56 protein-coding genes and 1 tRNA gene (2 of these 57 running past the window's edge) are annotated in these 56620 nt (G+C 66.0%); 26 read left to right on the plus strand and 31 right to left on the minus strand.

Going from position 1 to position 56620, the window contains the following annotated elements:
* The 3 genes from CWS39_RS12980 to CWS39_RS12990 all read left to right on the plus strand — a co-directional run.
* Positions 1 to 329, plus strand: partial view of a nuclear transport factor 2 family protein gene (locus CWS39_RS12980; RefSeq protein WP_102143331.1) — the 3' portion only. It extends 130 nt beyond the left edge of the window; only the last 329 of its 459 coding nucleotides appear in the window; the start codon falls outside the window, past its left edge; the stop codon is at positions 327 to 329.
* Positions 326 to 1921: a flavin-containing monooxygenase gene (locus CWS39_RS12985; RefSeq protein ID WP_233213491.1), complete on the plus strand. Its 1596-nt coding sequence runs from the start codon at positions 326 to 328 to the stop codon at positions 1919 to 1921. The genes CWS39_RS12980 and CWS39_RS12985 overlap by 4 nt, the downstream gene beginning before the upstream one ends.
* 62 nt (positions 1922 to 1983) lie before the next feature.
* Positions 1984 to 2901, plus strand: a complete 918-nt coding sequence (locus tag CWS39_RS12990) for an alpha/beta hydrolase fold domain-containing protein (protein WP_306768832.1) — start codon at positions 1984 to 1986, stop codon at positions 2899 to 2901.
* Between the two features lie 205 nt (positions 2902 to 3106).
* On the opposite strand, the gene CWS39_RS12995 is transcribed toward CWS39_RS12990, so the two are convergent.
* The 8 genes from CWS39_RS12995 to CWS39_RS13030 are packed head-to-tail and all read right to left on the minus strand — an operon-like array spanning position 3107 to position 12358.
* Positions 3107 to 4564: an MCE family protein gene (locus tag CWS39_RS12995; RefSeq protein ID WP_102143333.1), complete on the minus strand. Its 1458-nt coding sequence runs from the start codon at positions 4562 to 4564 to the stop codon at positions 3107 to 3109.
* Position 4565: 1 nt separating this feature from the next.
* On the minus strand, positions 4566 to 5666 hold the full coding sequence (locus tag CWS39_RS13000; RefSeq protein ID WP_102143334.1) for a virulence factor Mce family protein: 1101 nt from the start codon (positions 5664 to 5666) through the stop codon (positions 4566 to 4568).
* 35 nt (positions 5667 to 5701) lie between these two features.
* Positions 5702 to 6991, minus strand: coding sequence for an MCE family protein (locus tag CWS39_RS13005; RefSeq protein ID WP_102143335.1), 1290 nt, complete (start codon positions 6989 to 6991; stop codon positions 5702 to 5704).
* Complete coding sequence (locus CWS39_RS13010) at positions 6988 to 8349, minus strand: MCE family protein (RefSeq protein WP_102143336.1); 1362 nt, start codon at positions 8347 to 8349, stop codon at positions 6988 to 6990. The genes CWS39_RS13005 and CWS39_RS13010 overlap by 4 nt, the downstream gene beginning before the upstream one ends.
* Positions 8346 to 9374: an MCE family protein gene (locus tag CWS39_RS13015; RefSeq protein ID WP_102143396.1), complete on the minus strand. Its 1029-nt coding sequence runs from the start codon at positions 9372 to 9374 to the stop codon at positions 8346 to 8348. Before CWS39_RS13015 ends, CWS39_RS13010 begins: the two co-directional genes overlap by 4 nt.
* The gene (locus CWS39_RS13020; RefSeq protein ID WP_102143337.1) at positions 9371 to 10789 is read right to left on the minus strand and encodes an MCE family protein; all 1419 of its coding nucleotides are present in this window, start codon (positions 10787 to 10789) and stop codon (positions 9371 to 9373) included. The genes CWS39_RS13015 and CWS39_RS13020 overlap by 4 nt, the downstream gene beginning before the upstream one ends.
* A 4-nt stretch (positions 10790 to 10793) precedes the next feature.
* Positions 10794 to 11648: an ABC transporter permease gene (locus CWS39_RS13025; protein ID WP_431306125.1), complete on the minus strand. Its 855-nt coding sequence runs from the start codon at positions 11646 to 11648 to the stop codon at positions 10794 to 10796.
* Positions 11645 to 12358 carry an MlaE family ABC transporter permease gene (locus CWS39_RS13030; protein WP_233213500.1) on the minus strand — a complete coding sequence of 238 codons (714 nt, stop codon included), beginning with the start codon at positions 12356 to 12358 and terminating at the stop codon, positions 11645 to 11647. Before CWS39_RS13030 ends, CWS39_RS13025 begins: the two co-directional genes overlap by 4 nt.
* Before the next feature lie 167 nt (positions 12359 to 12525).
* Between CWS39_RS13030 and CWS39_RS13035 the strand changes: the two genes are divergently transcribed.
* Both CWS39_RS13035 and CWS39_RS13040 read left to right on the plus strand, forming a co-directional pair.
* Positions 12526 to 13818 carry a cytochrome P450 gene (locus CWS39_RS13035; protein WP_102143339.1) on the plus strand — a complete coding sequence of 431 codons (1293 nt, stop codon included), beginning with the start codon at positions 12526 to 12528 and terminating at the stop codon, positions 13816 to 13818.
* A gap of 16 nt (positions 13819 to 13834) precedes the next feature.
* Positions 13835 to 14482, plus strand: coding sequence for a TetR/AcrR family transcriptional regulator (locus CWS39_RS13040; RefSeq protein ID WP_158240342.1), 648 nt, complete (start codon positions 13835 to 13837; stop codon positions 14480 to 14482).
* A 169-nt stretch (positions 14483 to 14651) separates the two neighbouring features.
* Here CWS39_RS13040 and CWS39_RS29180 read toward each other — a convergent pair whose 3' ends face one another.
* The 4 genes from CWS39_RS29180 to CWS39_RS29555 all read right to left on the minus strand — a co-directional run bounded on the left by CWS39_RS29180 (position 14652) and on the right by CWS39_RS29555 (position 17315).
* Positions 14652 to 15641, minus strand: a complete 990-nt coding sequence (locus tag CWS39_RS29180) for a hypothetical protein (protein ID WP_233213492.1) — start codon at positions 15639 to 15641, stop codon at positions 14652 to 14654.
* Positions 15628 to 16176, minus strand: coding sequence for a DUF6932 family protein (locus CWS39_RS13060; RefSeq protein ID WP_102143342.1), 549 nt, complete (start codon positions 16174 to 16176; stop codon positions 15628 to 15630). Before CWS39_RS13060 ends, CWS39_RS29180 begins: the two co-directional genes overlap by 14 nt.
* Before the next feature lie 35 nt (positions 16177 to 16211).
* On the minus strand, positions 16212 to 16811 hold the full coding sequence (locus CWS39_RS13065) for a hypothetical protein (protein ID WP_102143343.1): 600 nt from the start codon (positions 16809 to 16811) through the stop codon (positions 16212 to 16214).
* 165 nt (positions 16812 to 16976) lie between these two features.
* Positions 16977 to 17315, minus strand: a complete 339-nt coding sequence (locus tag CWS39_RS29555; RefSeq protein ID WP_233213493.1) for a helix-turn-helix domain-containing protein — start codon at positions 17313 to 17315, stop codon at positions 16977 to 16979.
* Between the two features lie 131 nt (positions 17316 to 17446).
* Here CWS39_RS29555 and CWS39_RS13075 point away from each other — a divergent pair, with 131 nt between their 5' ends.
* The 4 genes from CWS39_RS13075 (at position 17447) to CWS39_RS13095 (ending at position 20501) form a co-directional block, all read left to right on the plus strand.
* Entirely contained in the window at positions 17447 to 18400 is a 954-nt protein-coding gene (locus tag CWS39_RS13075; protein ID WP_233213494.1) for an integrase, read from the plus strand.
* The gene (locus tag CWS39_RS29560; RefSeq protein WP_233213495.1) at positions 18397 to 19821 is read left to right on the plus strand and encodes a hypothetical protein; all 1425 of its coding nucleotides are present in this window, start codon (positions 18397 to 18399) and stop codon (positions 19819 to 19821) included. The genes CWS39_RS13075 and CWS39_RS29560 overlap by 4 nt, the downstream gene beginning before the upstream one ends.
* 199 nt (positions 19822 to 20020) lie before the next feature.
* A tRNA-Arg gene (locus tag CWS39_RS13090) sits at positions 20021 to 20093 on the plus strand.
* A gap of 186 nt (positions 20094 to 20279) precedes the next feature.
* Entirely contained in the window at positions 20280 to 20501 is a 222-nt protein-coding gene (locus CWS39_RS13095; protein WP_102143401.1) for a hypothetical protein, read from the plus strand.
* Here CWS39_RS13095 and CWS39_RS13100 read toward each other — a convergent pair.
* Positions 20498 to 21178 carry a GAF and ANTAR domain-containing protein gene (locus CWS39_RS13100; protein ID WP_233213501.1) on the minus strand — a complete coding sequence of 227 codons (681 nt, stop codon included), beginning with the start codon at positions 21176 to 21178 and terminating at the stop codon, positions 20498 to 20500. The two genes, CWS39_RS13095 and CWS39_RS13100, sit on opposite strands and share 4 nt — an antisense overlap.
* 357 nt (positions 21179 to 21535) lie before the next feature.
* On the opposite strand from CWS39_RS13100, the gene CWS39_RS13105 reads away from it, so the two are divergent.
* On the plus strand, positions 21536 to 21976 hold the full coding sequence (locus tag CWS39_RS13105; protein WP_102143344.1) for an Hsp20/alpha crystallin family protein: 441 nt from the start codon (positions 21536 to 21538) through the stop codon (positions 21974 to 21976).
* Between the two features lie 36 nt (positions 21977 to 22012).
* Here the strand turns inward: CWS39_RS13105 and CWS39_RS13110 are convergent, their stop codons facing one another.
* Both CWS39_RS13110 and CWS39_RS13115 read right to left on the minus strand, forming a co-directional pair.
* On the minus strand, positions 22013 to 22438 hold the full coding sequence (locus CWS39_RS13110) for a hypothetical protein (RefSeq protein ID WP_102143345.1): 426 nt from the start codon (positions 22436 to 22438) through the stop codon (positions 22013 to 22015).
* A gap of 9 nt (positions 22439 to 22447) precedes the next feature.
* Positions 22448 to 23212 carry an alpha/beta hydrolase gene (locus tag CWS39_RS13115; protein ID WP_102143346.1) on the minus strand — a complete coding sequence of 255 codons (765 nt, stop codon included), beginning with the start codon at positions 23210 to 23212 and terminating at the stop codon, positions 22448 to 22450.
* Between the two features lie 45 nt (positions 23213 to 23257).
* Here CWS39_RS13115 and CWS39_RS13120 point away from each other — a divergent pair, with 45 nt between their 5' ends.
* Complete coding sequence (locus tag CWS39_RS13120; RefSeq protein WP_102143347.1) at positions 23258 to 23704, plus strand: cupin domain-containing protein; 447 nt, start codon at positions 23258 to 23260, stop codon at positions 23702 to 23704.
* Here the strand turns inward: CWS39_RS13120 and CWS39_RS13125 are convergent.
* The 14 genes from CWS39_RS13125 to CWS39_RS13190 all read right to left on the minus strand — a co-directional run bounded on the left by CWS39_RS13125 (position 23694) and on the right by CWS39_RS13190 (position 39962).
* Complete coding sequence (locus tag CWS39_RS13125; RefSeq protein WP_102143348.1) at positions 23694 to 24449, minus strand: VOC family protein; 756 nt, start codon at positions 24447 to 24449, stop codon at positions 23694 to 23696. The two genes, CWS39_RS13120 and CWS39_RS13125, sit on opposite strands and share 11 nt — an antisense overlap.
* Positions 24450 to 24583: 134 nt before the next feature.
* Positions 24584 to 25480 carry an amidohydrolase family protein gene (locus tag CWS39_RS13130; protein ID WP_102143349.1) on the minus strand — a complete coding sequence of 299 codons (897 nt, stop codon included), beginning with the start codon at positions 25478 to 25480 and terminating at the stop codon, positions 24584 to 24586.
* Positions 25481 to 25486: 6 nt separating this feature from the next.
* Positions 25487 to 26923, minus strand: a complete 1437-nt coding sequence (locus CWS39_RS13135; protein ID WP_102143350.1) for an aldehyde dehydrogenase family protein — start codon at positions 26921 to 26923, stop codon at positions 25487 to 25489.
* 27 nt (positions 26924 to 26950) lie between these two features.
* A complete protein-coding gene (locus CWS39_RS13140; RefSeq protein WP_102143351.1) occupies positions 26951 to 28663 on the minus strand; it encodes a thiamine pyrophosphate-binding protein in 1713 nt (570 codons plus the stop codon).
* Between the two features lie 13 nt (positions 28664 to 28676).
* Positions 28677 to 29627 carry an acyl-CoA dehydrogenase family protein gene (locus CWS39_RS13145; protein WP_102143352.1) on the minus strand — a complete coding sequence of 317 codons (951 nt, stop codon included), beginning with the start codon at positions 29625 to 29627 and terminating at the stop codon, positions 28677 to 28679.
* Complete coding sequence (locus CWS39_RS13150) at positions 29624 to 30766, minus strand: acyl-CoA dehydrogenase family protein (protein ID WP_102143353.1); 1143 nt, start codon at positions 30764 to 30766, stop codon at positions 29624 to 29626. The genes CWS39_RS13145 and CWS39_RS13150 overlap by 4 nt, the downstream gene beginning before the upstream one ends.
* Positions 30763 to 31683, minus strand: coding sequence for a Gfo/Idh/MocA family protein (locus tag CWS39_RS13155; RefSeq protein ID WP_102143354.1), 921 nt, complete (start codon positions 31681 to 31683; stop codon positions 30763 to 30765). Before CWS39_RS13155 ends, CWS39_RS13150 begins: the two co-directional genes overlap by 4 nt.
* Positions 31680 to 32597, minus strand: coding sequence for an acyl-CoA dehydrogenase family protein (locus CWS39_RS13160; protein WP_102143403.1), 918 nt, complete (start codon positions 32595 to 32597; stop codon positions 31680 to 31682). The genes CWS39_RS13155 and CWS39_RS13160 overlap by 4 nt, the downstream gene beginning before the upstream one ends.
* Before the next feature lie 5 nt (positions 32598 to 32602).
* Positions 32603 to 33754: an acyl-CoA dehydrogenase family protein gene (locus CWS39_RS13165; protein ID WP_102143355.1), complete on the minus strand. Its 1152-nt coding sequence runs from the start codon at positions 33752 to 33754 to the stop codon at positions 32603 to 32605.
* A gap of 2 nt (positions 33755 to 33756) precedes the next feature.
* Positions 33757 to 34914: a CaiB/BaiF CoA transferase family protein gene (locus CWS39_RS13170; protein WP_102143356.1), complete on the minus strand. Its 1158-nt coding sequence runs from the start codon at positions 34912 to 34914 to the stop codon at positions 33757 to 33759.
* Positions 34907 to 35830, minus strand: a complete 924-nt coding sequence (locus CWS39_RS13175) for an SDR family NAD(P)-dependent oxidoreductase (protein ID WP_102143404.1) — start codon at positions 35828 to 35830, stop codon at positions 34907 to 34909. The genes CWS39_RS13170 and CWS39_RS13175 overlap by 8 nt, the downstream gene beginning before the upstream one ends.
* Before the next feature lie 65 nt (positions 35831 to 35895).
* Entirely contained in the window at positions 35896 to 37737 is a 1842-nt protein-coding gene (locus CWS39_RS13180; RefSeq protein WP_102143357.1) for a flavin-containing monooxygenase, read from the minus strand.
* Between the two features lie 15 nt (positions 37738 to 37752).
* On the minus strand, positions 37753 to 39117 hold the full coding sequence (locus tag CWS39_RS13185) for an aromatic ring-hydroxylating oxygenase subunit alpha (protein WP_102143358.1): 1365 nt from the start codon (positions 39115 to 39117) through the stop codon (positions 37753 to 37755).
* Positions 39117 to 39962 (minus strand): SDR family NAD(P)-dependent oxidoreductase, encoded by an 846-nt coding sequence (locus tag CWS39_RS13190; RefSeq protein WP_102143359.1) that lies wholly within the window; start codon positions 39960 to 39962, stop codon positions 39117 to 39119. The genes CWS39_RS13185 and CWS39_RS13190 overlap by 1 nt, the downstream gene beginning before the upstream one ends.
* A 144-nt stretch (positions 39963 to 40106) precedes the next feature.
* Between CWS39_RS13190 and CWS39_RS13195 the strand changes: the two genes are divergently transcribed.
* Genes CWS39_RS13195 through CWS39_RS13215 form a run of 5 tightly spaced genes read left to right on the plus strand, consistent with a single transcriptional unit; the run spans position 40107 to position 46220 of the window.
* A complete protein-coding gene (locus CWS39_RS13195) occupies positions 40107 to 41708 on the plus strand; it encodes a Vgb family protein (RefSeq protein WP_102143360.1) in 1602 nt (533 codons plus the stop codon).
* A complete protein-coding gene (locus tag CWS39_RS13200; RefSeq protein WP_102143361.1) occupies positions 41705 to 42442 on the plus strand; it encodes a GntR family transcriptional regulator in 738 nt (245 codons plus the stop codon). The genes CWS39_RS13195 and CWS39_RS13200 overlap by 4 nt, the downstream gene beginning before the upstream one ends.
* A 4-nt stretch (positions 42443 to 42446) precedes the next feature.
* The gene (locus CWS39_RS13205; RefSeq protein WP_102143362.1) at positions 42447 to 43997 is read left to right on the plus strand and encodes an AMP-binding protein; all 1551 of its coding nucleotides are present in this window, start codon (positions 42447 to 42449) and stop codon (positions 43995 to 43997) included.
* A gap of 4 nt (positions 43998 to 44001) precedes the next feature.
* Entirely contained in the window at positions 44002 to 44775 is a 774-nt protein-coding gene (locus CWS39_RS13210; RefSeq protein ID WP_102143363.1) for an SDR family NAD(P)-dependent oxidoreductase, read from the plus strand.
* Positions 44772 to 46220 carry an acyl-CoA synthetase gene (locus tag CWS39_RS13215; protein WP_102143405.1) on the plus strand — a complete coding sequence of 483 codons (1449 nt, stop codon included), beginning with the start codon at positions 44772 to 44774 and terminating at the stop codon, positions 46218 to 46220. Before CWS39_RS13210 ends, CWS39_RS13215 begins: the two co-directional genes overlap by 4 nt.
* Before the next feature lie 76 nt (positions 46221 to 46296).
* On the opposite strand, the gene CWS39_RS13220 is transcribed toward CWS39_RS13215, so the two are convergent.
* Both CWS39_RS13220 and CWS39_RS13225 read right to left on the minus strand, forming a co-directional pair.
* The gene (locus CWS39_RS13220) at positions 46297 to 47370 is read right to left on the minus strand and encodes an NAD(P)H-dependent amine dehydrogenase family protein (RefSeq protein WP_102143364.1); all 1074 of its coding nucleotides are present in this window, start codon (positions 47368 to 47370) and stop codon (positions 46297 to 46299) included.
* 14 nt (positions 47371 to 47384) lie between these two features.
* Positions 47385 to 48173, minus strand: a complete 789-nt coding sequence (locus tag CWS39_RS13225; protein ID WP_102143365.1) for an SDR family NAD(P)-dependent oxidoreductase — start codon at positions 48171 to 48173, stop codon at positions 47385 to 47387.
* Positions 48174 to 48241: 68 nt separating this feature from the next.
* On the opposite strand from CWS39_RS13225, the gene CWS39_RS13230 reads away from it, so the two are divergent.
* The 10 genes from CWS39_RS13230 to CWS39_RS13270 all read left to right on the plus strand — a co-directional run.
* The gene (locus tag CWS39_RS13230; RefSeq protein WP_102143366.1) at positions 48242 to 48841 is read left to right on the plus strand and encodes a TetR family transcriptional regulator; all 600 of its coding nucleotides are present in this window, start codon (positions 48242 to 48244) and stop codon (positions 48839 to 48841) included.
* 23 nt (positions 48842 to 48864) lie between these two features.
* Positions 48865 to 49560: a hypothetical protein gene (locus tag CWS39_RS13235; protein ID WP_233213496.1), complete on the plus strand. Its 696-nt coding sequence runs from the start codon at positions 48865 to 48867 to the stop codon at positions 49558 to 49560.
* Positions 49561 to 49685: 125 nt separating this feature from the next.
* Positions 49686 to 51218, plus strand: coding sequence for a nitric oxide reductase activation protein NorD (locus tag CWS39_RS13240; RefSeq protein ID WP_102143367.1), 1533 nt, complete (start codon positions 49686 to 49688; stop codon positions 51216 to 51218).
* 126 nt (positions 51219 to 51344) lie between these two features.
* A complete protein-coding gene (locus tag CWS39_RS13245) occupies positions 51345 to 52130 on the plus strand; it encodes a CbbQ/NirQ/NorQ/GpvN family protein (RefSeq protein ID WP_102143368.1) in 786 nt (261 codons plus the stop codon).
* A 10-nt stretch (positions 52131 to 52140) separates the two neighbouring features.
* Positions 52141 to 52269, plus strand: coding sequence for a hypothetical protein (locus CWS39_RS30040; RefSeq protein WP_255413009.1), 129 nt, complete (start codon positions 52141 to 52143; stop codon positions 52267 to 52269).
* Complete coding sequence (locus CWS39_RS13250) at positions 52266 to 52958, plus strand: hypothetical protein (protein ID WP_102143369.1); 693 nt, start codon at positions 52266 to 52268, stop codon at positions 52956 to 52958. The genes CWS39_RS30040 and CWS39_RS13250 overlap by 4 nt, the downstream gene beginning before the upstream one ends.
* A gap of 9 nt (positions 52959 to 52967) precedes the next feature.
* Positions 52968 to 53381, plus strand: coding sequence for a hypothetical protein (locus CWS39_RS13255; protein ID WP_102143370.1), 414 nt, complete (start codon positions 52968 to 52970; stop codon positions 53379 to 53381).
* The gene (locus tag CWS39_RS13260) at positions 53378 to 54598 is read left to right on the plus strand and encodes a cytochrome P450 (RefSeq protein ID WP_102143371.1); all 1221 of its coding nucleotides are present in this window, start codon (positions 53378 to 53380) and stop codon (positions 54596 to 54598) included. Before CWS39_RS13255 ends, CWS39_RS13260 begins: the two co-directional genes overlap by 4 nt.
* Positions 54595 to 55644, plus strand: coding sequence for an NAD(P)H-dependent amine dehydrogenase family protein (locus CWS39_RS13265; protein WP_102143372.1), 1050 nt, complete (start codon positions 54595 to 54597; stop codon positions 55642 to 55644). The genes CWS39_RS13260 and CWS39_RS13265 overlap by 4 nt, the downstream gene beginning before the upstream one ends.
* A protein-coding gene (locus CWS39_RS13270) for an NAD(P)H-dependent amine dehydrogenase family protein (protein WP_102143373.1) crosses the window boundary here: on the plus strand, positions 55637 to 56620 show its 5' portion. It continues 72 nt past the right edge of the window; 984 of the gene's 1056 nt are visible here — the first part of the coding sequence; it begins with the start codon at positions 55637 to 55639; the stop codon falls past the right edge of the window. The genes CWS39_RS13265 and CWS39_RS13270 overlap by 8 nt, the downstream gene beginning before the upstream one ends.

The following is a 56620-nucleotide window of genomic DNA, read 5'->3' on the forward strand; positions in this document are numbered from 1 at the left end:
GTGGCCGCCACCCAGCTGCCGGGGGCTTGGCCATCTGGGGATCGATCACGGCTGCCATCGAGGGTGAGGCAACGTTCAACTTCGGCTTCGTGACCGCTGAAGAGGACCGGGTCGCAATAGAAGCGGAGAGCTTCGGATCCAGCGGCGACGTGAAATTCAACAACCAGTACCACTTCCTGGTCCGTGTGCGGGACGGGAAGATCTGCCAACTAAAGGAATACTTCGACACTCTCCACGTCTGGGAGATCGTCAATCCCATGTTCGAGGGCATGCCACGGGCGGCGCGCGCATCGAACCTCGACGAGATCAGCGGAAGCATCCGCCGGTGAGAAGCGTGGTGGGCGAAGACGAGAACAGGCGCACGCCACACGATGTCGTGGTCATCGGCGCCGGGTTCTCGGGCATCGGCGCCGGAATCCGATTGCGCAACGCGGGCATCGACGACTTCGTGATCATCGACAGCGCCGGCGATCTCGGCGGCACGTGGCGCGACAACCGGTACCCGGGCGTCGCCGTCGACGTGACGTCACTCAACTACTGCTTCTCGTGGGAACAGAACCCGCGGTGGTCGCGACTGTTCGCGCCCGGCGAGGAGCTGCTCGCCTACGCGCACCGTTGCGCAGACAAGTACCGTCTCCGACCGCACATGCGGTTCGACCACCATGTCGAACGGATGCGCTTTGACGGTCAATCCCATGAGTGGACGATCGACCTCACCGGCCGACCGCCCCTGCGGGCCCGGTTCGTGATCCTCGCCACTGGCGGACTCGTGCAACCCAAATCGCCCGACATCGCGGGTATCGACACATTCATGGGCAAGGTGATGCACACCGCCCGTTGGGACCATGACCATGATCTGGCCGGTCAGCGGGTGGCGGTCATCGGCACGGGCGCCTCCGCCGTACAGGTCGTCCCCTCGATCGCCGACGAGGTCGAACACCTCAGCGTGTTCCAGCGGACCCCGATCTGGATCGTGCCCAAGCCCGACGCCCGGATTCCAGCGTCGGTGCAACGCGCCTTCGAATCCATGCCGATCGCGCAGAAAACCCTGCGGGCGATCACCGCGGTGCTGACCCAGGCCGTCTTTCTCGGCAGCATCCTTTACTACCGCCAACTCCCTGGCCTCGCACGCGCCTTCGAACGGATCTGCCGCGCCCACCTTGCGCGACAGGTCGCCGACCCCACGCTCCGCGACGCCCTGACACCTACCTACTCGTTCGGATGTAAGCGCCCCAGCTTCTCCAATGACTACTGGCGGGCATTCAACCGCAGCAACGTCGACCTCGTCACTGCCCCGATCGAAACGATCACGCCGACCGGCATCCGCACCGTCGACGGCACCGAACGTGACATCGACCTGCTCGTCCTCGCGACCGGGTTCAAGGTGTTCGAACTCGGCAACCTGCCGCCGTTCGACGTCTACGGCCCGGACGGCACCGAACTCGGGCTTTTCTGGGACGAGCACCGATACCAGGCCTACGAAGGCACATCAGTTCCGCAGTTCCCCAACCTGTTTCACGTCATCGGCCCCTACGCCATGACGGGCTCGTCGTACTTCTCGATGATCGAGGCCATGACCCTGCATGCCGCGCGGTGCATCACCGAAGCCCGCCGCCGTGGCGCCACCTATGTCGCGGTACGTCAGGAGCCGCACGACGCGTACTTCGCCGAGGTTCAACGGCGACTACGCAATTCGGTGTTCGTCAACGGCGACTGCACCCGCTCGAACAGTTATTACTTCGACCGCCACGGCGACACCCCCTTGTTGCGGCCATCGACCGGGTGGGGCCTGTGGTGGCGACATCGGCGGTTCGACCTGGACAACTACGAATACCGAACCGCTGAGCCGGTATCAGCCTCCGCAACCGGATCGGCGCACGCTACCGCACGGTCGCCGCACGGAGACGACGTACACGCGTGACCGTCACCAACAACGACGGCGGACAATCAATGGAGGCAGAAAACAGCGGAACACCAGCCGGGATGCCGTCACGTCGGAGTCGACGAGCAGGCACATGGGTCGCCGCCCACCTCGTGCAACGTCTGCTACCGCTGGTTCCGACACCACGAAGCTTCCGATTCGCCACCCGCCGCCTCGCCAAGCCCGACACCATCGCGGTGCCCACCCGGTACGGACCTGTTCGCTGCCTGATCTACTGGCCACACCCCGACGCTCCCCTCGCAAAAGCGAGTAGCAACGGGCCGCCGATCAACTTGCACCTGCACGGCGGCGCGTTCATCGTGCGCAATCCACGACAAGAGGAGTACATCGCCCAATACATCGCATCGGAAGTCGGAGCCGCGGTTGTGCTGGCCGACTATGCGACCGCACCCCAAGTGCAATACGCGGTGGCCGAACACCAGTGCTTCGATATCGCACGTTGGATGCGCACCGCGGCTCCCGCCCGTGGTTGGGACGCATCTCGGCTGTCGGTTTCGGGCGCAAGCGCGGGTGCGAAGCTGGCCGTCAACGTATGCCAACAAGCTCACGGCTCCGGCGACATCGCTTTTCGGGCAGCGGCATTGGCCTTCCCGGTCGTCGATCTCACGCGCGCTGATCGAACCTCCGCCAAAAGGCATCCACGGATCTCACCGCTGATCCAGCGGCTTGCCATCGACGCCTACTTCGTCGACCCGCGCCGTCGCCATGAGGCGCTGGCCTCACCCCGGTTCGACGATGACCTGCCGGCGGCCATGCCTCCCACACTGATATTCACCGGCGAGCTCGACACACTGGGGCCCGAGGGCGACGAACTCGCTGCGCGTCTCGCTCGATCGGGCGTTGCGGTTACCCATCACCGCTTTCTGAACACGGACCACGGTTTCACCAAGACAGAAACCAATACCGCTAGTGCTGCGATGAAACTCATTGGTGCCCATCTCATTCGGCACTTGGCGTGAGTGCGAAGTGCTGGGGCACTTTCGCTGCCGATGGATGCCGAGGCACCAGGGGCATAGCCTGACTTCGACCACCTGGACGCAGAGCGTTACCGCGTTCGACCTCAATACGTCGACGCCGCCGAACCGGGCACCATCGCGGGTACGGCGCCGATTCCCTGACGCCTCAGGCTGTCGCCCGCGTCGGCTGGGCCCGTCGTGAACTCACCTAATTGCCTTCTGGCGGCATCAACATGTCCTGCCAGGTTTGCACCTTCGCCCCTTGAGCCAAGTCAGATCGAGTATGGATGCGACCATCAGGTCCGATGTAGCTGCCGGTGGCGGGATCGTATGTGGCCGTAGCGATGGGAGGCACCGCGGCCGGTGGCACAACCTGGTCGGGCGGCGGCTGATCGGGAGGCAATTGCGGGATGTCTTGGCCAGACAGCGTCGCGTTGGGGTCGCCCTTCCAGTTGTTGCCGTCGTTCAGCGGCACGTACTCCTCGTCGCTTTCGCACATCTTCACCGTGGGTGCGCGCTTGCCCGGCACAGTCATGCAAGGCAGGTTGCGGGCTCCGCGAATGGCGATCGGCGAATCTTGTGGGATCCGGCAGTAGAGGCCAGCCGGTCGGTCGGGCGTGTCCTCGAAGGTAGGTGGCCGTATCTGCTGGGCGGGTAGAAACCCTGTGGTGCATGGATGATTCAGGTTTACGTTCAAATTGAAGTCCAGGTAGAGCCCCTTGTAGTCCTGCTTCGTGTCCTTGTTCGCCACCGTGATGCCCTGGACCGCGGCGATGCCCTGCGGAAGGAGCACCAGCAGCTGCTCCAGGCTCGCGTGGTAGTCGAGCGCGACCGGGGCGATGCTGACCAGGTTGGCGAGCAGCACCGGCAGCGAGGGCTGCAGACGTTCGACCAGCTGTCGAGCCTCGTCCGCGGTAGCATCACCATGTTCGAGAATCCCTGCCACCGAAGGGTTTTCGGCCTGCACCTGCGCGGTCACGGTGGCGACGTGGGATGCCCAGGCGCGTACCGAGTCCGACGTCTCACTCTGCGAGTCCAGCACCGGCTGCGACTGGTCGATCAGCGTGGTGAGCGAATCCAGGTGCCGGCGGGCGTCGAGCGCAAGCGCCGTCGATCCCTTGACGATGCGCGAGATCTCGGGCCCCAACCCGCCGACCGCGGTATAGCCCTCGTCGATCACCGTCTTCAGATTGTCCTGCGGGATCGCCTCGAGGCCCCGATTCGTGGCGTCGAGCAGGCTGTTGATGTCCGGCGGCACCGACGTACGGTCACGCGGGATGACGTCGCCGTCCTTCAGCGGCGCTGAAGCGCCGCTGCGCGGCAGCAACGTGACGTACTGCTCGCCGACCGCGGACTGGCTGTGCACCTCGGCGTCGAGATCCGACGGAATACTCGTCCCCGATCTCAGTGACAGCACCGCGTCGACCCCGCCGTCGCCGGTCAACCGCACCGCCTCGACCTCGCCCACTTCGACGCCGCGATACGTGACGTTTCCGCCCTCGTAGAGCCCGCCTGACGCGGGCAGCTCGGCGGTGACTGTGTACCGACCAGCGCCGAAGAGCATGGCCGGTACGTTGGCGTAGCTGGTCGCTATGACGGCGACGGCCACCACTGCCACGATCGCGAAGACGGCGAGCTGGATCCTGATCCGCCTGGTCATGTGCATGCTAGGGCCCCTGATCGAATCGGTACGGCACGATGAGAGGGTTGGCGGCGGTGGCCGGGCTAGGCAGTTGGCCGATCGTGCGACCCCACTGCAGCTCCAATTCTGTGAGATCGCCCTCCCATCGGGTGCCGGTAAACAGCCCCGTGTCGATTCGGCTCAGCGTCAGGTCGACGACGGCGGTGGCGTTACCGTAGTCCCCGCGTACCCAGTTTTCGAGGGTTTCGTTCGCCCACGGGTAAGTAGCGAGCACGCTGAGCGAACGGGTCAAGTCCGGACCGGCGTCGGCCAGCGACTTGAGCACCGGCCCCACCTGGTTCAGTTCCCTGACTAGGTTCTCCTTGCTCTGGTTGAGCGCGTCGGCGGTCACGGCGCTGAAGCCGCCCAGTTCGTCGAACAGCTCGGCGAGGTTGTCGCGCTCGTCCTTGAGCACGGCCAGCGCGTCCGGCAAAGTCTGAAGAGCTCGGTCCAATACCGGCTGCTGTTCGGCGAACCTGCCCACCAGGCTGTTCAGGCTGTCGGTGGCGGCGATGATGTCGTCGGTCTGGTCGTTCAGGTGGGCGATGAAGGTGTCGAGTTGCTCGATCAGGCTGCGCAGATCCTGTTCACGCCCGGAGAAAGCGACGCTCAACGCGCGGGTGATGTCCTGGACCTGGCCGAGGCCGCCACCATTGAGCAACAGCGCTACGGTGGCGAGCGTCTGCTCGGTTGTCGGATACGCGCCAGCGTTGGCCAACGGGATGAGCGAGCCGTCGCGCAGCCTGCCCTCGGGCGGCGCGTCGGCCGGAGCAGCCAATTCGACGTGCAGCGAACCGAGAAGGCTGGTCTGGCCGATCTTGGCCGTCGCATTGGCCGGCAGTTCCACGTCGCCGGCGATCCGCATGGTCAGCAACGCATGCCAGCCCTGGCGCTCGATCTTCGTGACCGTTCCGACCGTCACATCGCCGACCCGGACCCGGGAGTTCCGCTCGATGTTGACCACGTCGGGGAGCTGGGCGGCAACCACATAGGATCCCGGCCCGCCGCCTTCGGTCCCAGGCAGCGGCAGCGAGTTGACGCCGCGCCATCCGCAGCCCGTCGGCAGGGCCGCGGCGAGCAGCACCATCACCCCCGCCGCGCCGCGAGCCCAGCGATGGCGCCTCACGAACCGCCTCCGTGCGGCACCATCATGCCGGGTAGTCCCTCGGCCGGGTCCGTGGCGACTGGCAGGTCCGGCGGCGCCTCGGCGGCGAGCGGTCCGGCCGGCGGCGCCGGCGGCACATAGTCCGGGCGCATCCAGTCCTCGCTGTAGGTGATTTCGTTGGGTCGTGCCTGAGCACCGACGACGAAGTTGAAGCCGAACGGCAGGAAGTTGTACTGCCGGTTCTTGACGATCGGCGCCAAATACTGGACGCACAGCTTGGCGGATTGCTCGGCGTTCATACGCGACGCCGCCTGGACTGCGCCGCATAAGAACGTGATGGGATCGGAAAAGTTGGTGATGGCAGGCGTGCCGGTCAACGACGCATGCGCCGGCTCATACATGTTGATCGCGTTCTGGAACGCGGTCGGCGCCACGTGAAGTGCCTGCTTGATGTCGTCGAGGCTCTCGACCAGCGCGGTGGAAACCGCTGCCAGCCGGTCGGAAGTTGTGCCGATCGTCTCCCGGTTGTCGGCGAGAAAGCTCTGCGCGTCTCCTACGACGGCGTTGGCGTCCCGCAGTGCCCGGCCGACCTCGTGTGGATCGTCGGCGAGCAGCGCGGTCACCGCGGCAAAGTTGCGGTTCAACTGCTTCATCAGGTCCGAGCTCTGGTGCAGCGCGGACACCAGAATCGCCAGGTTCTTGACGCTCGCGAAGATGTCGGTGCTGTGGTCGCCGAGCGCCGAAAGCGATTGGGACAGTTTGATTATGGTGTCGCGGATGTTTGCGCCCTCGCCGCGCAGATTGTCGGCCGCGGTGTTGACGAGCGCGCCTAGCGTGCTGACCCCGCCGGGCTCGGTGGGCTGCAGCGTGCGGGTGAGCTCTTCGAGCTGAACACGGAAGTCGTCCCATTCCACCGGGACCGCGGTGCGCTGCTCGGGGATCACGGCGCCCTCGGCCATCACGGCTCCGCCGGTGTAGGCCGGCGTCAACTGGATGGCCCGTGCGCTCACCAGCGATGGCGACAGGATGGCCGCCTTCGCGTCGGCGGGCACCTTCTGTTTCTGGTCGTAGGAGAACGAGATCTTGACGCGGTCGGGCTCGGCTTCGATCTTGTCGATCTTGCCGACCGGCACACCGAGGATCCGCACTTCGTCACCGACGAAGATGCCGTTGCTGTTCGCGAAGTAGCCGACGACGTGGACACGGCGCACCCCGGCCGACGGGTGCACCACCACAATGAGCGCGGCGATCAAGCTCACCACCAAGACCGCGGCCAAGCCGATCCGGGCGTTGCGGGCGGTGATCATTGGCCTCCCTCCGCGGCGGCCGGTCCCTGGGGCGCTTCGTTCGGTGCCGGCGCGAACACCGGGCGAGGTGTCGGCACAGGCGTGTTCTGCATCCCCGGCGGAGCCGGTGCGGGGGGGCCGGGCGGCGGGCCACCCGGCGTCGGGGCCGGCGGCGGTTCGCGGTACGGATAGCAGCCCGTAGGCCCAGGTAAGGGCAGGCCGGGCGGACCGCAGCCCGGATCGCCGGGGTTGCCGGTGATGGCGTCCGGAATCGTCAATCTGGGTTCTCCGCCCTGCCCGGTCCGCGGGTAGGGAGCCGGCAGCGCCGGGGTGCCGGGCTGACCGACGGGCGGGTCAATGCGCTCGGACGGCAGCAGCGTGCTGGGATCCAGGCCGAGATCGGAAAACGCCGCGTCGACGAAGGGCTGGATGAACTGCCCCGGCAGCATGTTGGCGATGTAGGCGTTGAAGTACGGCCCGGAGGCAACCGATTCGCCCAGGCCCAGTGCGTACTGGTTGAGCAACTCCAGGGCCTTTTGCACCCGCGCCTTGCGGTTGTCCACGATGGTGAGCAGGTCGTTCACCTTGTCCAGCGCGGGCCGCAGTTGCGAGCGGTTTTCGGCGATCAATCCCTGCAATTCCCGCGCCAGATACGAGATGTTGTTGGCGATCTCATCGAGGGCATCGCTTTGTTCACGTAATTCGGCGAGCAGGGCGTTGCTATCGGCGATCAGCCGGGCGATCTGGTCGGTGCGTTCGGCGAGCACCAGCGTCGACTTGTGGGCGTTCTCCAGCAAGGTGCGCAACCGATCATCGCGCGCGTTGAGAGTCTGGGAAAACCGTGCCACGCCGTCGACGGCGCGCTTGAGATCCGGCGGAGTGTCGCTAAATGTCTGTGCCAGCGTGGCCAGCGAGTCGGAGAGCTGGTTGGTGTCCAGCCCGCTGATCGTGGTGGCCAGGTCTCCCAGGGCGTCGGGCAGCTGATACGGCGAGGTGGTGCGGTCGATCGGAATCGTTGTCGACAGCTGCCCCTGGCCGCGGGGTGTGACCTCGAGGATCTTTGAGCCCAGCAGCGTCTTGGTCTTGATTGCCGCCTCGGCGCGGTCGCCGAGGTCCACGTGGTCGTCAACACGGAATGTGACCAGCACACTGGGTCCGTCGAGTTCGACGCTGGACACCTGCCCCACCCGGAATCCGGAAACCTCCACCGCCGCACCGGAAGTGAGGCCACCGGCTTCGGCGAAATGCGCGGAATACGTCGCGCTCTGGGTGATGAACGGCAGCCTGTCGTAGTTGAGGGCGGCCAGGACGATACCCCCGGTGATCGCGGCGCCGACGATGCCCACGGTCAGCGAGTTGCGTTCGGTGATGGACCTCATTTCGGCGCACACCGCCCGGAGCTCTGGCCAGCTAGCTTGACGTACACCGGCTGACCGCCCTTGCCGTTCAGCTTCAGGATCAGATCGCATATATAGAAGCTGAAGTAGTCGCCATAGAGCCCTAACCGCGACAGCACCTTGTACTTGTCGGGCAGCGTGTTGATCAAGTTGTCCAGATAGTCGTGATCGGCGAGGGTCAGTTCGCCGACCCGGTCCGCTTCGTGGACCGTGCGTTGGATCGCCGGGCGGGCCTGCTGCAGCAGGTCGGCGACGGTGACCGCGGCCGCGTTGGTGTAGGCCAGCCCGGTGGCGATGTCGCTCTTGCGCTCGGCCAGTCCGGCGACCAGCTGCGACAGAGAGTCGACGCCCTTGTCGAACTGGTCGCTCTCATCGCCGATCGTTCCCAAGACGGTGTTGAGGTTGGCGATGGTCTGGCCGATCAACTGGTCCCGGTCGGCCAGTGCGCTGGTGAATGTCGCGGTCTGGGCCAGAAGGGAATTGATGGTCGGACCCTCACCCTGGAACGCATGGATCAACTGTGCGCTCAGCGCGTTGACCTGCTCGGGGTCCAATGCCCTAAACAACGGCTTGAACCCGCCGATCACCGCGTCCAGGTCCAGCGCCGGCGCTGTGCGGCTGACCGGGATCACTTCGCCTGGCGCCAGCCGCTTCATTCCGCCGACGCCCTCCTCCAGCGACAGGTAGCGGCCCCCGATCAGATCCTGGTAGCGGATGGCCGCCCTGCTGCCCTCGGTCAGCACCACCGACGTGTCGGTGGCGAATCCGACCACCACCGTCGCGTCCCGTTTGATCGAGATGTTCTTGACCTTGCCGACCTCCACTCCGGCGACGCGCACGAAGTTGCCGCTCTGCAGGCCGGTGATGTTGCTGAACTCCGCGCGGTAGACGTTCGCATCCTGAAACCGCAGTTCGGCGAAGGTCGCCAGCAATGCAAACAGCCCCAACGAGCAGACGCCCAGGAACGCCGTGAGGCGCCAGACGGTGCCTGACAGCTGACTTCTCACGGTGTGCTCCTGTCTGCGTTCGGCGGCTCGGGCGGTGATGCGGGGACGGGCTCCGGGACCGGGGGCGCCGGCGGAGGCGGCGGCGGGGGCGCCGGTGGCAGTCCCGGCCACAGCGGCTCGCCGCCCGGCCCGTAGAGCGGCGCCCCGTACGGTGGCGCACCCGGGTAGGGAATCGGCCCCGGGGCCGATGGGCCTTCCCCGTAATAGCGGGGCGGCTCCGGCACGGGCTTGGTGACCGGGAAGTAGTTGGCGAAGAACGGATGCCCGATGCCGGGATTGGGCCGATAGTCCAGGCCGGTGCCCCACCCGGTATTGGTCACCAGTGCCCGCACCGGGAAGTTCTTGCTCACATCGGGCAGCGACCCGCAGCCGGGCTTGCCGCCCGGACCGCCCTTCGCGGCGACGACGGGCAGATTGTCCGGATACTTGTAGGGGTCGTTGCCCCACAGGATGGCGAGATCGAGGATCGCGGTCCGGCCGTTGCCGCCGACGGCATCAATTGCGTCGTCATACGCCTTCTTAGCGCCGACCAGCAGACACGTGAGGCTGGGGTCGTATTTCAACAGCAGACTGGTCGTCGGTTCGAGGGCGTTGATCGAATCGATTAGGTTTTTGCTGCTCGGCGCGAGCAAGTTGGTGCCCGCCCGGGCGAATCCGATTGTGCTGAGCAGCAGCGCGTCCAGGTCCGCCGCGTGATCGGTGATCGTCGTGCTCGTGGTGCTCGCCGCGTCCAGGATTGCCACGATGTCTTGCGCGGCCGCGTCGTAGGTGTCGCTGAACGCCTTGAGCGATCGCCAGTCCTGCCGCACTGTCTCACTGCGCGGGTTCAGGGCGAGCAGCACCTGGTTGGCCGCGGTGGTGGCCTCGCCGATCCGCTCGCCCTGCCCGCGGACACCATCGGCGAGGGCAGTGAGTACCGCGTTGAGTTTGGGCGGATCCACGTGATGCAGCACATCGACGAGATTTCCGAAGACGGTGTTCACCTCGGTGCTGACGTTGCGTGACATCAGCACCGCGCCCGCTTCAAGCCGCTGCGGGCTGGGGTTCTCGGGGTAGATCAGGTCGACGTACTTCGCGCCGAACGCGGTGGTGGCGCGGATCTGCGCTGCCACATTGGACGGGATGTACTGAATCTGGTCGGGGTAGATCTCCAGCTTCAGTCTGACGGGATCGTTGCCGCCGACGACGGATGTGACGCGGCCGACCTCAACACCGGACATCTTGACTTTGCCGCCGGACTCCATCACCAAGCCGGCGCGATCGGAGGTGACCGTCACCGGAACGAACGACCGGAAGGACCCGCTGTACAGGCCCGCGGTCAACAGGACCGATCCGACGATCACCGTCAGCAGGATCGCCGTCCACCACGCCGGCGGCAGCCGTCTTTCCCCTGGCCGGGGCTGTCGGAATTCCATCGCGCTACCCGGACAGATGGAAGTTGCCGGACTGGCCGTATACGGACAGCGAGACCATCAACACCACAAGCACCACGGCGACAAGCGAGGCACGCACCGCCCGGCCGACAGCTTCGCCGACGCCGGCGGGTCCACCCGAGGCGGTGAAGCCGTAATACGTGTGGATCAGCATGACCACGATCGCCATCACCACCGCGGTGAAGAAGGACCACAGCAGGTCGGTCGGATTCAAGAACGTGTGGAAGTAGTGGTCGTACACGCCGGTCGACTGACCGTAGACGACGGTCGTGCCCAACCGGGCAGCGATGAAGGCCATCAACACCCCGACGCAGTACAGCGGACCCACGACGATCGCCGCCGCCATCAACCGCGTGGAGGCCAGGTAGCCGACGGTGCGGATGCCGATCACCTCGAGCGCGTCGATCTCCTCGTTGATGCGCATCGCGCCCAACTGCGCGGTCGCGCCCGCGCCGATGGTCGCGGCCAGGCCGATACCGGAGACCAGCGGCCCGATGATGCGAACATTCAGGTAGGCGGAGGTGAATCCGGTCAGCGCTTCCACACCGATACCGGTCAGCAGGTTGTAGCCCTGGACGGCGATGAGCGCTCCGGCCGACAGGGTCAGGAATCCGATGATGACGATGGTGCCGCCGATCACCGCCAGCGCGCCGCTGCCCAGGCTCATCTGCGCGATCAGGCGCAGCGTCTCCCCCCGGTAGCGGCCCACGGCGTCGCGGACGTCCGCGATGGTGGCACCGTAGAACTCGGTCTGCCGACCGACCCGATTCCATTGGGAGGCGCACTCATTCAGCACCCGCCTGCTGCGGGTGAAGGGATAGCGGGAGATGCCGGGGGTCACATCGTCGCCTTCACACCGACTGCGGTCGCCACCACGTTGATCACGAACAGCGCCATGAATGAATAGACGACCGTTTCATTGACGGCATTGCCCACACCCGCCGGGCCGCCACCGACGTGGATGCCCTTATAGCAGGCGATGAGGCTGGCGGCGAGCCCGAAAAGGGCCGCCTTGGACAGCGAAATGATCACCTCCGGGAGCCCGGTCAGCAGCGTCAACCCCGCCGCGAACGCGCCGGGAGTGACGTGCTGAACGAATACCGAGAATGCGAAACCGCCGGCGATGCCCACGATGGCCACCATCGAGTTGAGCATGAAGGCCACCACGGTGGCGGCCAACACCCGCGGCACCACCAACGCCTGGATCGGGTCGATGCCGATCACCCGCATCGCGTCGATTTCCTCACGGATCGTGCGCGCGCCCAGATCCGCGCACATCGCCGTCGCTCCTGCGCCGGCGACGACAAGAACCGTCACCAGCGGCCCGATCTGCGTGACCGCGCCCAGCGCAGCCCCGCTGCCCGAGTAGTCAGCCGCACCGAATTCCACCAGCAAGATGTTCACGGTGAACACAGCCAGCACGGTGAACGGAATCGACAGCATGATCGTCGGCAACAGCGACACCCGCGCCACGAACCACGTCTGATCCAGAAACTCGCGCCAGGCAAACGGCGCGCGCGGGATGGCGATGAGCGTGTCAAACGCCAGCATGAAGAAGTCGCCCAGCGCGCGAACCGGCTTGGTGGCCGTCTGCGATGAGATCACGGCCCGTGCTTCCGCTGCTTCGCCATCGCCCTCTTCCCCCCGGGAGTTCGTCTCGATACTGTGGAACCGTATTAGTACCATAATCTCTAGCCGATAAGGAAGCGGGGAGCCCGATGCGCATCTCTTCGATTGCCTACGCGGCGGAGTACTGGCTGGCGCCGGGACGGTTCTTCGCCCGCACCACGCGGCTCGGTGACCGCTTCCTGCTCAACCTGCCGGGCGCCGTCGACGCGTTCTGCGTGACGCATCCCGACGATGTGCGGGCGGTGTTCAGCGCAAGCAACTCGGTGCTACAGCTGACGCCGGCGATGGACCGTTTCGCGCCGCATCACGCGGTATTCGGCGAGAACACGCTGATCAGCATGGAGGGCAGAGAGCACACCACCAACCGGCGCTATGTCAGCCCGCCCTTCCACGGCAGGGCACTGAAGACCTACGAACAAGCTATGGTGCGCCTGACCGAGGAAGCCCTCGCAACGTGGCCGTTGGGCGAGGAGGTCAGCTTCCGAGATCGCTCGGGCCCGATCGCGCTCGACATCGTCGCCGAAGTGATGTTCGGCGTAACCGACCCAGAACGCTCCCTTCGGGTGCGCAAAGCGGCGATTGCGTGGCTCGACGCGATCCGCAGCACGCGGCTTGCGATTCAAACCGCGTGGGCGACCGGTCGCGGCGGCAAGTGGACCGGGAACTACGACGCGATCACGAACGCGCGCCTGGCGGTCGAGGCGCTGGTGCAGGAGGAGGTCGACGAGCGTCGGCGCGCCGGAAACGACCGTCGCGACGATGTGCTGGGCATCTTGCTCGGTGTCCGTGACGACCACGACGATCCGCTTCCCGACATCCTGGTGCGCGAACAGGTCGCGGGGCTGCTGATAGCCGGCTACGAGACCACAGGCCAAACCCTGTCCTGGCTCGGTAACGAGATCACCCGCATGCCCGAACTTCTCGACCGTCTGACTGAGTCTGCACAAGGCGATGATCCGGAGTGGATCGACGCCACGATCTACGAGGTGCTGCGGATGCATCCGCCCGTGATGTTCAACATCCGGTATGTGGCCGAGCCGTTCGCGTTCGACGACGGCGTGGAGCTGGGGCCCGGCCGCATCGTCATGCCGTTCACCTACGCCGTGCACCGCCGCGGCGACCTCTACCCCGAACCGGACAAGTTCCTGCCCGAGCGTTTCCTCGGCACTCGACCCAAGACCTCCGAGTGGATCCCGTTCGGCGGCGGCACCCGCCACTGCCTGGGCGGGCCCTTCGCACTGTTCGAGCTCCGCATCATCCTGCGGACAATCCTGCGCCACGCCCGCTTCCGCGTCGCGACCACGCCCGTCGAACCGCCCGTGCGCATGAACATTTCGCTGGTTCCCAAGCACGGCGGCCGCGTTGTCCTCGACGCTGCCTGACTCCTATCGTGGGCGGGTGCCCAGCGATTCCGCAGACGAACTCGCCGAGCGGATCCAGCAAGCAGCGCTGACGTGCTTCCAAGAGGTCGGGATCCGACGCACCTCGATGGACGACATCGCCCGCGCCGCGAGAGTTGGCCGGATGACAGTCTTCCGGCGCTTCGAGAGCAAGGAGCGGCTGGCGCAGACCGTCCTGCTACGGCTCGTGGCACAGGCGACCGAACGAGTCCGCCATGCGTTCACCAGCGCCCCGGACCTCGAAACTGGCCTCACCGAAGCCCTTTTCACGTCGGTGACGGAGCTGCGCGACCATCCGCTCTTCGCGAAATTGATGAGGACGGAACCCGAATCGTTTCTGGGAGCTCTCACGACCGACGGCGCGAGCGTAATCGCGTTCCAGCGACACGCAGTCGCCAGCTGGCTCGGCTCCAGTGGCGGCGGACCGCTAAGCGACGAGGACGCAGCAATGGTCGCGGAATGGACCGCGCGTCTAGGTGTGTCACTGATCCTCGCCCCCGAAGGCCTCATTCCGCTGGAAGACGATGACGATATGCGCGCGTTCATCGCGCGTTATCTCGTTCCTGGGATAGCGCGGCTCGCCACGGAGTCGAGCGCGGCCGCCACGCGTGGCAGTCCCACTACAGGGCAGGACGAGTGCGAATGAGTCGACCGAATACTGTTGCGGCGCTTATCAGTTACAGCCGCTCGCGTGGACCCATCGTCCGTTGTAGTCAACGCAGCCGCGGACGGGCGGAGGCGGTGGATCATCGGGCAGTGGGGCGTAGCACGCCGGTCGTGGTACGTATGGGCGACGTGAGAGTCGGGTGTGCTGTTCAGCTCGGTTGGTCGTCGAGGCGGTGCACGGCTTGGGCGGTGTAGGTGGTTTTCACCGCGCCGCCGGGGGTGGTTTCGACTTTCATGATTGCGTCGATGTGTACCCGCATGCCCAGGCCGAGTCCGCGGACCTCGTTTTCGCCGAGTCGGCCGAGTTTGACGGTGACGGTCTCGCCGTCGTCTTGGCGGATCAGCCAGGATTGCACGGAGCTGACGGTGAGGTATTCACCGATGATCGGCACGGGTTGTTCGTCGAGGTTGGAGTTTTCGACGGTGGCGGCGATGTGTGCCGCGGCGGCTGCGGACACCTTGACGCGGCGGGTGGCGCGGGCTGGTTGTTGCCAGTCGATTTCGAGGTCGAATCCGGCGCGGTTCAACGTCTTGGACAGGTCGCGCACCGCGGAGGCGGTGCGCGGCCCGAGCTCGCCGAGTTGTTGCACGAACGCCGATTCGGCTGGGCTGGGGCCGATGTCGTTGCCGGCGGTGAACACGTCGATTGCGGCGCTGATGGCGGTGTCGAGTAACTGGTCTTCGGTTTCCAATTCGGCGAACATGCCGACCCTCCCGGCGCCGTGACCTGTTTCGGTGATCGGCGAACTCGCCGGCGTCAAGGTGAGAATGATGGATCCGGGGCCGGGTGAGGCGGTCAGTAGCAGGTCGGTGCGGCGGCGTACCTCGGCGTTGGGTTGGCGGCCCAGCGCCTTGTCGCCGTGTTGGGCGGCGCCGACCGCGGTGGCCAGCCGTTGGAAGCCGGCCATGACGCGGGCCACCTCCGATACCCGCGCCGAGGAGCCGGTGACGCCGTCGCCGGTGACGCGGATAGTGCCGTGCGAGGCCAGGCTGCGGCCGAGGGTGTCGTCGGCGATCAGGGCCTCAACGCTCATGCGCGACAGATCATCCGGGGTGGCCCACGCCGGTGCGTCCTGGTCGTCCATGGCTGCCAGCAGGGTGGTTTCCATGCGGTCGATGTCACTGTCATTGGTAGTCATCGACGATCACCTCCACATATCCGCGCCGGGGTAACGCGTCTTCGCGTGTCGGCGGTGATCCTCTTGTGCCCCAACGCATTCGCTGCAAGTGATCATCGACCCAGCCTCGGCGTTGCAGGTAGGGCGCCAGGTAGCGATCCTCGATGCTGGTGTCGGGTTGGCAATGCCATGCCATGAGGTAAGTGTCCACTTGTAGTCCGACAATGCGGCGGACCTTACCGCGTTGGGCGAACGCGGCCAAGATGGTGGCGCTGGTGGGGTTCAGCCGCGCTTTGGCCAGTTCGAGGTCTTCGGCCCAGTACACGCAGGACAGGATCTGCGGGTCGGGATCGTCGGATAGGAACTGCCCATGCAACCAGGCCGCATTGACGGTGACATGTCGGCGTAGCAGGCTGGTCGCTGATTCCCAGTCGGCCCATAGCCGTTGCCGGTGCGCGCCCCGCCCGTCGACGAACCGCTCATGCAGCTCGGCCCGGCTTGCCCGGTACCGGCCAGGGGGCAGCAGCCCGTGCGATCCGTCCAGGTCCGGGATCACAAGGTTGCCCCCTCCCGTGGCGCCAGGTGACCGAACTACCCCGCGGCATGAGCAGGGGCGTCGATGCTACTGAACGTTGTGCCATCCAAACACGATTCGCAATCCGCCGCGTCCTGGTCGGTGGCCGCGGCGAACGCTGCATCGGTCACCTCGTCGATGCGGGCCATCACCTCACGGGCCGCGTCGACCAGTTGCTGGGCGTCGTCGTCGCCGGCGAGCGCCACGCTGAGCCGTTCCCGCGCGGCCAGCAATCCACCGAAGTCGACACCCGACAGCGCGGGCGCGGCCGGTTCCGCGGCGAATGCGCGTATCACTTCGTCAAGCGCCTTGCGCTGGCGAGTGCTCATGCGCTGCGCCTCCCGCGGAGGCTGGTAGACCGCTGCGGCCGGCGCGGTCACCCCCGCCGCGGCGAACGCGGTGTTCTCCGACACGTCGGCCAGGTAGGCGATCGCCCGGATCGACGCATCCGATGGCCGGGTGGCGTAGGTGCCCTGTCGCAGCCGGTTGAGCGTGGCGTGCGAAATGTCGTGCCCGGCGTGCTGCGCGAGCTCGGCTAGCCGGCGTCCGGACGCGCCGCCGTGGCGTTGCGCGGCGATGTCGATCAAATCGATCAGTGATCTGCTGGTCTTGCCCATAGTCGCTCACCCATCGGCTCGGTTGGTGACGCGTGCGTTGCGTTCGCGCGACACCAATTGTTCTGCCACTTGTAACGTGAGTCAAGCGCAACACACCGCATCAACACGGCTGCAATCGAATTACAGCGTTGTAGCCTGCCTCACGTGTCACGCGGCAGAAGCACGTCAAGCGGTGTTGCGACGTTTGGAACGCGGCCGGCTTCTGGCCTCGGGGCGCTCTTGCCACAGTCGCCGGCTCAGGGCGTGTTCCAGGCGGGCCAGCGAGCCGATGTCGCAGAGCACGGTGCCTGCCAGGATGCGCCCGATGGTGGTGTGGGCCACCCCGCTCGCCGCGGCCAGCGCTCGCTGGCCGGTGGCGGTCTCGGTCATGGCCGCACGCAGCGCGCGGGCCAGCTGCTGAGCGGCGGGTGCCGAGGGCGGCGCGTCGGGGTCCAGTTCGGCATCGGGCCACACGCCCGCGGTCACGTAGGCGATCGGTGGGCGGTCACTGTTGCTGCGCGACACAGGCCCACGATATCCCGCGACACCGTCGCCTCGGCCCGATGTGTCGGACCCCTTTGCTCTAATGGTGCATACACGCACCATTCGGGAAGGGGTCGCCTCCATGTTGATCCACCAGCCGACGGCGGCGGCCCATGCTGAGGCCCGGGACGCAGCTGCTGCTGCCGCTGCAGTGGGGGCCGGCCATGGCTGACGGCAGCCTGGCCGCGGCCGTGGGAGCGGTGACCGGTGCGTGGATCGCCGACGGGGCGCTGGCCGCACAAACCCTGGACAAGTTCGGGCTGTTGATCCGCCGGTTCACCCGGTTCGCCGCCGCCCACGACGTCACCACCCTCGGGGCGGTGGATCGGGCACTGGTCGCGAAATTCGTTGCCGCCAAAGGCCGTACGCGCCACGGTGTCGTATCTGTGGCGGCGGTGGCGACGATGCACAACCGCCGTGCCGCGCTGCGAGCGTTCTTCCGCACCGCGCGCCAGCTGCGGTTGACCATCGACGATCCCACCACCGACATCGCCGTCCCCGCCCGGCAGTCCTCGGCACAACGCCCGCTCAGCGAGGACGAGTCCGCGCTCGTGCGCCTGTTCTCCGAACGCGCCGCCCCCACCCGCCACGCCGCCACCGCCGCCCTGCTGCTCGCCGGCGCGCACACGTCCGAGCTCGGACACATCACCACCGCCAACCTCGACCCACAGGCCCCCACCGTGTGGGCGCACGGCTCGACCAAGCATCGCCCCCGCACCCTCACACTGGACCGCTGGTCGATGCGGGTGCTCACCGAACGCGCCGCCCACCTCGCCCGCCCGCTGCCCAACCCTTGTCCCTCGCCGGTGTTGTGCACCGGCGCCGCTGGCAGCGACGCCCACAAACAAGCTCGGGTGTGCGTCACCGTACGCGAAATCCTCACCCGCGCCGGACTATCCGACGACCCAGGCGTGCGGCCGGCATCACTGACCGCCTACGCGGCGCGCCGCGAATTCGACCGCACCGGCCGCATCGAAGACGCCGCGCGTCTTATCGGCTCGCCCTCACTGGACACCACCGCGGGCCTCATCGGCTATGACTGGCAGCACCGGGCCGACCCGCCATGAGGACCAAACACCGGTCTCGCAAACAGGCCGACGCCTACGGCGCCGACCGCATCGAGCAATGCCAACTGCACCGACGCGACGACCCCGGCCATCGCACCCCGCTCGAGATCGACCTCATCGACGCCGTCGCCTCTCACGAAGTCATCTATCAACTCGCTGCGGTTCTGCCCGTGCACGAGCCGGGAACCCCGGGCCGCCGCCCGCACTACCCGCCCTGGGTGCACGTGCTGCACAAGGCACTGGCTGGGGTGCTGGGGTCGCACAGCAAGGCCGCCCGCGCGATGGCCCACCCCGCGTACTGGCGCGCCATCCGCCACCACGCCGCCAAACATCACGCACCGAGGGCGCCGCGGCGCCCACCGCAGCGCTGGCACCACAACTACGCCCAACGGCTACTCGACGAGCACGCCGCCACGCTGCTGGATGCGTTCCGCCCCCTCGCACGGCGGCTCGCGCGCGAACTCGGCTGCCTCAATCCCGCCGCCCCGGTCTCGCACACCAACCCGGCCCGCGGGCAGTACCTCGCCGGGGATGGCACCGTGGTGGCCGCACCGGTGCGCAAGGCCACCGCCGACCGCTGGGCCGAACAAGGCGGCCGCCACGTGCATGCCGGCATCGAGGCCCAAAACGGCGAGAGCGAAACCGAATTCCGATACGGCACCAAGTTCGCCATGCTCAGTACCCGCCCCGACGCGATCCGCAACAACAGGGTGATCCTCGACGTCGACGCGGTGCCCGCGGGCAAAGGCTACGGTGGCGAAGCCCGCATCGCGCTTGACATGATCGACCGCGTCGTCGCCGACCCCGACGTTCGCTGTGACGGCGTGTGCTACGACGGCGCATTCCGCGGCAAGCACGTCGACCACGCCATGAAGCGCGGATTGACGGTTCTCTCACCGCAACACGACAGCACCCGCGTACCCACCGCGTTCGACCACGTGGAGTGCACGTGCGGCGACGTCCACGACCTGTGGACCGCCGACGGCCGTATCTGCGAACGCCAAGTCCTCGACACCGGCGACAAGCACCTGCAGCCCTGCCCGGTCGCCAAGGTCTACCCACGCCGCAACAGCGACGGCTGCCGCTGGTATGTCGAGTTCGCAATCCCCTCTTGCGGGACGGTGCACCGCGAGCGCATCGACACCACCGACGACGACCGCGACCGCGGATACAACCGGGCCGAGCACCTTCGCCAGCACGTCAAAACCGACGACGCCGACAGCGTCTACGACCGCTGCTATGGCTGGCGAGAAGACGTTGAGAGCCTGAATAACACCCTCGACCGCACCCTCTACGGCGGCCGCATGATCGCCTATGGCGCCGTTCGTCAACTCACCGTGATGCTCGGATTCGCGGTGGGGCGCAACGCCATCGCGGCCTACCTCCACCGCCGACGACACCCCGAAGAACGAGCCGCCTAACGCCGGCCGCCACGACAAGCGCCCACCACGCACGCCCAAGCGTCGCGTGGTTATCGCCGTGCCCGCTACACTCACACCCGCCGCACCCCGACGACCAGGCCAATCGTCAGGAACGGCAACAGGACGCCACGAACACCGCCAAAAACCGGCCAGCGCGGCGAACGGCTAGGTTTTAGTCAGGTATTCAAAGACGTCCCCCGCCCTCGTAGCTCAGGGGATAGAGCACGGCTCTCCTAAAGCCGGTGTCGCAGGTTCGAATCCTGCCGGGGGCACCCATTGTTTTCGCAGTTCAGCGTCCTGGTTTGGCGGCCCCGCTGGGCCGTTTCGGGCTCGGTGCGCGTCCAGTTGCTGGCAAACTTCCGCAGCAAATCCGCCACTGCGAAGCCGGGAACCGGGTCACGCTTTTGTCACAGCGGCGCGCTAATCTCTTATGCGGGACGGGGTGAATGGAGGTGGCAATGACCTTGATTGGCAAGACGCTGGCCGCAATTGGTGCGATGGCTGTGCCGTTGACGATCACGGTGGTCGGAGCGGCTCCAGCGACGGCAGACCCGAATCTGTGCGTGAGTGGCCCGTACGGGTTCGCCTATGCCTGTGTCGACACACCTGGCTGGGTGGACTGGCACGACGGTCCACGTGGCCGCGGCCACTGGAAGCACGGCCACGGCTGGGACGACTAACCCTCGCTGCGGGTGGCGATGACGCGCTCGGCGACGTCGAGCAGTTTCGTGTTGCTGTCCTGAGATAGCCGGCGCATCAGCTCGAACGCTCGCACGTCGTCGACGCCGAATCGCTCCATGATGATGCCCTTGGCCTGACCGATGCGGTCGCGCGTCGACAGGGCAGACTGCAGCTGTTCGCTTTGACGGCTGGCCAAAATGGCCGCGGCGGCGTGGGCTGCGAGAACGGCGCCGACGTTTTCCGATTCGCCGTTGAAGGCATTTGGCTTGAATGCGAAGAGGTTTAGCGCGCCCGCGGTCTGCGAGCTGGTGTAGAGCTTGAACGACAGCCCGCTGAGCACGCCCATCTCGGCGACCGCGGCGGAATACCGTGGCCAGCGCTGCTCGGTTCGGAAATCGTCGGTGCGCACGATCAATTCGTCCAGCGCGGCCTCCACACACGGCCCCTCGTTGTACTTCATCTGCAGTGCGTCGAGCCGATGCGGCAGTTCCGAGGTGCCGGCAAGGGATTCGAACTTGCCGCCCTTGGCTATCAGCAGAACGCCCGCCGTGTCCACTGCGGGCAGCAGTTCTTTCGCGGCAGCGGTGACCTCCGCCAGCACGTCATCGACACTGCGCGGCGCCGCCGCCGAGCGGGCCAACTCGGCCATGCGCTGAACCAGGTCGAGATTCTGCATTCGTGTCACAGACACAGACTTCCCGATCATCGCTTTGCGCACACTTGTTTGTGTTTGACCGGCACAGGCAATGCTGCGGTACAGGTGGATGCGTCGGTCGACCGCCGCACCCGCTCAGGTCCCGCCGGTTCAAACCACGAGCCGGCGGGGCCGCCCTCGACGGCAAATCCCCCGCCCGCGGGGCATGGTTGCGGGCTACGGTCCCGTCAGGCCGATCGGCGCTGCTGACCGGCGACCGAAATCCACGTCAAAAAAGAACTAGCACTCTCCTATCGAGAGTGCTAATATCGCAGGTGCACAGTGATATAGCTGCCCGCCAGGGTGGCGGGCACTGACGCAGCGAGGAGGTGCATTGCTGTGCTGCGCTTTGATCCGTTCAGTGACCTCGACGCGTTGACCCGGGGTTTGCTAACCGGGGCCGGATCAAGTCGGACCCCTCGGTTCATGCCCATGGATCTATGCAAGATCGACGACCACTACGTATTGACCGCCGATCTGCCCGGTGTTGATCCGGGTTCGGTGGATGTCAGTGTCGACAACGGCACTCTGACGATTTCCGCTCACCGCACCGCCCGTTCGGAGGAATCCGTCCAGTGGCTGGCCAACGAGAGATTCTTCGGCAGCTATCGCCGGCAGCTGTCCCTCGGCGAGGGCATCGATCCGTCGGCCATCTCGGCGACGTATGAGAACGGTGTGCTGACCGTGACGATCCCGCTGGCCGAGCAGGCCAAGCCGCGCAGGATCGAAGTGGCGCACGGTGCTGACCGGAAATCGATCGAAACGAAGTCGGCCGGATAGCGGCAAGCAAGACGGGTGGCAATCCGCGACGGGTTGTCACCCGTCTTGCGTTGACAGGGCCACCATCAACGCCCACACCGAGCACACCACGGCGACGACCGCCAGGCCCGTGCCCACGAAAAAGCCGTAGCCCGCGGCCACCGGGGCCTTGACGTTGATGTGGTAGTACCACACCATCAAGGCCACCAGCAGCAGCGAAATCACCAGCGCCGCAGCCGAAGCCAGGCGTGCCGACAGCCCGCGCGCGGCCATCGCCCCGGCCACGATCAACGTCGACGCCAGCAGCACGATGAGCTGGCCTGCCCCAAAACGCGGCGGCAGCACCAGGTTTCCGACCGTTCCGCCGATCGCGTTCGCGCGGCCACCGCCGTCGGCCTGGGTGGTCAGCCACGGCAGCCAGGCGCTCACGGCAAGGATCGCCGCGCACAGGGCGACCAGCCAGCCGGGATGGGGACGGACCATGCAATGAGACTATCGGGTGTGGTGCGCCGTCCACGTCAACGCGTAATCGGCCACGTCCTGCCAGCCGTCGACGACGGTGATCAGATGCGGCCGGTCTTCGAAGAGTTTGAAATCGGTCGGCGCAGTGGACTTCCGGTAGCGGTTGAAGTTCTCGTAGACCACCGATTCCGGCACCAAATGGTCACGGCCGCCGGCGATCAGCAGCAGCGGCGCCCGGTCGGAGTTCGCGAAGTCGACGACCGTCACGGCCTCGCGCTTGCGAGTGAGGTTGGCCGCCGCCACCTGGAACACCGGCCGGCCCGGCGCCGGGACCGCCAGTTCGGCGTACCACCTGTCCGACTCCTCGCGGGAGACGGTGTTGGCGAACGCGTAATGGAATTCTGACGGTGTCAGCGTCACCAGGCGGTGGCGGTTGGCCGGCCGCCGAAACACCGGCCACGTCGCGCGCAACACCGACAGCGGCGCGCGCAACACCCCGCGCGGTGCGGCGGGGGTCAGCGCGACACCGGCACGGCCCAGCCCCCGGTCGAGCAGCATCTGAGTCAACAGACCACCGAACGAATGCCCCATCAGAATCGGCGAATCCGGCAGCGACCGGACGAACATGTCGAAATGCTCGACCAGCTCGCCGACACCGACCTCCGCGCCCCGCGGCCAGTCCGGTACATGCACGTCGTGCCCCGCCGCCTGATACCGCTCCACCCAGCCTGACCAGCTTCGCGGCGACAGCCACAGCGCGTGGATCAGCACAATCGGGGCCTTGACGTTAGACATCGTCTCTAGTGTGGAACCCCGATACTGATCAGAGGCGGTAAATCGATGACAGAACTCCCCGACTGGGCTCGGCGGCTTGACCTGTCGCCGCATCCGGAGGGCGGCTGGTACCGGGAAACCTGGCGCAGCGAGCTGACCATCCCGCAGTCGGCCCTGCCGCCGGATTACAACGGCCCGCGCAGCACCGGCACCGCGATCCTGTTCCTGCTCATGCCGCATCAACTGTCGGCGTGGCATACCGTGCGCAGCGCGGAACTCTGGCTCTATCACCGGGGAAGTCCGCTACTGCTCGAGGCCGGGCCCGAACAGTCCTCTGCCACAACGTATCTGCTGGGGTGCGACATCCTGGGCGGCGCCTACCCTCAGCTGGTTGTGCCGCCAGGGCACTGGCAGCGTGCCCGGCCGCGGGACGACGAGCCCAGCCTGGTCAGCTGTGTGGTGGTGCCGGGTTTCGACTACGCCGATTTCGCGCTGGCCGCGCCTACGGAGTAAGCGAGGACAGGTTGAATCCGGCGCCGGTGGGGTCGGCGACGGCGGCCAGCCGGCCGTATGGGGTGTCCTCGGCCGGCCGGATCACGCTGCCGCCGTTGGCGGTGATCACCTCGATCGTCTTGTCGACGTCTTCGGCGCCCAGGAAGAAGGACCACGTCGACTGATCTTCGTCGGCCATCACGCCCAGCAGCGCTTCACCATCGAACATCGCTGTGCTGTAACGGAATTCGTCGGTGTCGGACACGGTGTCGAGCTGCCACCCGAACACCTGGCGGTAGAAGTCCAGCGCCTTGCCGTAGTCGCTGGTGGTGAGCTGGAAGTACACGGGCGCGCCGGCCTCGCCGACGACCTCGAAGCCCTGGTGCCCGGTCGGCTGCCACAGCCCGACGAATGCGCCGGTGGGATCGGTCAGCATGCCCATGAAGCCCTTGTCCTTGACCTCCATGGGCTCCATGCAGGCGCTGGCTCCGGCGGCGACGGCCTTGGCCACGGTGGCGTTGACGTCGGCGGTGTGAAGGTAGGTGGTCCAGCCGTCGGGGCTGTTCCATTGCGGGTCGTTGTACATCAGCCCGGCCACCGGCTTGCCGTCCTTGAAGGCGTTGACGTAGCCGCCGTAGTCCGGGCCCGCCGATTCGAAGGTCCAGCCGAAGACCGCGCCGTAGAACTGCTGGGCGCGGTCGACGTCGGAGGTCGACAGGTCGATCCAGGCCGGGGCGCCGATGGGTGCGGTCTTGCGAATGCTCACGGTGGTCTCCTTGGGTAGTCGGTCATCGGTGTTGACCCCCGCCGCCGCCCAAACTCATCGCGCTCGCTCGCGAAACTGTAGTTGTCGCGCGAAAGGTCGAGTGGGGACCTCGATAACGACAGTCTCGCGGCGTGCTACTGACGCACGCCCAGCACCCGCAGCGCGTTCTCTTTGAAGATCAGCGGCAGCACCGCCGGGTCGAGGTCCAGCGTCTCGAAATCCCGCCGCCAGCGGTCCATCTGGATATACGGGTAATCGGTACCGAACAGCACCTTGGTGCGAAGCTGGCGGCTCGCGGCGCGGACCAGCTGCGGTGGGAAGTACTTCGGCGACCAGCCGGACAGGTCGATGTAGACGTTCGACTTGTGCGTGGCGATGGAGATCTGCGCGTCCACCCACGGCACCGCCGGGTGCGCCATGACGATCGTCAGCTCCGGAAAGTCGGCCGCCACGTCGTCGAGCAGCATCGGATCGGAGTAGCGCAATTTGATGCCGTGTCCGCCGGGCAGCCCGGCGCCCATCCCGGTCTGCCCGGTGTGGAACAGCGCGGGCACACCGGCCTCGGCGATGGCGGCATAGATCGGGTAGAACGACCGGTCGTTGGGCTCGAACGCCTGCATGCTGGGGTGGAACTTGAAACCCTTGACGCCGAAGTCGTTGACCAGCATGTGCACCCGGTGCACCGCCCGCCTGCCCTGCCACGGGTCGACGCTGCCGAACGGGATCAGCACATCGTTGTTGCGCACCGCCCCCGCGACCAGATCCTCGACCGAGTTGGGCACATGCCCCATCCCCGACCGCGCGTCGATGGTGAACACGACCGCCGCGGTGTTGCGCTGCCGGTAGTGGTCGGCCAGCGCGTCGACACTGGACAGCGCGCCCGGCGTCATCTTGAAGTACTTCTCGGTGGCCTCCACCAGGGCGTCGTCGTACGCCTTGTGCCCGTGGCTGTCGACCTCCACGTGCGTGTGGATGTCGACGGCCGCGATGCGGTCGAAATCTATTCCGTATTCGTACTTCTGGCTCGCCATGCCCGGCTATCCGGCGGCCGCCTCCGGCGCATAACCGAGCGCGGCCTTGACCTCCAGGTACTCCTCGAAGCCGAATTCGCTCCACTCGCGGCCGTTGCCGCTGCGCTTGTAACCACCGAACGGCGCGTTCATGTCGAACGCGTGGTTGATCGCCACCGAACCGGCGCGAATCCGGCGGGCCACCGCCCGCGCCTTGTCCAGATCTGCGGCCGAAACGTAACCGGCCAGACCGTATTCGGTGTCGTTGGCAATCTCGATCGCCTGGTCGAGATCGTCGTAGCCGAGGATGCACAGCACCGGCCCGAAGATCTCCTCGCGGGCGATGGTCATGTCGTTGGTGACGTTCGCGAACACCGTCGGCTTGACGTAGTACCCCGTGTCCAGTCCGTCCGGACGGCCGACGCCGCCGACGACGACCGTCGCGCCCTCGTCGATGCCCTTCTGGATCAGCCCCTGGATCTTGTCGAACTGCGCCTTGGACGCGACGGGTCCGATAGCGGTCTTGTCATCGGGGTCGCCGACCTTCACCTGCGACGCGGTCTGTCGCGCGATCTCGACTGCCTCGTCCATCCGCGAGTTCGGCACCAGCATGCGCGACGGTGCGTTACAGCTCTGACCGCTGTTGAGCATCATCGTCGTGACGCCGGCGGCCACGCTCTTGGCGAAGTCCTCATCGTCGAGCACGATGTTGGGGCTCTTGCCGCCGAGCTCCTGGGTCACCCGCTTCACCGTCGGCGCGGCGTTGCGGGCGACGTCGATGCCGGCCCGCGTCGAGCCGGTGAACGACACCATGTCGATATCGGGGTGGCTCGAAAGTGCCACGCCAACACCGGGTCCGTCGCCGAAGACCATGTTGTACACGCCGGCCGGAACCCCCGCCGCGTCGATGATCTCGGTGAAGATCTGACCGGAGTACGGCGCCACTTCGGACGGCTTGAGGACGACCGTGCAGCCGGTCGCCAGCGCGGGATACGCCTTGCAGGCGATCTGGTTGATCGGCCAGTTCCACGGCGTGATCAGCCCGCAGACGCCGATCGGCTCCTTCACCACCAGCGTGGAGCCGTGCTGCTCCTCGAACTCATAGTTCTTGAGCACGTCGATGGCCGTCGCCAGGTGCCCCATGCCCAGCGCCACCTGCGGCCCGGATGCCAGCGAGGCGGGCGCGCCCATCTCCTCGCTGACCGCGTCGGCGAGGTCGCCGGCCCGCTTGGAGTACTCGGCCATGATCGCCTGCAGCAGGTCCAGGCGCTCCTCGCGTGTGGACTGCGAGTACGTCGCGAACGCCTTCCGCGCCGCTTTGACCGCCTTGTCGACGTCGGCCGCCGAGCCGATCGCGATCTTGCCGGACACCTGCTCGGTGGTCGGATTGTCGACATCGAGGGTCTTCGGCTCGACCGGATCGACCCACTGGCCGTCGATGTAGAACTTCAGATATTCGCGCATGGCCTTACCCTCTCTCAAAACCCTGCCCTACTGGGTGCCTTCTGCATACCAGGTCCGGAATCGGTCGTACTTGGGCATCTCCTCGGAGTTGGCCTTGGGATCGATGCACACATGCACCACACCGACTTTGCCACTGGCGTAGGCGCGCGCAATGGCGGGTCCGATCTCGTCTTCCTTCTCGACATATTCACCGTGGCAGCCGAACCCCTCGGCGATCTTGTCCATCCGGACGTCCTTGCTCCAGTGCACGCCGGGCTGCGGGGACGGCTGGGTGAACGTGCGCTTGTACACGCCGACCTCCAGGCCCCACTGGTGGTCGACGCCGACCACACAGACCAGAGGCAGGCCTTCACGCTGCGCGGTCTCCAGCTCGGCGATATGGAACAAGAACGCCGAGTCGCTGGTGAGCAGCATGACCGGCCGCTTGCGGCCCTCGGCGACCGAAGCGCCGATCGCATACGGCAGGCCGGTGCCGAGGTGGCCGAAGTTCTGATTCCAGATCACGTCGCGCGGCTTGGATTGCGAGTACGTCCAACCGAAGATCACGGTTGCACCGCCATCGCGCACCATGATGCCGTCGTCCAGTTCGTTGAACGCCTTGGTGGCTTCAACGATGTAGCGCGCGGGATGTATCGGCGAGCGGCCCGACGGCGCACTCGCGGCAAGTTGTGCGAGTTCTTCGGCGTCAGCCTTGACCAAGCGGTCCAGGTTGGCCGCCGGCGCGCGTGGGGTATCCCGGAGAGCCTCGACGAGTTGCGGTACGACACCGCGCAGATCGCCGACGAGCGGCACGTCGAACGTGCGGTTGACACCGATGGCGGTTGGGTCCTGCTCGACGTAGACCCATTTGCGGTTGGCGTCGTTTCCGGCCCAGTGCTGGGTCCGGCCGTAGTGCATGGGCTCACCGAGCTCGGTGCCCAGCGCGACACACAGGTCGGATTCCTCAACTGCCTCGTTGGCGGCTGGAGAGAACAGGTAGGGAAATGTCCGGTCCTCCAGTCCCGGGATGTACGACGTGCCTCCGGAGGTCTGGATCACCGGGCAGGCCATCAGGTCGGCCAGTTCCTTGACCGCAGCCTGGGTGCGTGACGTGTGAACGCCGTGTCCCACCAACAGGATTGGGCTTTTCGCCTCCCGGATCAGCCGTGCCGCCTCGGCGACCTCGGGCGCGCCGGCGCCCTGGTTGACCAGACGATAGGCGCTGGGCGGCAACGGATCCGGCACGTCGAGTTCCTCGAGCAGCACGTGCGCCGGGTACTCGATGTAGGACGGGCCCGGGGTGCCGGACATGGCTTTGCGGATGGCCTCGCGGACGATCTCATCGGTCTGGTCGGGGTACTCGATCGACGCGCTGTACTTCACCGACGGCGCGAAAAGTGGTTCCTGGCGGACGAACTGGATACGGCCGCGACGGACGCGGCGTTCGGTGATGCGGGCCCGCTGGCCACCGAGGAAGATCACCGGCGAGTTCTCCACCTTCGCGCATTGGATCGCCCCGGCGATGTTGGCCATGCCCGGGCCAAGAGTGCCGATGCACAGGCCCGGTCCGCCGGTCATGCGGGACACGGCCTCGGCCATGAACCCGGCGCTGAGCTCGTGGTGCGGCGCGACGACCGACCAGCCGCGGGCGTCGGCTTCGGCGAACATGTGCACGAAGTTGGGGTCCGGGATGCCGAACAGCGTGTTGACGCCCTCGGCCTCGAACAAGTCCAGGATGCGTTTGTAGACAGGGACACCCATTGATGAAACTCCTTTATCGGTAGCGTTTGGCTAGTGCTTTGCGGTGCGCGGTCGGCGAACCGAACAGGGAACGGTTGAGCGCGGCACGTTTGAGGTACACGTGAATGCCGCTCTCCCACGTGTATCCGATACCGCCGTGTAACTGCATGGCCTTGCCGACGACGTCGACCGCGGCGCCGCAGGCGTAGGCCTTGGCCATGGACGGTGTGCCGTCGAGATTCCCTCCGACGACGGCTTCCACTGCGGCGCTGACGAGTTGACGAGCGACTTTTGTCTGCACCAGCATGTCGGCGCACGCGTGTTTGACAGCCTGAAAGGAGCCGATCGGCTGGCCGAACTGGTGGCGCACCTTCGCGTAGGACACGGTGGCAGCGAGCATGGCTTCGGCGAGGCCGAGGCTGTCGGCTGCGATCGCGGTGGCTGCGCGGTCGTGGAGCTTTCGGACCTGCGCATCGGGATCGCCGTGAAACCGGAGGGTCTCTGAGGGCTTTACCGCAGACACCGCGGCCAGCCGGCGGGTCTCGTCGAGCACCGGCCGCGCGGTGATCGACGGATTGGTGACCGCGACGGAGCCATCCGCTACGACGAGGATGCAATCCGTGCCCTCGGCGTCGGGCACAAAGTCCAGCGATTCCAGCGCGACGGCCACCCTGACCGCGCCCGACGCGACCTCAGCCAGCAGCCTGTTGCGAATATCGCTGGGCTCCACGGCATTCAGTACAGCGACAGCGAGCACGGCGCTGCCCAGATAGCTGCTCGAAGTTGCGGCGCGACCCATCTCTTCGCAGATGACCGCGGTCTCGGCGAACGACGCGCCCGCGCCGCCGAACTCCTCGGGCACCTCGAGACCCGTCCAGCCGGCGTCCACGAGGGTCGGCCACTCGACGGTTCGATCCTTGGCGAGCAGCTCACCCGCCACCGATCGGAGTTCGGCGTGGAATTCCGCGAATTCACGTGTCGTCATCGCGGTAGCCCCAATCCGCGTTCGCCGATGATGCTGCGCTGGATCTCGCTGGACCCGCCCGGGATGGTCCACTCCCATGAGCCGATGAAGTCAAGCATCCACGCGCCGGATTCCCATCCGCTCGACATCGGCTTGGACAGCTGTGTGTGGCTCGCCAATCCGGTCGTTTCCACGGCGAAATCGGTCATGCGCTGCAGAAGTTCGCTGTAGAACAGCTTGACGATGGACGCGTCGGCAGGGCCGGCGACGCCGGCTTCGGTGTCTTCCACCAGTTTTCGGCACAGCCCCCGCAACCCGGTGAGCTCGATCTCGAATTGTGCGAGCCGGTCGGCTACCAGCGGATCGTCGGTCGGGCATTCCTCGACCAGCCACCTAAAGCCCGCGTTGCCGAGGCGCTCCGCGAGTTCCAGCATCGTCATACCGCGTTCGGCGCCCAGGGTTGCCTGGGCGACTTGCCATCCGGCGTTCTCCTCGCCGACGAGGTTGGCCGCCGGGATGGCGACATCGTTGAGGAAGATCTCGCAGAAGTGGGAGTCGCCGATCGCGTTGCGGATGGGCCGCACCTCGATGCCGGGCGTGGTCATATCGAGCAGGAAGTACGAAATGCCATGGCGCTTGGGCGCATCGGGGTCGGTCCGGGCGAGCAGCAGGCACCAGTCGGCGTGCATGCCGCCGCTGGCCCACAGTTTCTGGCCGTTGACCACGAAGGTGTCACCTTCGCGCCGGGCCGTGGTGCGCAGGCTGGCCAGGTCGGACCCTGCTTCGGGCTCGGAGAAGCCCTGCACCCAGATTTCACCGTCAAGGATCGCCGGCAGGTGCCGCCGACGCTGCTCCTCGGTGCCCGCCGCGAGCAATGTCGATGCGGCGTGGTGGATTCCGACGAACGCCAACACCAGCCGCGGCGCATCGTGCGCGGCCAATTCCTGGTACAGCACGATCTGATCGGCGACCGACATGCCGCCGCCCCACTCTTTGGGCCAGTGCGGCACCGCAAAGCCCGCACTGTGCAACTCGGCGAACCAGGCCTTCTGGACGGCGACGAATTCCTCATCCCCGGCGCCGGTTTGCGTCTGCCGCCAATTCTTCGGGATGTGCTCGGCACACCACTGACGCACGTGCTGCCGAAAGTCGCCTGTCATGCCGCCGCCCGGATCGCGGTGGCCCGCAACTGGTCCATCACCTCGGCGACGTCCACACCGTCATCGAACGACGGGGTGATCTGCGTGCCCGTTTTCAGCGCCTCGGCCACCTGGCTGAAGTATGTGGTCAATGCGGGATCGGGTCGACCCGGTGGGGCGAACTCAATCGTCTGCTGCTCCGCGTCGGGAAGTCGCACGTACAGCTTGGTATCGCCGACCAACTCGAGTGATCCGGCATCGCCCATCACCGTGACGCGCGGCGTGGTGTTCACCGCCGCTGCGAAGCCGGTGTCCTGCACGGCCGTTGCGCCATTCGCCATCACGAACCATGCCGAGTACGCGTCTTCTGCGGTGGCGCCGGGCAGGTCGATCCGCGCAACGCCGCCGCAGTCGACGATCTCGCTGTCGAACAGCCAGCGGGTGAAGTCGATGAGATGTGATCCGTAGGCGCCGATCCACCCGCCGCCGAGGTCGGCGTCGTTGATCCAGCTGGGTTTGCGCCCACGCAGACCGCTGCCGAACCACGTCCAGCTCATGTGGGTGAGGCCACCGATGGTGCCGGCGTCGACGAGCTGTTTGACCTTCGCCCAGGACTCCCGGCAGCGGAACTCGAAGTTGAGGACGTGCAGCACACCCGCGGCGCGGGCGCGGTCCCGCATGGCGACGGCCTCTTGGGCGTTTCGGCCGAATGGCTTGTCACATAACACAGCATGGCCGTGGTCGATGGCACTCATCACGTGGTGGAGGTGCAGGAACGGCGGGGAATGCACCGAGACCAGATCGACGCCCGACGCGAGCACCCGCTGCACCGCCACGTCATCTCGCGGGCTGACGACCTCGACGTCGAACCCCACGCTCTGATAGGCCGGCGCGGCCGCGTGTTTGCCGAAACCGGTCCCGATCACCGCGACCTTCACGCGAACAGTCCCGTCAGACCGCTTCGCCCGACGCGGCCAGTCAGCGCGTCACGCGTCGCCGACAACCCATAAGGAAGCCGTCGCAGCGGCTGGCTGTAGCGCGACAGCCACGACAGCGTGGTCTCATCGCAGAACCCGACGGCGCCGTGCAGCTGGTGGCACACCCGGAACACGACCTCGGCCGCCTCGATCGCCGACATCCGCAGCGCCAACGCATCATCGAGCGCTTCGGAACGGCCGCAGGCGATGCTCCACAGCGCGTACTTGGCCAGGATGTCGACGCCGCTGCGTTCCACTTCGGCGTCGGTGAGCTGGAACTGCACACCCTGGAACTGCGACAGCGGTTGGCCGAACTGCTTGCGCAGGCTCACATGGGCGACGGTGAGTTCGATTGCCCGGTCGAGCATTCCCAGCAGCGTCCACACCGGCAACACCAGGCCGAGCGCCACGTCACCGGCGCCGTTGTCGTCCACCGCCGACAGCGTCAGTTCCGTCACGAACGCCGGCCCGGCCGGACCCTGCCCGGTCACGGTGCTGCGGGCGCCCGTCAATGTGGTTGTCACCCAACGCAGATCCAGCCCCGCGACGGCTGCGCAGGGCCGGATGTCGGCGATGACGAGCAGCCCGTCGGCGTCGAGATCTACCGGCCGCGCCAGCCGCTCGGCCACCGGGTAGGGCAGCGCCCAGTATCCGGCGCTGCGGCACAGCGCGGCGGCCGCCTCGAGTTCGTCGGCGTCGGAACGGACGTCGAGCTCCCACGCGCCCAGCTCGGCCAGTTTCGGGCCGACCAACGACTCCCGCTCGTCGAGTTTGGCCTCGGCCTGCTGCACCAGCAGGTCACCGCCCGCGGCCTCGAATGCGCGAAGCGCCTGGCGGCCAAACTCTTTGGCGTCCTCGCCGAGGTCGAGAATCATGTCGCTCATTTCGCGCCCGCCAACATGGCACGCGACAGCAGGATGCGTTGCATCTCGATGCTGCCGGAAGAGACGGTCGACGCCTGGGAGTACCGCCAGTGGTCCTCGACCTCGCCCAGGAACCACTTGGCGCCGGGGTCGTCGTGCGAAACCTCCGCGGCGATCTCCATGAGGACCTCCGCGCTGTCCTGGTCCAGCTTGGTGACGGTGATGTGGTATGCGGCGGCATCACCCGGTTGGATGCGTCCGCTGCTCTGCAGCGACACCACGCGATAGGCCATCAGCCGCGCGCGGCGGCAGTGGGTGAGCATCCTTGTCCACCGGCCGCGCAACTCAGCGGGCAGTGACTCCCAGCGATCGCCGAGCACGCCGGGCGCGGCGGCGAGAAGCCGTTCGCAGCGGGCATATCTGGCGATGCCCACCCGCTCGAAAGACATCACGTCCTGCACGATCGACCAGCCGGCATCCACTGTGCCCAGCACGTCGTCGTCGGTCACCCGCAGATCGTCGAAGAACACCTCGTTGAGGTGATGCGGCCCCAGCATCGAGCGGATAGGACGCACCTGGATCGCCGGGTTGTCCATCGGGACAAGGAAGATCGTCAGACCCTGCTGCTTCTTTTCCCCTTTCGAGGTACGAGCCAACAGGAAGCACCACTGCGCCATGGTGGCGTACGACGTCCAGATCTTCTGGCCGCTGACCAGCCATCCGTCGCCGTCGCGGCGGGCGGCGGTGCGCAGCGACGCCAGATCAGAACCGGCCTCGGGCTCGGAAAAGCCTTGGCACCAGATGACTTCGCCGTTGGCGATCGGCGGCAGGTGCTTGCGCTGCTGCTCCTCGGTGCCGTGGCGCATGATGATGGGACCGACCCAGTTGACGCCCATGTACTGCGCGCCGCGCGGCTCGTGGTGCGCCCACATCTCCTCGCGCACCACCGTCTGCTCCCACACCGAAGCGTTGCCGCCGCCAAATTCCTTCGGCCAGGCCATGCAGAGCAGATTGCGTTCGGCGAGCAACCGGCAGAACCGCTGCGCCACCTCGAGGTCGGCCGGGTCGTCGGTGAATGCGCCCAGAAAGTGCTCGGGTACATGGGCTTTGATGAGCTGACGCAGCTGTCGCCGCAGCGCATCGGCCTCGGGTCCCATATCGAAGTCCATGCTCACCCCGCTTCCGCATCGGCCAGGCCGAGCTGTTCGAGCACGTCGGCGGTGTCGGCGCCGAGTTCGGGTGCCGGACCATGCACCCGGCCGGGCGTACGCGAAAACCAGGTCGGCACACCGGGAAAGCGCACTTTGCCGTGGGGCGTGTCGATCGTCTCGAAAAGACCCACCGCGTTGAGGTGCTCGTTGTCGAAAAGAGCGTCTGGTGTGCTGATCGCCGCCGCGGGTATCTCCAGCTTCCGGAACAGCGCCAGCCATTCGGCGGTGGTGCGTTCCTTGAGGGTCTGCGCGACCAGCCCGTAGACGGTGTCGATCTGGCTCGCGCGCAGCTCGAGCGTCGCGAATCGATCGCTGCTCCACGTCGGCTGCACGGCCTCGATGAAGGCGTTCCAGTGCTTGTCGTTGTAGATCAGGGCGGCGATGTAGCCGTCGCTGGTGGCGTATGGGCGGCGGTTGGGCGCCACGGTACGCGGGTAGACGGCTGGGCCGAGGGGTGGGTCGAACATGGCGCCGTTGGCATGTTCGACGAGCATGAACGATGCCATCGTCTCGAACATGCTGACCTCCACCTCCTGCCCCTCGCCGGTGCGCTCACGGTGGAACAGCGCCATCATCGTGGCGTAGAGCGCGGTGAGCCCGGCGACCTTGTCGGCCATGATGGTGCCGACATACGTTGCCTCACCGGTGAGTTGCTCCTGGACGGCCGGCAGCCCGCACTCGGCCTGGATGGTGTCGTCGTAGGCGGGCAAATCACGATCGGGTCCGCGCCGGCCGTAGCCGTAGCAGTTGGTGTAGACGATCGCCGGATTGATCTCGGCCACTTCTTCGTAGTCGAACCCCAACTTGGCGATCGCCTTGGCGCGCATCGAATGGATGAACACATCCGCGTCCGCGATGAGCGCGCGCAACGCCGTCCGTCCGGCCTCCGAGCGAAGATCGAGAACGACGCTTCGCTTGCCGCGGTTCACGTTCACGAAGACGCCGCTCATGCCCGGCGCGGGACCGACGGAGATGTAGCGGGTGTTGTCCCCTTCGGGCGGTTCGACTTTGATCACGTCGGCGCCCATGTCGGCCATGATCTGGGTGCAGTACGGCCCCATCACCATCGCGGTGAGGTCGATGACGCGCACGCCCGCCAACGGCCCGCTGCTACCCATGGTGTGCCCCTTGCTGACTCATTGCGAAGCTGTAGCCGATGTGGTCGCTGTGGCCGCTGGGCACAACAGGGAAGATGACGGGACTGCTCGCGTCGCGGATGGCGTCGATCTCTTCGGCGATCCCCTCGACGGTCCACGACGGGCGATACACGCCTGGCGTCTCGGCGATGACGGCGCGGGCCACCCGCCCGGCGATCGCGACAAAGATTTCGCCTGTCACCGAACAGGATTCGTGTGCCAGCCAACCCACTGCGGGCGCCACCAGCTCCGGCCCCATCGGCGGGTAGGCCGACGTGTCAAGGCCCTCGGCCATTCTCGTCACCGCACCGGGAACGATGACGTTGCACGTCACGCCTTCGGCGGCACCTTCGAGCGCGGCCACGTTGGACAAGCCGATGATGCCCGCCTTGGCGGCGGCGTAGTTGGCCACACCGTGGTTGCCGTACAGCCCGCCGATTGATGAGGTCAACACGATGCGGCCGTACCCGGCGCGGCACATGTGCGGGAACGCCGAGCGCACCACGTGAAAGGCGCCCCGCAGGTGCACGTCGAGCACGGCGTCGAAGTCGTCAAAGGTCATGTCCTTCAATGACCCTCGCCGCACATTCCCGGCGTTGTGGATGAGCACGTCGATGCGACCGTAGTTGTCGAGCGCTGACTCGATGATGGCCTGACCGCCCGCCGGCGTCGCCACCGATGCGGTGCACGCCACGGCGTCCCCGCCGGCCGCCTTGATTTCGGCGACCACGTCTTCGGCGGGCCCCGCGTCGGTGCCCGTTCCCGACAGGTTGACGCCGGGATCGTTGACGACGACCTTCGCCCCGCGCGCCGCCAGCAGCAGCGCATATTGGCGGCCCAACCCCCGACCGCCGCCGGTGATGACAGCGACCCGGCCGTCGAATCTCAGGTCAGCCATCGCCACCCCCGCGATTTGGGCGTGAAAACCAGCGCTCACCGCTGGTAATCACGCCCAAATCGCCGCTACGTGCGCAGGACCAGGCCATCCAAGTCGCCTTTGTCGCGCCACTGTTTCAGCAGCTCGCCGAACGCGTAGAAACCCGGGCCGTAGGGCTCGCCGAGGTGCGAACGGATGCCCTCACCACCGCCGCCGCCCTCGTTGTTGTAGTACCCGGGCGTGCACTGCGCGTCGAACGCCGAATTGTCGATCGCCGTCTCGCGGATCGTCCTGCACCACTCGTCCTGCGCCTCTTGGCTGGGCTCGACGACCGTGGCGCCGCGCTTCAGCGCCTCGGCGATGATGTAAGCAATGTGCTCGCCCTGCAGCTCGTAATTGGCGGCGATGTTGGCCGAGATGCCGACCTGGGTGAAACCGGTGAAGAACTGGTTCGGGAACCCGCGGCTGGTCATGCCGTGCAGTGTCTTGTAGCCGTCGCGCCAATAGTCATAGAGCGACAAGCCATCTCGACCCTCGATCGCGTCGATGGAATAGCGCCTGCTGATCTCGGTGGTGATCTCGAACCCGCTGGCGTAGATGATGCAATCCACCTCGTACTCGACGCCGTTGGCGACGAGCCCCTTTTCGGTGGCGCGCTCCACGCCCTTCGACGCCGACACGTCGACCAACGTGACGTTGGGCCGGTTGAAGGTCTGCAGATACTCGTCGTTGGAACAAGGCCGCTTGCACAGGAACCGGTAGTACGGCTTGAGCGCCTCGGCCGTTTCCGGATCATCGACGAGCTCGTCGACCCGGCGGCGCAGCCGCTCCATGACTTTGTAATCCTCTTCCTCGCGGATCGCCATGAACTGTTCCGGCGTCATCGAGCCCGGATCCTCGAGGGCCATCACCCGCGCCGCCGTGTTGCGGCCGAGTTCGGTCCAGAAGTCACACACCAGATCCGGCTGGCCCAGCGCCATCCCTTCGAACGTCCAGGCGTGGAAGTTGCGCTGACGCTCCTTCTGCCAGCCGGGCTGCAGCGTCTTCACCCACTCGGGGTCAGTCGGCGCGTTGTTGCGCACGTCGACCGACGACGGGGTGCGCTGAAACACGTACAGGTGCTTGGCATCCCGGCCCAGATAGGGCACCAGCTGCACACCGGTCGCGCCGGTGCCCACCAGGGCTACACGCTTGTCGGCCAGCTTGTGCAGCCCGCCGGTGGTGTCACCGCCGGTGTACTCGTAATCCCACCGCGACGAGTGGAAGCTGTGGCCCTTGAAATCCTTGATGCCGGGAATGCCGGGCAGTTTCGGACGGTGGAACGGCCCCGAGCCGAGCACCACGAAGCGGGCGCGAATGTCGTCACCGCGATTGGTGCTGATGCGCCAACGCGCAAGCTCGTCGTCCCAGTGCATGTCGCGAACCTGGGTAGAAAAGATTGCAGCGTCGTAGAGACCGAAGTGCTTACCGATGTTGCGGCAGTGCTCGTAAATCTCGGCGCCGTCGGCGAACTTTTTCGTGGGCATGTAGCCGAGCTCTTCGAGCAGCGGTATGTAGCAATAGGATTCGTTGTCACACTGAATCCCGGGGTAGCGGTTCCAGTACCAGACACCGCCGAAGTCCCCGCCCAGCTCCATGATGCGCACATCGTCGACGCCCGCCTTCTTCAGGTGCACCGCCGACAGCAGGCCCGCGAAGCCGCCACCCAGGACCGCGACGTCGATGTCCTCGACAATCGGATCGCGCGGCGTCACCGGTGTATGCGGGTCAACCTCGTAGTACCCGGCGAAGTCGTCCTCGAGCTCGACATACTGCTTGCTGCCCTCTGGGCGCAGCCGCTTGGCGCGTTCGGCCGCATAGCGTTCCCGCAACGCGTCGATATCGATGTCGTCCGGCGTTTCGGTCGGGCCACATTCGTTGATGGTCAAGGTGTCTCGCTCCTTCTAGAGTTCGCGGGGTTCGCCGGTACCCATGTACTTCGACAGTTGGTAGTGCAGATTGACGGTGCTGCGTTCGCGGTACGGGTTGGGCTTGGTGCCCGGAAAACCTGCCGACTTCATGCCCTGCTGGACGGCGGCCATGTTGGAGAAGTCCTGCGGCAGCACCGACAACCAATTTGGGCTCTCCTTCGGCGTGTACTCCCACTGTGTCTGTGGCTCTTGGCCTTTCGGGTACAGCTCGAACGTCGCGACCTCGAAGATGCACTTGTTAGGGTCGTAGCTCGGGTGCGGCTTGGCGCTGTAGCACAATGCGGTCATCAGGCCCTGACCGATCTGGAAGTTCGGGAAGATCTGCCACGCCGTGCCGGCCTGGCCGAGGATGTCGGCCGGGATCGTGGGCCAGATGACGCCGCGCGCTTCGTCATCGCGCCGGGCCGAGGCCATCCAGTGCTCCAGCACCTTGTCGGGAGGCGTGCCCTCGGGCAACTCGTCGACCAACCTCTTCGCCGCATTCACCAGCGTCTCGGTGGTGGTCGCATTGGTCTGCTCCCAGGTGTACATCTGCATCTCCGCGGTGGAGACCCGCGGATCGTCGCCGGTGCCCAGCCGGATCTTGGACTTGGTGGCTTCCAAGTCCTTTGGCGCGTCGTAGCCGATGTTGCTGTGCTTGCCCTGCGCCTTGGCCCAGCCCTTGAATTCGCCGAACTTGTTGAACTCCGGATGCGTGGTGAACACGTGGTAGGTCTCGTTGAACGCCTCCAGCGCGACCTTCCAGTTGCAGTCGAAGTACAACCATTTGCGCCACTTGTAGCGCATGTTCTCCAGACCGAACGGATCGAGGATCTTCGCGGCGGGGAACAGGTAGTCGGCCAGCGGCTCGCAGTCGGGGTCCATGTTGATCCACAGCCAGCCGCCCCAGGTGTCGACCTTGACGGGCGCGAGGTGAGTGTTTTGCGGGGTGAGTGCACCCTTCCAGTCGTCCTGCTCCCGGATGTGAGTGCAGGCGCCGTCCAAACCGTATGTCCAACCGTGGAATCCGCACACGAATGACTTGCGGGCGCGGCCGACGGCGTTCTTGGCGCCCTCGGGCGTGTCGATCAGCCGGCGGCCCCGGTGCATGCAGACGTTGTGGTGGGCTTTGAACTCGTTTACGCCGGTGCGCACCACGATGATCGAGTCGTCGAGGATGTCGTAGGTGAGGTAACTGCCGATTTCGGGAAGCTCCTCGACGCGGCCGACCTGCTGCCACACCTTGCGCCACAGCTTGTCGCGTTCAGCCCGGGCATAGTCCTCGGAGATGTAGGCGTCGACGCCGATCGTCATCGGCTCCGAAAGTTCCTCTGCGGCTTGGATTTCGGTGTCGGTCATCAGAACTCCTTGATCGCAGCGCGGAAGGTTTCGTCTTTGAGGAACAGCGAGGTGTTGTCGGCGCCGAGATGGCTCCACTTGAGGTTGAGCCCGCCGTCGACGAGCAGCGTCTGACCGGTGATGTAGCTGGACAGGTCCGACAGCAGGAACAGGATCGGCCCAGCCTGCTCCGCGGGCCGTCCGCGCCGGCCCATGGCGATGGCCTGACGGTCGCGCGCGGGGTCGTCGTCGACGTAGGTGGCCGACGCCGCCGTCTCGGTGACGCCCGGCGCGACGGCGTTGACGCGGATGTTGTCGACGGCCAGTTCGACGGCCATCGTGCGGGTCATGGCGACCACCGCCGCCTTGGCGGTGCCGTAGGCGATGTGGAACGGCGCAGTGTTCATCCCGCTGATCGACGACAGTGAGACGATCGACCCCGGGTTGCCCTGCGCGCGGAGCTCCGCGGCGACGGCCTGGCTCATGAAGAACGCCGTCTCCAGGTTGTGGGTGAACAGCTCGCGCCAATCAGCGCGGGTCACCCGCGTCGACGGCATCCACGTCGACGGGTCGGCGCCACCGGCGATGTTCACCAGCCCGTACAGCTCACCGTCGGTGCGGCGGACCTTGTCGATGACGGCGGCAATGCCCTCGTCGGTCGACGCGTCGGCGGCCACCGTGACGATCGAGAGCCCCTTGTCGATGAGCGGGCCGACGTGCTGGTCGAGGTTGTCCTGGCTGCGACTCACCGCGACGACAGTGGCCCCCGCGGTGGCTGCCAACTCCGTCGTCGTGGTGCCGATGCCGCCGCCACCGGCGCCCGACACCACCACGATGCGGTCGTCCAGCCTGAGGAGATCGTCCATCGGTCCGCTATTTGTCCGGACAACATACGGTGCTCTGCATATTGCAGAACACTATTCCGCAGCAGTTATCGGCTCGTCAAGGCCGCTCTTAGGCAAATCTCTCCCTATTGTCTGGACTAAATGAGCTTGATAACGTCCGAGGTCATGACGACGTCAACGCAGGACGCGCGCTACATCGCGACAAACCCCACGGTTGCCGACGGATGGCGGCTCGACCGGGTCACCGCGCCTAGTCGGCTGTTCGGTGCCAACGGTCTGCGGGCCGGGCCCGACGGCCGCGTGTACGTGGCCCAGGTGACCGGCAGCCAGATCAGCGCGCTCGACCTCGCCACCGGAGCGCTCGACACGGTCAGCGCCAAGGGCGGCGACATCATCGCGCCCGACGACGTCGCCTTCGACCCCGACGGCAATCTGTACGCGACGGAGGTGATGGACGGCCGCGTGAGCGTGCTGGGTGCCGACGGACGCACCCGCGTGCTGCGCGACGATCTGCCGTGCGCCAACGGCATCACCATCCACCAGGGCCGGCTGTTCGTCAACGAATGCCGTGAGGGTGGGCGGCTGATGGAACTCGATCGCAACGGCGGCGAGCCGCGGATCCTGCTGGAGAACCTGCCGTCACCGAACGCGATGGAGGTCGGCCCGGACGGGCTGCTGTACTACCCGCTGATGACGGCGAACGAGATCTGGCGTATTGACCCGAACGGCGGTGAGCCGCAACGCGTTGCGGGTGACCTCGGTGTGCCCGATGCGGTGAGGTTCGATGCCGACGGCAACATCGTGTCCACGCAGGTGGCCAGCGGGCAGGTGCTGCGCATAGACCCGCGCAGCGGCGAACAGACGCTGCTGGCGCAGCTCACTCCCGGGCTGGACAACCTGACCTTCGTCGGCGACCGTCTGTTCGTCTCGAATTTCACCGGCGAGATCACCGAGATCCTCGGCGGCGGCGAGACCCGCACGCTGCTGCCGGGGGGCCTGAACTGGCCACTGGATCTGGCGTTCGGCGACAACGGCCGGCTCTACGTCGCCGACGGCACCTACTTCTATGTCGTCGGCGAAGGCGGCGGCCTGCAGACGGTCGGAATGCTTTTCACCCCGGGCTATCCCGGGTTCCTGCGCGGCCTCGCGCCGTCGGGACCGGGCGAATTCGTGGTAACGACGTCGGGCGGCCAGGTCACCCGATACCGTTACGCCGCCGGCGAAAGTGAGGTGCTGGCAGACGGATTCGACCAGCTGTATGGCGTGGCGATCGGCGCGCCGGGCATCGTGTTCTCCGAGCTCGGCACCGGCCGGGTGCTGTCGCTGAGGTCGGGCGATGTCGAGGTGTTGGCGTCGGAGCTTCGGGAGCCGGTGGGCGTGGCTTTTGACCCGCAGGGCGCGCCCCTGGTCGCCGAGTCCGGCGCCGGGCGCGTGGTGCGATTGACGGGAGGCGGCGTGGAGGCCGTCGTCGACAATCTGGTACGCCCGCAAGGCCTTCTGGTGGTCGGCAGTCAGCTCTACATCGTCGACGCCGGCGCGAAGTCCGTCGTCGTCGTCGATCTGAACACCGGCACGCGACAGACTCTCGCGTCCGGGTTGCCGGTCGGTCCCCCGCCGGGCGTGAAACCCAAGCCGCTCAAGGGCATGCCGCCGTTCTCCGGGCCGCAGGGCCCGTTCGCGGGCATCACCATGGGACCCGATGGAGCGCTGTACGTTTCGGCCGACGGCGACGGCAGCGTGCTCGCGTTGCGCCGGACGGACAGATGACGATCACCCCGGCTGAGCATCGCTACCTGCAGGTGGCGCGCACGCTGCGCAAGGAGATCGTGGACGGCGTGTACCCGGTCGGCTCGCAGCTGCCCACCGAGCACGAACTGTGTGAGCGGTTCGAGGTGAGCCGCTACACGATTCGCGAGGCGCTGCGGCGGCTGCGCGACGACAACCTCGTCGCGTCACGCCCCCGGGCGGGCACGCTGGTCGTGCCCCGGCCTACGTCGAATTCGTATGCGCAGGATGTAATGTCGATCAACGACCTGCTCGCCTTCGCCACCGGCGCGCGATTCGAGATCGAGTCCAATGCGATGGTGACGATCGACGACGAACTGGCCGCGCGCACCGGCCTCGCAGTCGGTTCGCAGTGGCTGGCTGTGCGCGGCTACCGGCGGGCCGACGAGAGCGCCGCCCCCCTGTGCCGGACGGAGTACTACATCAACCGCGCGTTCGCTGCCGTCGGGCGGCTGCTGCACCGACATTCCGGTCCGATCTTCCCGCTCATCGAGGACCTGTTCGGCGTCAGCATCATCGAAGTGCACCAGCAGATCTCGGCGGTGTTGATCACCGACGAGCTGGCCGACGCGCTCCAGGTCGAGGCGGGCAGTGCCGCATTGGAGATGCAGCGCACGTACACCACCTCGGACGGCGACGTCGCCCAGGTGACGGTGAACACGCATCCGTCGTCGCGCTATCGGCATTCGATGACGATGCGCCGGGTCAAGGGCTAGCACCGTGCGAGTCGACGAGCAGCGCGCGACCGACGCCTACCGGCGCGGCCTGTGGGTGCACACAACGCTCGCCGACGCGTTGCGTGACGCCGCACAGTCCACGCCGGAGCGAACAGTCGTGGTCGACGACGATATTCGGCTCTCGTGCCGGGACCTTCACGAGCAGGCCCGGTCGTTGGCGCAGACCATGCTGGATCGGATGCCGCCCGCAAGCGTGGTTTCGTTCATGCTGCCGAACTGGCACGAGGCGGCGGTCATCTATCTCGCGGCGACGCTGGCCGGAATGGTGATCAACCCGATCCTGCCGTCACTGCGGGATCGGGAACTCGAGTTCAACCTGTCGGACGCAGACGTGCGAATGGTCTTCGTCCCATCGACATTCGGCAATCACGACTACGCGGAGATGCTGGACCGCGTCACCGCCGCGATGGCCTCTCCACCAGAGGTGGTGGTGCTGCGAGGCGCCCATGGCCGTCACACGCCGTATGCCTCGTTGTTGGCGGCAAAGGGGACGGCCGCGCTGCCGGTGTTGGAGCCCGATGCGGTGCGCATGCTGCTCTACACCTCGGGTACAACGGGCAGGCCGAAAGGTGTCCTGCACACCCATAATTCGATTCATGCACTGATCGCGCAGATCGGCGAGCGCTGGCGGGTTTCGGCAGGCGACAAATTCCTGGTGCCCTCCCCCATCGCCCACATCGGTGGGTCGATCTACGCCTTCGAATGCCCGCTGCTGCTGGGCACCACAGCGGTGTTGATGGAGCGCTGGAATCCGGACGCCGCTGTCGAGCTGATGACCGCCGAACGCTGCACGCACATGGCCGGTGCCACACCGTTTCTCGAGGGCCTGCTGGTCGCGGCCGAGCGTGCCGGCACCCGTTTGCCGGATCTGAAGGTGTTCATCTGCGGCGGGGCATCGGTGTCGCCGTCGCTGATCCGCAGGGCCGCAGCGTATTTCGACGCCACCGTCGTCACTCGTGTCTACGGCTCGACCGAGGTACCAGTCACGACGGTTGGCTCGTTTGACGACGTCGACCATGCCGCAGACACCGACGGGCGCCCCGGCATCGCCGACGTCAGGCTCGTCGACGGCGAGATCTGCGCACGCGGCCCGCAGATGCTGGTCGGCTACCTACACACTGACGACGAGACCGGATCGTTTGACGCCGACGGGTATTTCCGCACCGGCGACCTCGGACGCTGGGTCGACGACGGCTATCTGGTGGTCACCGGCCGAGCCAAGGACATCATCATCCGCAACGGGGAGAACATCTCGCCCAAGGAGATCGAGGACATCCTCATCGCGCACCCCGCGATCGCGGAGATCGCCGTGGTGGGTGTCCCTGACAAGCGCACCGGTGAGCGCGCGTGCGCCGTCATCGTGCCGGCCGATGAACGCGCACCCGACGTGGCCGACCTACGCGACCTGCTGATCAGCGAGGGCCTCGCCAAGTTCAAGATCCCTGAGCAGGTTGTTATTTGGGATGCGTTGCCGAAGAACGACGCAGGCAAAGTGCTCAAGCATCAGATCCGTGCGGTGCTGACGAAGGGATAGTCAAATGCAGGTGGCAATCGTCACGGGCGCGAGCAGCGGCATCGGGTTCGGGTGCGCGACCAAGCTGGCCGAGAACGGGATGGCCGTCCTCGGGACGGGTCGCGACGAAGCCCGGCTGGCCGAGCTCCAGAAGGCCGTCGGAGATCCGGATCGCATTGCCACCATCGCGGTGGATCTGACCGCCGACGATGGCCCACGGCGAATCGTCGACGCTGCCCTGGACCGCTGGGGGCGCATCGACTTCCTGATCAACAACGCCGGGGTGGGCAGCCCCAAGCCGCTACACGAGACCGATGACGAATCATTGGACTATTTCCTGGGTTTGATGCTGCGGGCGCCGTTCCGGCTGGCGCGTGAGGCCGTGGTGCACATGAAATCCGGCTCGGCGATCATCAACGTGACGTCGACGTTCGCGGTCGTCGGCGGGTTGCGGGGTGGGGCGTATTCGGCGGCCAAGGGTGGCCTGACATCGCTGACACGACACATCGCCTGTCAGTACGGGCCGCTGGGCATCCGGTGCAACGCCGTCGCTCCCGGGGTGACGCTCACTCCGATGGTGGCCACCCGTCTGGAGGACGAGCGGTTCCGCAAGATCAACACGGAGATGACGCCGTACCCACGGCTGGGTGAGGTGAACGACATCGCGAGCACGGTCGCCTTCCTGTGCTCGGACGGTGCGAGCTTCATCAACGGCCAGGAGATCGTCGTCGACGGCGGCTGGACGTCGACCAAGTACCTGTCGGACTTTGCATTGAACTCGGAATGGGTTGCCAGGTGAATCTTTTCGGCTTGCTCGATCAGGCCGCAGCCCGCTTCAGCGACCGCGGAGCGGTGTTCTGCGGTGAGCGCCAACTGCATACGTGGAGCCAGCTGCGCGAGCGCTCGCTACGGTTGTCCGCCACCCTCGGCGAACCCGGAACACGTATCGCGATCGCCAGCGAGAACCGGCCCGAGATCGTCGAGCTCATGTTCGCGACCTGGGCTGCGGAGTGCGTGTTCGTACCGCTGAATTACAAGCTGCATCCGCGCGAGATGGAGCAGATCCTCGATGATGCCGGCGTATCGCAGGTGTTCGCGTCGCCGAAGATCGGCGCGGAGTTGGAGGGCGCCGAAATCATCAGCAGTACTGCCTATTCCGAGCGCCTCGCTGCCGCCCCCAAAGATCCGCCGCGCATCACCGATCCGTCGACGCTGGCATGGCTGTTCTACACCAGCGGGACGACCGGCCGCTCGAAGGGCGCGATGCTCACGCACCGCAACCTGATGGCGATGACCGTGTCCCATCTCGCCGACTTCGACTCCCCCGACCACAACTGCAGCCTGGTGCACGGCGCACCCATGTCACACGGGTCGGGGCTCTATATTCCACCGTACGTGTTACGCGGTGCGCGGCAGGTGATTCCGGAGTCCGCCGCGTTCGAGCCCGAGGAGTTTCTCGACCTCTGCGAGCACCATCCGGGCTGCAGCGCCTTCCTGGCGCCCACCATGGTGCAGAGGTTGGTGCAGACCGGCCGGTCGTGTCCGCGCAATCTCAAGACAGTGGTCTACGGCGGCGGGCCGATGTATGTCGAGAGCCTGAAGAAGGCGATGGCGGCATTCGGGCCGATCTTCGTCCAGCTCTATGGCCAGGGTGAGGCGCCGATGACGATCACGGGTTTGCGGCGGGCCGACCACATCGACGCCGACGATGCCATCCTGGGGTCGGTCGGGTACGCGCGGTCGGGTGTGGACGTCGCGGTGCTGCGCGAGGACGGCAGTACGGCCGCGACGAGCGAAATCGGCGAAATCGTCTGCCGCGGAGACGTTGTCATGTCCGGCTACTGGAACAATCCGGAGGCCACCGCAAAGACGCTGCAGGACGGCTGGCTGCGCACCGGCGACATGGGGTCGTTCGACGAGCGCGGATACCTCACGCTGCGCGACCGTTCCAAGGACGTCGTGATCAGCGGTGGCAGCAACATCTATCCGCGCGAAGTGGAAGAGGTGCTCCTGGAGCATCCCGGCGTGCAGGAGGCCGGCGTCGTCGGTGCGCCCGACGAAGAGTGGGGCGAGGTCGTGGTGGCGTTCATCGTCGGCTCGGCGTCGCCCGAGGAACTCGACGCGCATCTGCTCGAGCGCATCGCCCGGTTCAAGCGACCCAAGCGCTACGAGTACATCGACGAGCTGCCGAAGAACAGCTACGGCAAGGTGCTCAAGCGAGCGCTGCGAGAGCGGCTGGCCTAGATAGCGCGAACAGACGCAAAACTGCCCAATTTCCGCCCAAAAAGGGCAGTTATGCGTCTGCTCGGCATAGGAATTGTTACCACATCAGGCCGCGGACCATCTCGGCCGGCGGGATATCCTCCACCGCAATTAAACCCGCTGGGGCGCGGCACACCCAATCGATGACGTTGACCACGCGCGCTGCGGTGGAGACGCAGCCCGCCTCCGTCACATCGAGCACCGGGTCGGAAAGGTGCGTGTTGAGTTCGACCCGCGGATCGCCTTCGACGATTACGCGATGCACACCGGTCTTCCCGTCGGGCGGATACTCCCAGTCCGGCGCAGACACAGCGGTGAGCCGCGTGATGTGCTCCATGGTGATCACCGGAACGCCGTCGCGCACACCCTCGACGGCGAAGCGCACCGCGGCCATCCCGCCGGGCTCGACCGTCGTCATCTTGCATTCGATACGAGTCGGGGTGTACCAGCGCTCGATGCGCTGACGGACGTCGTCGAGCTCGACCCCGAGCTGGTCTGCCAGATTGCGCACCGGGCCGCCCCACATCGACGTCAGCACACCGGGCAGATAGAACACCGAATCCTCGCCGCCCTCGGGAACACCGAAACCCATTGACTTGCCGGTGAACTCGTAGTCGTCGTAGTTGGCGTAGTCGAAGATCTCCTGAACCAGGATCGACGACGCGCGGGTGACGAGGCTCAGTGCGGAATGCACCTCGGTGTCCCCCGAGAAGCCGGGGTCGATGCCGTTGACGTACAGCGACGCGTTACCGGCCTCGCAAGCCTGCTGCAGAGGCTCCCGTAGCCAGTCGTCCGCCTGACGCGGGGCCACCAGCCACACCATAGAGCTGCCCACCACGTTGATGCCTGCGGCCAGAAGCTTCGTCAGCTGTTCGATGGCTTCCATCGGCCGCGTCTCGGCCTGCGCGGTGTAGACCACGCAGTCGGGCTTCAGCGCGATCAGCGCATCGATGTCGTCGGTGGCGATGACCCCGGTCGGTTGATCGAGCCCGCAGAGCTCCGCCGCGTCGTGTCCAATCTTGTTCGGGCTGGCGGCATGTACGCCGACCAACTCCAGATCGGGCCGGCCGATGATCGCCCGCAACGAATGAACGCCGACGTTGCCGGTGGAGAACTGAACTACTCGTCGCATCGTGGCGTCCTTGCTCAGTAGTCGGGGATGGGCAGCGGCGAGTTGTTGGAGTCGATGCCGCCGTCCACGTGAAAGATCGCGTTGGTCGCATAGCAGTCGCGCGTCGAAAGATACACGCACAGCCGGCCGAGATCCTCGACATCGCCGAGCCGGTGCAGCGGCGTGGCCTCCATCATCTTCTCCAGCGAGCCCGGCATCAGGTCCAGGCTGCCCTGCAGACCGTCGGTCGCGAACGAGCCGAGGGCGATGGCGTTGACACGGACCTTCGGCGCGAGTTCCTGCGCCATGGCGCGGGTGAGCGCCTCCAACGCGCCCTTGGCCGTGCAGTAGGCGGTCAGCGCACGGATGCCGAAACGCGCTGAGCCCGAGGAGATGTTGACGATCGACCCGTGTCCGGCGTCGATCATGTGCCGTGCGCACAGCTGGCTCATGATGAACGCCGATGTGACGCACCAGTCGAACGTGTGCCGGAAGTCCTCGTCGGTGATGTCGAGAAACCTCGCATACGTGGAGCCGCCCACATTGTTGACGAGGATGTCGATGCGGCCGAAGCGTTCCATCGTGGTGTCGACGACGCGCTCGCCGTCGGGGCGGCTCATCGCGTCGGCGACGAGCGCGAGCCCCTTGCCGCCGGCCTGCTCGATGCCCTCGATCGTCGCGACGATGTCGGACTCCGTGCGCGCGGTGCCGACGACCGTCGCGCCCGCCTCGGCCAGCACCCTGGCGATGCCCTGGCCGACGCCCTTACCGGCGCCGGTGACGATTGCGACCTGACCATCCAGCTTGAACTGCTCCAGCGCCATGCGCGCTATCTAACGATCTAAACTGACTGAAGTCAACAACTGCGGCGACTAACCGATACTGTTGAACCATGGCAGTGGTAGACAGGCCGTCGGCACGTGAAACCAAACGTCTGCAGACTCGCGAGCGCCTGATGGGCGCGGCGATCGCCGAATTCAAACGATCCGGAATCGCGGCCGCCGACGTCGGCGCGATCGTCGCGGCTGCGGGCGTCGCACACGGCACGTTTTTCTTCCATTTCCCCACCAAGGAGCACGTTCTGCTGGAACTGGAGCGGCGGGAAGAAGAGCGGATCGCCAAACAGCTCAGCCGCTTCGTGAACGCCAAGCCCGACCTTCGCGACACCCTCGACGAGGCGGTGCGCCTGGTCATCGGACTGGAACGCCGACTCGGCGCGGTGTTGTTCAAAGACTTTCTGGCGCTGCACTTCTCACAGACCCGTCCCATTGACGAGAGCAAGGAGCACCCGGTCATCGTCACACTCGCCCAGGAAATCGAGCACGCCAAGGAGCGCGGGCTGGTGGATCCCGGTGTGAGCCCGATGAATAGCGCGGTGTTCTTTCTCCTGGGACTGTACGCGCTGTTGACGACGACGCACGAGTGGCCGGCTCAGGCCGCGATGATCGATGACTACGTGACGAGGACGCTGCGCAGTATTGAGGCGCGCTAGTTCATTGACTATAGTCAGTTTGTGTGAGCCTGGCCACGTCGAACTTTCCTGGTAGCGGCCTCGACGATCACGTCGAAAAGTCGCGGCTGGCCCAGCGCCAGGCCGATAGGTGGTTGATCTCCGGCAGCATCCTGATCGGCACCGCAGCCCTCGGGATCTTCGGCCTGCCGCTGTTCCTGCGCGGAGTCTGGTTACTACGCAAAGCCCAGCGCGACGGGCTGTCGGTGCGCCCCATGCTCGTCACCCTGATCGGCTATCTGGTGATCATCGACGCGGCCATCAACACCGTCGGGTGGGCGCTCGACCTCGTCGCCAACCACACGATCCTGGCCCGAATCCTGTTGAACGGCTGGGGTGCCATGTTCGACGCCGGCTACTTCTGGCACTACAACGAACTGTGGCTGGGCGGCGCTGCGGGCCCGGGCGAGAAGGCAATGGAAGTCGGCATGATCCTCACCGTCTTCACCATGCGGATCGCCGCCGCCATCGGCTTCCTGCAGATGAAGCGCTGGGGCCACCAGTGGATGATCGTCACCTGCTGGATGGGCGTACTGATCTGGTGCCTGTACGTGTTCAACATGACGATGTACGCCGACGTCCGCTTCGCCGGGGTGGTATTGCCCGTCGTCGGCTGGTGGCTCTACGACATCTTCTACATCACCCCGTTCCTCGCGATTCCGTACCTGCACTCGGTCAACCGCGAAATCTTTTCCGACTGAGAGGAAGTCAGTTCATGGGTTATCTGTGGGAGATCCTTCGATACGTCGCCGCCTGGGGCGGCACGATTCTCGTCATCGCGTTCTGGTACTGGATGTTCTCCAACATCGGCACGTTCTGAGTCTCGATGGCTGAGCTTTCCGGTGCGCATGCGATGGCGCTCGAACGTAGTTGCGCCGTGGCGGCCGTCGTACTGAGCGAGCAGCGCCGCGACGGCGTGCGGCTGGTCACCGGCCAACACCGCACCTTCGGGTTGAACACGACACTGCGCTACGTCCATGTGCCCTACCCCGCCATCGGAGGCGACTGGACCCAAAGAACCCTGACGTGCGGTGTGGCACTGCAGTGTTCGCCGTCGAAGGAGAAGCTGACGGAGTATCGGCTCAACGAGCTCTCGGCGCGAGAACTTCGCGCGCTCACCCTTGTCGAGGCCGGCGTCGCGCTCGGATGGGTCGCGGCGCGCTGGCCGGGCCTGCTCGCCGAGCTGCGTCGCGTACTGCCCGATCTCCAGATCGCCGACGCCGACATGACTGCCGAGCAGATGCTCAACCGCGCAATCACACTGGCGAACAGCGACCGCACTCTTAGCGTCCATCCCCTGCTGGGCAGCCTGCCAGTGGCCTACACGATGCCGCAGGGGCTGACCGACAAGCTGCGTCGGACGTTCGGCAGAATGCCTTGGACCACAACACAAAAGCGGCTGCCACGCCCGCATTCGGTGCCTGTCGGCGGCGACGGTGGGGTGCGCAGCACCAATCTGCCGCCCCCGAGCCGGCCCCAGGACAACGACCTCGACATCACCCCCGATCACCGGCCCGGCATCCCGTATCCGGAGTGGAATGCGTGGACCAAGAGCTTCATGCCCGACCATGTCGCGGTGCTCGAGCGCGCGTACACCGCCAATGCGCCGCAACAGGTGGCCATGACCGCCGATCTGCGAAAGTGGTTCGAGGAACATACACACCGGGCGATGACGAACCGCCTCGAAGACGGCTCGGACATCGACGTCGAGCAGTACGTGCGTCACTACATCGACATGGCGACCGGCGAAGCGGCCGAACCGCGGATCTTCCGCGAGCTGCTGCCGGCCAGCCGCGATGTCACCACCGCGCTGCTGCTGGACGGCAGTTCGTCGCTGGGGGTGCACGGCGGGCGGATTTTCCAGCTGGAACTGGCTTGCGCTGACGCGCTTTCACGAGCCATGAAGCTGGCCAGGGAGCGCCACGGCGTGTTCGTTTTCACCGGCAACACCCGTCACCGCGTCGAGGTGCGCTGCCTGAAGGACTTCGACGATCCGCGATTCGTCCCGCCAAGCGGGCTCGGGCTGGAAACCGGCGGCTACACCAGACTCGGTGCGCCGCTACGTCATTTGACCAGCCGGCTGTTGGCGCAGCCGTCCGAGCGGCGGCTGTTGATCGTTATCGGCGACGGCCTGATCTCTGACGAGGGCTACGAGGGCCGATACGCGTGGGCGGACGCGGCGCATGCCGTCGAAGAGGCCAACGACGCCGGTGTCTCCGTCTATTACGTCGGCGTGGGGCCCACCCGCGTCGACCCACTGCCGGAAGTGTTCGGGCCCAAGCGTTCTCAACGTATCCGACGAGTTGAAGAGCTTCCCCGGGTCCTCGCCCACGTTCATCGAGAGTTGGTGGCCGCATGAGCGAAGCTTGCGAGCGAATATTCAACACAGCATGCGGCCGCCGAACCTGTGAGGTGGCCGCATGAGCGAAGCTTGCGAGCGAATATTCAACACAGCATGCGGCCGCCGAACCTGTGAGGTGGCCGCATGACCGACACGTATTTCGCCAACGGCAACGAAGTCAAGCTGTTCGAGCAGGCTTATCACCGGCGCATCCCGGTGATGCTCACCGGTCCGACCGGGTGCGGTAAGACCCGGCTGGTCGAGCACATGGGCCTGCTGCTGGGCAGGCCCGTCGTCACGATCAGCTGCCACGACGACCTCACCAGCTCCGACCTTGTCGGCCGGTTCATGGTGACCGGCGGTGACGTGGTCTGGACCGACGGCCCGCTCACCCGCGCAGTCAAAGCAGGCGCGATCTGCTATCTCGACGAGGTGGTGGAGGCCCGCCACGACTCGTTGGCGGTGCTGCATTCGCTCACCGATCATCGTCGCGCCCTGTATCTGGACCGGGCCGGCGAAGTGGTCCGGGCGCCAGACACATTCATGCTCGTGTGCAGCTACAACCCCGCCTACCGCAGCTCGCTCAAGGAGCTCAAACCGTCCTTCCGGCAACGGTTCGTCACGCTGGCCATGACTTACCTTCCGCCCGAGCGGGAGGCCGACGTGGTGGTCGCCGAAACCGGCGTCGACCCGGCCACCGCGCAGCGGCTGGTGCAATGCGCGGTGGCGATCCGCACGGCTGACGCGGCGTTTCATTTCGAACCGCCGTCGACCAGGGTGCTGGTCACCGCCGCGCAGCTGATCGTCGCCGGCGCAACCGAATTGGAGGCGGCCGACGCCTGCATCCTCGCACCGCTGAGCACCGACGGCGCCATCACCGACGGACTACGCGAAGTCGCGGCGGCCTGCCTGGCCGACGCAGAAATCTAGGAGGGACGCTATGGACCAAAAGGAACGCAAACGTAAGCGGGCGCTGATCGTCCTGCAGATCGTCATCTACGGCTATCTGCTGACGATGTTCCTCATCCAGCTGTACATGTCCTTCGCCCGCGGGTGGTGGGAGTTGTGACAGCCACCGAAGACACCGCCTCCGTCAGCCTCGAAGACCACCAAGAACAGTCGCGGCTGGCCCAGCGGCGAGCCGACAAATGGATGATCACCGGCGCCGCCCTGATGGGCATGTGGGCTCCGGGAATCATTGGCTTGCCGATCTTTTTGCGCGGAGTGTTTCTGCAGCGCGACGCGGCCCGCGCCGGTCTGTCGATGCGGCCGATGATCGTCACGCTGATCGGATACCTCGTGCTGATCGACGGGATGCTCAACAGCCTGGGATGGGCGCTCGACCTGGTCGCCAACCACACGTTGATCAACCGCGTGCTGATGGTCGGCTGGGGCGCAATGTTCGACGCCGGCTACTTCTGGCACTACAACGAAGCGTGGGTCGGCGGCGCCGCCGGACCGGGCGAGAAGTCCATGGTGTTCGGAATGATCCTCACGGTCTTCGCGATGCGGTGCGCCGCCGCGATCGGCTTCCTGCAGATGAAGCGCTGGGGCCACCAGTGGATGATCGTCACCTGCTGGATGGGCGTGCTGATCTGGTGCCTGTACGTGTTCAACATGACGATGTACGCCGACGTCCGCTTCGCCGGGGTGGTATTGCCCGTCGTCGGCTGGTGGCTCTACGACATCTTCTACATCACCCCGTTCCTCGCGATTCCGTACCTGCACTCGGTCAACCGCGAAATCTTTTCCGACTAAGGAGCAACCATGACAACCACCGACGAAAAAGTTGAAGACCTGCCACCGGGCACCACGCCCTACTACGCGCGGATGCACAAGTGGATCAAACGCGCGGTACTCGTGTGCCTGGTTGCGCTGGTCATCGAGGGCGCCTTCACGCTGCCGTTCATGGCGGTCTACTACGGCTACCCGACGCTGAGCCTCACCGAGATCTGCAGTGAACTGCTGAAGGTCCGCTACTCCGACGACACGTTGGAATGCAAGTATCCGTACCCGCCGCTGGGACCGCCGGAGGGCGCCGAGGGCAAGGACACCGCACAGGACGAGTGGGGCATTCAGCCGGTGCCGAAGTACAACCGGATCGGGTTCCGCGAGCTGGTGCAGATTCACAGCGAAAGGGAAGCGAGAGAAGCAACATCCGAGCAGCAAGGCTCCCCGTGACCAGATCCCTTGAGGAGCATGCGCAGAACTGGGATCTGCGACACGAGGACTTCGGCGACAACGACCTGCTCTATGACGTCTACACGGTGATGCGCGAGAAGTCGCCGTTCGCCCACACCGACGCGCCCTTCCTCTTCGCCAAACCCGAAGGCGCATGGGTGGCCACGCGGTACGCCGAGTGCTACAAGATCCTGCAGGACTGGGAGCACTTCTCGAGCAACCCGACCCCGGAGGGGGCCGAAAAACTTACCGGTGACATGCTGGTCACACTCGACCCGCCACGGCAGCAGAAGTTCCGCAAGGTGCTCAACCCGTACTTCTCGCCGGCACGCATGAAGGCGCTGCGACCGCAGATCGCGGCCGAAACCGACTGCCTGATCGACGAATTCATCGAGGACGGCACCGGTGATCTGGCCCAGGTCGCATGGCGGCAACCCGGCATCGTCTTTTTCAAATACGTCCTCGGCATGCCCATCGACGACGTCGGGTTGTGTATCGAGTTGACCGACACCGCGCTCAACGGCGACACCGAGGACGCCCGCATGGCCGCGTGGGGCGGGATGTATCAGCATCTGCACGACGCGATCTCGGCACGCACCAGCCAACCGCCCCAGGACGACATGATCGACGTGCTGCTCTCTGCCGAGATCGACGGCGAGAAGCTGTCATTCGCCGACATCGTCACCAATGCGATGCTGTTGGTGCAAGCGGGTCTGGAAACGACTGCCAGCGCGATGTCGTTCGCATTCCACTATCTGGCAACGCATCCCGAGGACCGCGACCGGCTCGTGCGTGAACCCGACATCCTGCCGAGGGCCGTCGAAGAGTTCATCCGGTTCGCGGGATCGATTCACGGCCTGCCCCGCACAATCGCCAAGGAAGTCGAGTTGAGCGGGCACACCTTCTGCCCCGGCGACTCGGTCCTCGTCAACTTCGCCTCCGCCAACCGCGACACCGCGGTGTTCCCCGACGCCGACCGCTGCATCCTGGACCGCCGCGACAACCGGCACCTGGGGTTCGGCGCTGGTGTGCACCGCTGCCTCGGCTCCAATCTGGCCCGTCTCGAATTCCACGTCGGGCTCGAACGGGTGCTGGCCCGGCTGCCCGACTACACGCCGGCGCCCGGCGGCGAAGCGGTGTTCCACGGCAACTCGGTGACCCGCGGATACCGCCAGATTCCGGTGGTGTTCACGCGCGGGCGACGGTGTGCGGCATGACGTATCGGGTCGTTCAGTGGACGACCGGCAACGTCGGTAAGCGATCCGTGCGGGCGGTGGCGCTGAACCCCGAATTGGAGCTCGTCGGCTGCTACGCGTGGTCCGACGACAAGATCGGCCGCGACGTCGGTGACCTGTGTGGCATCGAACCGCTCGGCGTCAAAGCGACCAACGACGTCGACGCTCTGATCGCCTTGAAGCCCGACTGCGTGGTCTACAACCCGATGTTCGCCGACGTCGACGAGATGGTGCGCATCCTCAGTGCCGGCATCAACATCGTGTCCACCTCGGAGTTCATCACCGGCCACTTCCTCGGCGAGGGCCGCGATCGCATCGCCGAAGCATGCGAACAAGGCGGATCGACCGTTTTCGGCAGCGGCATCAACCCCGGCTTCATCCAACTCTTCGCCATCGTCTCGGCCGGACTTTCGGAGCAAGTGCGAAAGGTCTCCGTCACCGAGGCCATCGACACCACCATCTACAACTCGCCTGCTACCGAAAAGCCCATGGGGTTCGGCTATCCCATCGACACACCAGACCTCAAGGTCAGCACCGAGAAGGGGTCGGGCATCTTCCGCGACGGCGTGCTACTGGTCGCCGACGCCCTCGGCGTCGAGCTCGACGAGGTGCGCTGCGACGTCGACTACGCCCAGACCACCGAAGACCTCCATTTGCCAGGGGACTGGACGATCGCGAAAGGCTGTGTGGCGGGCGTCGACGTCGCATGGAAGGGCATCGCCGGCGGCAAAGAGGTCGTCGAGATCCGGGGCCGGTGGCGCAAAGGCCAGACGCTGCAACCCGATTGGAAGCTCGACATGGGCTACACCGTCGAGGTGGTCGGGACGCCGACGATAAAGACCACCCTGAGTTTCCTTCCGCCGCCCGATTTCGTCGGCGAGACCTTGGACGACTACATCATGCTCGGCCTGTCCATCGTCGCCATGCCGGCGATCACCGCGATACCCGCCGTCGTCGCCGCGCCGCCCGGCATCGCAACCTACAACGACCTGCCCCTGCTATTGCCCCGAGGTGTTGTCCATGTCTGACAAGACATATCGAGTACTCCAGTGGATGACGGGTGACGTCGGACAGGTCGGCGTGCGGCACTTCGCCGACAGCCCGGTGTTCGACCTCGTCGGCGTGCTCGTCCACAGCCACGACAAGGTGGGCAAGGACGCCGGGGAGATCGCCGGTATCGCACCCATCGGTGTGACGGCGACCGACGACGTCGAACAGATCATCGCGATGGACGCCGACTGTGTGTTCTACACCCCGATCATCATGGACGTCGACACTGTCTGCCGACTGTTGCGCTCCGGCAAGAACGTCGTGACCACCAGCGGATTCTTCTATCCGACAGCGAACTTCGCCGCGGACGGTGAAAAGATCCGCAAGGCCTGCGAAGACGGTGGCACATCCTTTCATGCCGGCGGCATCCACCCCGGCTATGCGGGCGACATCCTGCCACTCACCCTGGCCCGCGTCACCAGCAAGATCGAGAACATCAGGGTCATCGAAGTCGTCAACGTGCTGACCGACGCACCGCTGGACCACATCGACTGGCTGGGCTTCGGCAAGGAAAGGAACAAGTTCCTCACCGAACCGACCATCCTCGGGTTGGGCACCGTCTTCTTCGCGCAGTCGATGTACATGCTCGCCGACGGCCTCGGCATTGAAATCGACGACGTCACTGCCGATTTGGAGGCCGCAGTCGCCACCCAGGACATACCGCACGAGTTGGGCGCGATTCCATCCGGGACGGTGGCCGCCCAGCGCCATCAGTGGACGGCACGCGTCGGAGGTGAACCGCTCATCGTTTTTGAGGCGCTCTACACGACGACGAGTGCCGACAAACTGAACCCGCCATGGGATTTCGGCAAAACGCGATACCGCATCGTGATCGACGGAGATCCGCCGTCCGAGCTCACCCTGCAAGGCGTCGAGCGGCCGGACGGCACAAAGACACATCCGGGTTACGACTGGACGGCGATGGGCGCCATCAACGCGATCCCCGACGTCTGC

Origin of the sequence: Mycobacterium hubeiense (genome assembly GCF_002838065.1) — a bacterium.
Classification (GTDB): Bacteria; Actinomycetota; Actinomycetes; order Mycobacteriales; family Mycobacteriaceae; genus Mycobacterium; species Mycobacterium hubeiense.

What these genes read in the sequence shown, in the direction of transcription:
- CWS39_RS12990 (WP_306768832.1), top strand. Translation starts at nt 1,984, where the DNA reads ATGCCGTCACGTCGGAGTCGACGAGCAGGCACATGGGTCGCCGCCCAC.
- CWS39_RS12995 (WP_102143333.1), bottom strand. Translation starts at nt 4,564, where the DNA reads ATGCACATGACCAGGCGGATCAGGATCCAGCTCGCCGTCTTCGCGATC.
- CWS39_RS13000 (WP_102143334.1), bottom strand. Translation starts at nt 5,666, where the DNA reads ATGGTGCTGCTCGCCGCGGCCCTGCCGACGGGCTGCGGATGGCGCGGC.
- CWS39_RS13005 (WP_102143335.1), bottom strand. Translation starts at nt 6,991, where the DNA reads ATGATCACCGCCCGCAACGCCCGGATCGGCTTGGCCGCGGTCTTGGTG.
- CWS39_RS13010 (WP_102143336.1), bottom strand. Translation starts at nt 8,349, where the DNA reads ATGAGGTCCATCACCGAACGCAACTCGCTGACCGTGGGCATCGTCGGC.
- CWS39_RS13020 (WP_102143337.1), bottom strand. Translation starts at nt 10,789, where the DNA reads ATGGAATTCCGACAGCCCCGGCCAGGGGAAAGACGGCTGCCGCCGGCG.
- CWS39_RS13030 (WP_233213500.1), bottom strand. Translation starts at nt 12,358, where the DNA reads ATGCTGGCGTTTGACACGCTCATCGCCATCCCGCGCGCGCCGTTTGCC.
- CWS39_RS13035 (WP_102143339.1), top strand. Translation starts at nt 12,526, where the DNA reads ATGCGCATCTCTTCGATTGCCTACGCGGCGGAGTACTGGCTGGCGCCG.
- CWS39_RS29180 (WP_233213492.1), bottom strand. Translation starts at nt 15,641, where the DNA reads ATGACTACCAATGACAGTGACATCGACCGCATGGAAACCACCCTGCTG.
- CWS39_RS13065 (WP_102143343.1), bottom strand. Translation starts at nt 16,811, where the DNA reads ATGGGCAAGACCAGCAGATCACTGATCGATTTGATCGACATCGCCGCG.
- CWS39_RS13075 (WP_233213494.1), top strand. Translation starts at nt 17,447, where the DNA reads ATGCTGAGGCCCGGGACGCAGCTGCTGCTGCCGCTGCAGTGGGGGCCG.
- CWS39_RS29560 (WP_233213495.1), top strand. Translation starts at nt 18,397, where the DNA reads ATGAGGACCAAACACCGGTCTCGCAAACAGGCCGACGCCTACGGCGCC.
- CWS39_RS13095 (WP_102143401.1), top strand. Translation starts at nt 20,280, where the DNA reads ATGACCTTGATTGGCAAGACGCTGGCCGCAATTGGTGCGATGGCTGTG.
- CWS39_RS13100 (WP_233213501.1), bottom strand. Translation starts at nt 21,178, where the DNA reads ATGCAGAATCTCGACCTGGTTCAGCGCATGGCCGAGTTGGCCCGCTCG.
- CWS39_RS13110 (WP_102143345.1), bottom strand. Translation starts at nt 22,438, where the DNA reads ATGGTCCGTCCCCATCCCGGCTGGCTGGTCGCCCTGTGCGCGGCGATC.
- CWS39_RS13115 (WP_102143346.1), bottom strand. Translation starts at nt 23,212, where the DNA reads ATGTCTAACGTCAAGGCCCCGATTGTGCTGATCCACGCGCTGTGGCTG.
- CWS39_RS13120 (WP_102143347.1), top strand. Translation starts at nt 23,258, where the DNA reads ATGACAGAACTCCCCGACTGGGCTCGGCGGCTTGACCTGTCGCCGCAT.
- CWS39_RS13130 (WP_102143349.1), bottom strand. Translation starts at nt 25,480, where the DNA reads ATGGCGAGCCAGAAGTACGAATACGGAATAGATTTCGACCGCATCGCG.
- CWS39_RS13135 (WP_102143350.1), bottom strand. Translation starts at nt 26,923, where the DNA reads ATGCGCGAATATCTGAAGTTCTACATCGACGGCCAGTGGGTCGATCCG.
- CWS39_RS13140 (WP_102143351.1), bottom strand. Translation starts at nt 28,663, where the DNA reads ATGGGTGTCCCTGTCTACAAACGCATCCTGGACTTGTTCGAGGCCGAG.
- CWS39_RS13145 (WP_102143352.1), bottom strand. Translation starts at nt 29,627, where the DNA reads ATGACGACACGTGAATTCGCGGAATTCCACGCCGAACTCCGATCGGTG.
- CWS39_RS13150 (WP_102143353.1), bottom strand. Translation starts at nt 30,766, where the DNA reads ATGACAGGCGACTTTCGGCAGCACGTGCGTCAGTGGTGTGCCGAGCAC.
- CWS39_RS13160 (WP_102143403.1), bottom strand. Translation starts at nt 32,597, where the DNA reads ATGATTCTCGACCTCGGCGAGGACGCCAAAGAGTTTGGCCGCCAGGCG.
- CWS39_RS13165 (WP_102143355.1), bottom strand. Translation starts at nt 33,754, where the DNA reads ATGGACTTCGATATGGGACCCGAGGCCGATGCGCTGCGGCGACAGCTG.
- CWS39_RS13170 (WP_102143356.1), bottom strand. Translation starts at nt 34,914, where the DNA reads ATGGGTAGCAGCGGGCCGTTGGCGGGCGTGCGCGTCATCGACCTCACC.
- CWS39_RS13175 (WP_102143404.1), bottom strand. Translation starts at nt 35,830, where the DNA reads ATGGCTGACCTGAGATTCGACGGCCGGGTCGCTGTCATCACCGGCGGC.
- CWS39_RS13185 (WP_102143358.1), bottom strand. Translation starts at nt 39,117, where the DNA reads ATGACCGACACCGAAATCCAAGCCGCAGAGGAACTTTCGGAGCCGATG.
- CWS39_RS13190 (WP_102143359.1), bottom strand. Translation starts at nt 39,962, where the DNA reads ATGGACGATCTCCTCAGGCTGGACGACCGCATCGTGGTGGTGTCGGGC.
- CWS39_RS13195 (WP_102143360.1), top strand. Translation starts at nt 40,107, where the DNA reads ATGACGACGTCAACGCAGGACGCGCGCTACATCGCGACAAACCCCACG.
- CWS39_RS13200 (WP_102143361.1), top strand. Translation starts at nt 41,705, where the DNA reads ATGACGATCACCCCGGCTGAGCATCGCTACCTGCAGGTGGCGCGCACG.
- CWS39_RS13210 (WP_102143363.1), top strand. Translation starts at nt 44,002, where the DNA reads ATGCAGGTGGCAATCGTCACGGGCGCGAGCAGCGGCATCGGGTTCGGG.
- CWS39_RS13220 (WP_102143364.1), bottom strand. Translation starts at nt 47,370, where the DNA reads ATGCGACGAGTAGTTCAGTTCTCCACCGGCAACGTCGGCGTTCATTCG.
- CWS39_RS13225 (WP_102143365.1), bottom strand. Translation starts at nt 48,173, where the DNA reads ATGGCGCTGGAGCAGTTCAAGCTGGATGGTCAGGTCGCAATCGTCACC.
- CWS39_RS13230 (WP_102143366.1), top strand. Translation starts at nt 48,242, where the DNA reads ATGGCAGTGGTAGACAGGCCGTCGGCACGTGAAACCAAACGTCTGCAG.
- CWS39_RS13240 (WP_102143367.1), top strand. Translation starts at nt 49,686, where the DNA reads ATGGCTGAGCTTTCCGGTGCGCATGCGATGGCGCTCGAACGTAGTTGC.
- CWS39_RS13245 (WP_102143368.1), top strand. Translation starts at nt 51,345, where the DNA reads ATGACCGACACGTATTTCGCCAACGGCAACGAAGTCAAGCTGTTCGAG.
- CWS39_RS30040 (WP_255413009.1), top strand. Translation starts at nt 52,141, where the DNA reads ATGGACCAAAAGGAACGCAAACGTAAGCGGGCGCTGATCGTCCTGCAG.
- CWS39_RS13255 (WP_102143370.1), top strand. Translation starts at nt 52,968, where the DNA reads ATGACAACCACCGACGAAAAAGTTGAAGACCTGCCACCGGGCACCACG.
- CWS39_RS13265 (WP_102143372.1), top strand. Translation starts at nt 54,595, where the DNA reads ATGACGTATCGGGTCGTTCAGTGGACGACCGGCAACGTCGGTAAGCGA.